We start from the raw sequence: 55,345 nt of genomic DNA on the forward strand, positions 1-55,345 counted from the left end.
GTCAGGCGAGGAAGATGTCGGCTGTGCTGGCCTCTTCGCTGGCAAGCCAGCTCCTACAGGTTCGTTGGGTGTTGCCGGGAATTGCGTCTGGCGGTGATCCCCTTGTAGGAGCTGGCTTGCCAGCGAAGGCGGTTTGTCAGGCGAGGAAGATGTCGGCTGTGCGGGCCTCTTCGCTGGCAAGCCAGCTCCTACAGGTTTGTTGGGTGTGAATGTTGAACTCCCGCTCCAGGGGCTGACTCCTAATTCACAACACACTGCACATGACCCAGTTGTGGCGATGACCCACCAACAAGCCGGCGCGATATTCCAAACCGATCTTCCAGCCCGCCTGGACCGCTTGCCGTGGGGCCGCTTTCACACCCTGCTGGTGGTCGCGCTGGGCATCACCTGGTTGCTCGACGGCCTGGAAGTGACCCTGGCCGGCTCGGTGTCCGGCGCGCTGAAAAACAGCCCCGACCTGCGCATGAGCAACTTCGATATTGGCCTGGCCGGTGGCATCTATATCGCCGGCGCCGTGGTCGGTGCCTTGCTGTTCGGCTGGCTGACCGATCGCCTCGGGCGGCGCAAGCTGTTCTTCATGACGTTATGGCTGTACGTGGGCGCCACGGCGGCCACAGCGTTCTCATTCAATCTGGAAAGCTTCCTGCTGTTGCGCTTCCTCACCGGCATGGGGATTGGCGGCGAATACACGGCAATCAATTCGACGATCCAGGAATTCACCCCGGCACGCTATCGCGGCTGGGTCGACCTGACCATCAACGGCACCTTCTGGTTAGGCGCAGCCCTGGGCGCCGGCGGGGCCATTGTCCTGCTCGACCCGCAGGTGGTCGGCGGCGACCTGGGTTGGCGCCTGTGCTTCGGCATCGGTGCCGCGCTGGGCCTGGTGATCCTGGTGATGCGCCTGTGGCTGCCGGAAAGCCCGCGCTGGCTGCTGATCCATGGTCGGCACGATGAGGCGCGACAGATCGTCGAAGGCATCGAAGCGCGTCTGCGCGAAGAAGGCCATGAACTGCCGGCCGTGACCGCCCAACCCCTGCGCCTGCACGCGCGGGACCATACGCCGCTGGCGGAGATCTTCCATACCCTGTTCGTCAGCTTCAGGCGCAGGGCGCTGGTGGGGATGACCCTGATGGCTGCGCAGGCGTTCTTCTACAACGCGATCTTCTTCACCTATGCGCTGGTGCTGACCGATTTTTACCAGGTGCCCGCCGAGCAGGTTGGCTGGTACGTATTGCCCCTGGCACTGGGCAATTTCTGCGGGCCGCTGCTGTTGGGGCGCCTGTTCGACGTGATCGGCCGACGGGTGATGATCAGCTTCACCTACGCGACGTCCGGGATCCTGCTGGCGCTCAGTGGTTATGCCTTCGAGCAGGGCTGGCTGGATGTCACCCAGCAAGCCGCGGCATGGATGGTGATCTTCTTTTTCGCCTCGGCAGCGGCCAGTTCGGCCTACCTGACCGTGGCAGAAACCTTCCCCCTGGAAATCCGCGCCTTGGCCATCGCCGTTTTCTACGCCTTTGGCACTGGCCTGGGCGGCATCATCGGGCCGATGCTGTTTGGCCAACTGATCCAGACCCAGCAACGCGGCAGTCTGTTGATCGGTTACCTGATCGGCGCGGCGTTGATGTGTGTGGCGGCGCTGGTGCAAGGGGTTTGGGGCGTGGCGGCGGAGCGGCGGGCGTTGGAGCAGGTGGCCCGGCCGTTGTCCCAGGCTGCGGACCCATGAACAGAATCAAAGCCCACCGCCGAAGCGATACTGCCAGATCATGCCAACAGCATCGAATTCGCTGCCCGTGCGGGTATATCCGCCATTACTTGCATTGAGCTTGATCGAATGGTTGCGGTTCAACGGCAGCGTGAGGGTGCACCCGTAGCGGGAGTTTTCCTGATAATCGTGGTTACTGACCCCATCGACCGAGCTTCTACCACCTTCGAACCAGGTCGCATCCAGCGAAGCCCAGACACCGTTGTCAAATGCATAGATAAGATGCCCCTGTACCTGGTAGATCGGGTCCTGGGACAGTACGCGGTCGCCGAGTAATTGGTCATTGTCGGTGAAAAACGTGCCCGCGCCCGACAGTTCCAAGGTCACTTGCCCCACACGCTTGGAAACCCCGAGTTCAGGCTTGAACGACCAGCGATTGTTGCCCAGGTTAATCAGCCGGCTGTCGTCGTATTGGCCCAGTGGCGCCGTGACCGCCAGGCTGGCGCCGATGATCACATCCTGCTGGTAGCTGGGGAACTCGGCCAGGGACATCGCCGGGGCGCCATACAGGTTGACCGAGAAGCGAAACCTGGGGTCGATCAACCCGGTGACATCACGCTTCCTGGGCTCGCCGGCAAGCAGGGCAGAGCCGGTCAATTTCGCCTCGGGCACGACGACATCGAACTTCCCCGAACGACCCCAGACGTCCAGGGACCGGGCAAAGGCGAACACGACCGTCTCGATCTTGAGCTTGGCATCTTCCAGCGGAATCGAGGGATTGGCCGTCACGTTGCCATGCAGATCGCTGTAGCCGAGGAGCAAAAAATTGATACCGACCGGCGTATTGGCATAGGACCTGGGCTCGAGATCCTCTGCCACTGCACCGGTGGCGAGCATGGCGAGCGAAGCGGATGCGAACCGAATCAACCTGACGACGCAGAGAGTGTGTTTCATCCACATTCGCTCGCTTGCTGTGAGGACCTCCGGGGTTCTATGAGTTGTAGCGCATCTGCATATGTTTGGCACATACAGCGGCCACCAGCACTGCACGGTCGCACTTGCAGTTTGATCGTATATCCCAGGTCGATCGGTGCCTGGGCATTCCGTTTATTGGATGGGAGGTAATAGCGAATCGGGATAGAATCTGGAAGAAGACCGATTACTGCAAGGGGTCGTCAAAGAACGCGGAATTTAGAGTACGCTCAGCGTGCGCAGTGGCGGGTACCCAGCGATGCAGCGTAGGAACGGACACGCCATGTTTCTTGGACACGTCCTTGTTCGGAACGCCACTTGCCAGCAAATTTTTATTTAAATGTTGCTTTTGTTGTCTGCGTCTTCGAGAACGCTGGGGAGCTGCGTCAACAATTCCGGCAACGCGGTTTTAACCGTCTCCCATACGACATCCAGGTTGATATCGAAGTACCCGTGAGCAATACGGTTGCGCATCCCACGCATGCTGCGCCATGGCACTTGCGAGTGTTCTAGAATGAACTCTGCGTAACCATCCATTACCTTTGTCGCCGCCTCTCCTATGATGATGAGGCTCATAATGATGGCTTGTTGCGTACGCTTGTCTTCAAGGAACTCGACTTTGTCCAAACCCTCTATGAAGCCACAGGCATCCACTGCGGCCTGTTGCATATGTCCGAGGTAATCAACCAGGCGATTCTCATTCATACTGGCTTGGCCTCTGCGAGGACCTGGCCTCGAAACTTCGACGGCAAATCGCTGGGAGTCAACAAATCAACATGGATGCCAAGCAGTGACTCCAATTCAACTTGTAAGCCACCCAGGTCAAACAGTGTTGCGCCGGGTAATGCATCGACCAGTAGGTCGAGGTCACTGCCATCCAGATCGGTACCGCGCAGCACCGACCCGAAGATACGTGGATTAGTCACGCGAAAGCGGCTCACCATTTCTCGGACGGCACTTCGCTTTAGGTCAAGCGCGAGTGAAGGGCGCATAGGGGCTTTTCCTTATCGAAACTCAATGAAGGCTAGGGGATCGAGAATAGTGTTTCAACAACTATTTTCGAGAACCTCAAGCCTTGGTTTCGGCGTGCCACTTGCGTCGTGGATTGGCCTCACGGAAACCCATGATTATATGAACGAGGAATCCGTATGCCGCGCCGCCCCGATCCTTTGCGCCCACTGAGCGCGCCGCTTGGTTAATGAACGATGCAGGGGAGGGACACTGCTGGTGCCCCCCCCATGAATCAGCGCACCAGGCAAGGCTGCTTGTTGTTGAAGCTCCACCCAGGCATCAGGAACTGCATGGCGACGCTGTCGTCCCGGGCGCCGAGGCCCATGCCTTTGTAGAGTTCGTGCGCCTTGGCCACGGCGTCCATGTCGATGTCCACGCCCAGGCCATGCCGGGTCGGAACCTTGACGTAGCCACCTTCGATTTTCAGTGGCTCCCGGGTCAGGCGCTGGCCGTCCTGCCAGATCCAGTGCGTGTCGATCGCGGTGATCTCTCCCGGTGCGGCGGCGGCAACTTGGGTGAACATGGCCAGGGAGATATCGAAGTGGTTGTTGGAATGAGAACCCCAGGTCAGACCCCAGTCGTGACACATCTGGGCGACACGGACCGAGCCCTGCATCGTCCAGAAATGCGGATCGGCAAGCGGGATATCGACCGATTGCAGTTGAATGGCATGGCCCATTTCGCGCCAGTCGGTGGCGATCATGTTGGTGGCGGTCTTCAGGCCCGTGGCACGGCGGAATTCGGCCATGACCTCGCGGCCCGAGTAGCCGTTTTCCGCACCGCACGGGTCTTCGGCATAGGCGAGGACGTGGTGCTGGTCCCGGCACAGGCGGATGGCTTCCTTGAGCGACCAGGCGCCATTGGGGTCAAGGGTAATGCGGGCGTCAGGAAAACGTTCGGCCAGCGCGGTGACCGCTTCGATTTCTTCATCGCCGCGCAGCACACCGCCCTTGAGCTTGAAGTCGTTGAAGCCGTATCGGGCCTTTGCGGCTTCGGCAAGGCGCACGACCGCTTCGGCGCTCATCGCTTTCTCATGGCGTAGCCGCAACCACTCGTCTTCAGCGTCGGATTCGTTGCGGTAGGCCAGGTCCGTGACAGTGCGGTCGCCGATGTAGAACAGGTAGCCGAGCATTTTCACCGCATCGCGTTGCTGCCCTTCGCCCAGCAATGCAGCCACCGGAACTTCGAGGAATTGACCCAGCAGGTCGAGCAGCGCGGCTTCCATCGCGGTAACCGCATGAATGGTGATGCGCAGGTCGAAGGTCTGCAGGCCGCGACCCGCCGCATCACGGGAAGCAAAGGTGCTGCGCATCTGATTGAGGATGCGTTGGTACTGGCCGATGGGCTGGCCGATCACCAGGCTGCGAGCGTCTTCCAGGGTTTCGCGGATGCGTTCGCCGCCCGGTACTTCGCCCACGCCAGTGTGACCGGCACTGTCCTTGAGAATGACAATGTTGCGGGTGAAGAACGGCCCGTGGGCACCGCTCAGGTTGAGCAACATGCTGTCGTGGCCCGCGACGGGTACGACCTGAAAACTGGTGACGACAGGGGACTGGGTGGTGTTGGCAGTCTGTTCAGCGTTCATGGCAAATTCCTGCGTAATAAGGTCGGTCAGCGATCAATGGGTTCAGTGAGCTTTGCTCAGGGTCGCACCCGTTGCAGCGGCGTTTGGCGGCGTCAGCAGGGACGATGCTTTCGGCGAAGTCCTGGCGAAGAACACCAGGATCGCGGCGAGTACCGAAGTGCCGGCCAGCCCATAGAGGCCGCCCTGGATCGATCCGGTGGTTTGCTCCAGGAAACCGAAGGTCGTGGGTGCGACGAAACCACCCAGGTTGCCAATCGAGTTGATCAGCGCGATGACGGCTGCGGCGATGCGGGCATCCAGGTAGCCCTGGGGGATTGGCCAGAACAGCGAAGACGCGGACTTGAAGCCGATGGCCGCGAAACAGATGGCGACGAAAGCGAAGATCGGCCCGCCGGTGGTGGACAGGAACATGCCAGCCGCTGCAATCAGCAGGGCAGTGGCGACCCAGGCTTGCTGGAACTTGAACTTGCTCGACAGGGCGGCAAACGAGTACATGGCGATGATCGAGATCAACCAGGGAATCGAGTTGAAAAACCCGACCTGCACGTCGCTCAGGTCGCCCATCTTCTTGATGATGCTGGGCAGCCAGAAGGTCGCTGCGTAGATCGTCAATTGAATGCAGAAGTACAAGGCGCAAAACAGCAGGATCTGACGATCCTTGAGGAGCTTGCCAATGGTCGGTTTCACGGTGGTCAGCGCTTCACGCTCGCGTTGCTCCTGATCGATGGCACCGACCAGTGCGTCTTGCTCTTCACGGGTCATCCACTTGGCATCATGAGGTTTGGAGTCAAGCCAGAACCAGACGAAAAAGCCCAGGAATACCGAGGCCAGGCCTTCGATGGCGAACATCCATTGCCAGCCGTGAAAACCGAAACCTTCGATCTGCAGCAGGGCACCCGACAGCGGGCCTGAAATCAGCGAGGCAACGGCCGAGCCACTGAGGAAGATGGCGATGGCCTTGCCGCGCTCGACGCCTGGCAACCAGCGGGTGAAGTAATAGATCACGCCAGGGAAGAAGCCTGCTTCGGCGACGCCCAGCAGAAAACGCAGGATGTAGAAGTGGGTTTCGTTCTGGATGAAGGCCATCAGCGTGGCCACGATGCCCCAGGTGAACATGATGCGGGTCAGCCAGATACGGGCACCGACTTTTTGCAGCAGCATGTTGGAAGGTACTTCGAACAGCGCATAGCCAATGAAGAACAGGCCTGCCCCCAGGCCATAGGCGGCAGCGCCTATACCGAGGTCATGTTCCATGTGGGTGCGCACGAAACCGATATTGACCCGGTCGATGTAGTTGAGGATGAACATGATCACGAACAGCGGGAGTACATGCCTCTTCACTTTGCTCACGGCGCGCGCGAGAACCGAATCACTTTCTGGAACCACAGATGCATTGCTTGAATTGTTCACAATTCAAATCTCCCACTGATTATTTTTATGCGGGTTTGAGCGTCACACCGGCGGCTTGTTGGGATCTTTGATGTGCCTCATGTTGATAGACATCATACAAGTGGTTTTTCTAGTTCGCAATGCGATGGTCTGCGTTTTTGTCGTCGTGCTGCGCGATGAGAAATAGCTTGGTGTGAATTTCGCCCAGTATTATCTGGTGTTTATGCCCCTGAATTGAAGTTGTGCGGTGAGGTTTTTCACATCGGTCAGAGGAGAGGCTGTCACTCGGTTTTCGATTGTTTAGATGTGTTGTCATACAAGCTAGGGCCGTGTTGGCCCAACGAAGTACGTGCACAGTTCGCCAGGGAGTCACGGGTGGGTGTTAAGCTCTCAAGAGCGAAATTCTGTGGACTCAAATCTATGCAAATTGAAAGCGGAACCCCTGTCCGTAGACGATCCGCCAACCTGGCCCAGGGTGTGGTCGAAGCACTGACCCAGCGTATTTTGCTCGGACAATTGAAACCGGGCGAAAAGCTGCCCTCGGAATCCACCATCGTTCTCGAGCATGGCGTAAGCCGCACCGTTGTCCGGGAGGCGATCTCCAAGCTGCAAGCTTCGGGGTTGGTCGAGACACGACACGGCATCGGCACGTTTGTGCTGGAGCAGCAATCGCAGCCAGGGCTACGCCTGCATGTGGATACGGTCGCCAGTGTCAGGAGCATGCTGGAGCTGAGGCTGGGCCTGGAAGTGCAGGCTGTTGCGCTGGCGGCTGTTCGTCGAACTGACGATCAGCTCGCTCGCATGCGCCAGGCCTTGACTGATTACCAGGCTTCGCTGGCTAACAACGACAGTTGCGTCGAGGAGGACAAGCGCTTTCACCAGATCATTGCCGAAGCCACCGGCAATACTTTTTTCACGGAAATCATGCAGCACCTGGGCAACGCCATGATTCCTCGTAACCAGGTGAAGGTCGACGAGCGTGGAAGCGCTGACTTTTCACAATTGGGGCATCTGGCGAGTCTGGAGCACGAAGCGATTTTCAACGCGATCAAGCGCCAGGATCCCGATGCAGCTCGGGCTGCGATGGTGCTGCACTTGACCAATAGTCGGGATCGGTTTTCGGGAAACTGAAAAATTGTTGCGCCAGATGGCGAAATTCAGCACGGCGTTCAGGCCCGTGCCAGCGGCTGAATGACGGCTTCCCGGCAAAAGGTGGGATTCTGACCGCAAAGGTGAAAGGGGATCAGACAGCTGCGTGCGGTCCATAGCGTTTCGGATGCACGCAGCTTGCTCAACTCGACAGCACTACAGCAACGAAATCGGGTAGCTGATAAACAGTCGGTTTTCGTCAAACTCATTGGTGCTGAACGTTTTGCGAATGCTGGAGTTTCGCCATTTCACGGTCAGGTTTTTCAAGGCACCCGACTGCACGACGTAAGCCAGTTCCGATTCCCGGCCCCATTCCTTGCCATCGGTAATAGCGCCCGAGTGCACGTTGTCGCCACTCAAGTAACGATTCATCAGGGTCAGGCCAGGGACGCCGACCGTGACGAAGTTGAAATCGTGACGGACCTGCCAGGAGCGCTCCTGGGCGTTATCGAAACTGGAGTTGTAGCTGTCGTTGGCCAAGGTACCGCCGCTGGCACCGTTGACCCGCATCCACGCGGTATCGCCGGTGAGCTTTTGCAGGCCGACGTAAAACGTATTGCCGCCCAGTTTTGCCGAGAACAGGCCGAAGGCGGTCTTGTTGTCCATGTCGCCAGCCAGATGGGCACCGTCTTCCTTGCCGGTGAAAAAGCCCATGTTGGCGCCGAGCGTCCAGTCGCCCACAGGTTGGCTGTGGCTCAGGCTGAAGTACTGTTGCTGATAGATGTCCTTGAGTTCGTCGTACCAGAGCCCAACGGTCGTGCGCTTGTCGTTGAAGGTGTATTCACCGCCACCGAAGTTGAATCGATCGGAGGTGAACGCCGCTTTGCCGTTCATGGACATGTCTTCCATGCTCGCATCATTGCGCGGGCTGTTCTGTCTGATCTGACCGCCATACAACGTCAGCCCGCCGATTTCCTGGGAGGTGACCTGCGCGCCACGAAAGGTCTGCGGCAACGAACGACCATCATCGGAACGCAGGATCGGCAGGGTGCTGACCCATTCGCCGACTTTTACCACCGTTTTTGAAACCTTGGCCTTGGCGGCAACCCCCAGCCGTCCGAAGTTGTCAGCGGGGCGCCCATCATCATGAACCGGCAAAAGCTGAGTGCCGGCGGTGCCTTTGCCGCCGTCGAGCTTCTGCGAATAAAGCCCCAGCACATCAACGCCGAACCCTACCGGCCCAGGGGTGTAGCCGGAGCGTGCATCGAGGATAAAGTTTTGCGTCCATTCCTCCGCCTTGTTCTGCGGTGCGGCACTGTTTGGGTAGGCGGGATTGACGAAGTTGCGATTGATGTAGGCATTGCGCAGATTGAGCGTGGCAGTCGAGCCTTCGATGAATCCGCTGTTTTCATCGGCGTGAGCGACAGTCGCCGAGCCGGCACTGAGTGCCAGGGCCAGGCCGATCAAAGAGTAAGGTGCGGGCACGTTGCGGCTGAAACGGGTGTGGCGCATGGGGGATGTCTCGCGGTGAATTATTATTTTTTTCAGGGTTTTTTGCAGTTGGCGACTGAATTTCAGGCGCAAGCGGCCCTGGCAACAATCTGCCAAGGGACCGCCGTGTGAGCGTCTGGCGAAGGGGTGTCAGTGGTTGGCAACCTGACGACGCAGCAAGTCGTCAATGGCCCGGATGGCGAGGGGATATCCATCGGCGCCCATGCCGCAGATCACCGCATTGACCACACCCGACATGATCGAGTGGCGATGCAGTTCGTCCCGTGCATGGATGTTCGACAGGTGCAGCTCAATCAGTGGTGCGTCGAGCAACTTCAGCGCATCCAGGACCGGAATCGAGTGAAACGAAAGGCCGGCCGGGTTGATGATCACGGCAGCGCCTTGCTCGAAGGCCTCTTGAATCCAGTCGACCATTACGCCTTCGTGGTTGGTCTGGCGAAAGTCGATGACCAGATCAAGCTCTTCGGCCAGCCTCTCACTGCGTTGGCGGATTTGTTCGAGTGTGGTGTGGCCGTAGATGTGCGGCTCACGACGACCCAGCAGGTTGAGGTTTGGGCCGTTGAGGATGAAGACGGTGCGGTTCATGGTCGTCCTGCTGCGTTATTTGGAAAGAATGGCGGTAGCGCGAGTGTCGATCTCGTCGTCTTTGGCGACAGCGTTCAGGTCGATGCCGCGGGTTTCCGGGCCGATGACGATCATGGCCAGCGAGATCAGGTTGATCACCGCACACAGCGTCACCAGAGGCCATGGCGAGTTGTTCGACTGGCTCATCAGATAGACCGCGATCATTGGCATAGGGCCGCCGATCACCAGGTTGGCGCCGGTGTAGGCCAGAGCCGAGCCGGAGTAGCGCACCTGGGTCGGGAAGGCTTCGGCGAAGGCCACCGGCTGGATGCCGCTCTGGAACTGGGTGAAGCCCAGGAACAGCCCCATGATTGCCATGATGGCGGGAACGTTCAGTGTGTTGAGGATCGGGAAGTACACGAACAGGATCAGCAAGGTCATGCACGAACCAAATGCCAACGCCTTTTTACGGCCCCAGCGATCGGACAGATAACCACCGGCCAGCGCACCGAAAATCGCACACATGTTAGCCACCATCAGCGACATGAAGCCTGTCGACTGGCTGAAGCCCAGGTGCTTGGTCAGGTAGCTGAGGGAGAAAATCACGATCAGGTAGAACAGTGCAGCGGGCGAGCAGAAGAAAAACATCAGGCGCAGGATGGTTTTGTAATGGCTGCCCAGTGCGGATTTGAGCGGGCTCTTTTCCTGTTTGACCGGGGTCTTTTTCAACGCGACGAAGGCCGGGGTTTCATCGACTTTCAGGCGGATGAAGATCGCGACCACCACCAGTACGAAGCTCATGAGGAAGGGGATTCGCCAGCCAAAGCTTTCGAACTGCTCGCTTGAAAGCGTCGCCGCCAGGCCCATCAACACGCCGTTGGCCAATATCTGACTGAGCGGTGAGCACAGGCCGAGCATGCCGGAATAGCGGCCGCGGCGATCGGGGGTGGCGTGTTCCAGCGCCATCAGTTGCGCACCGGTGGACTCCCCACCCAGCGCGAAGCCCTGGATGATCCGCAGCAACACCAGCAGGATCGGCGCCCAGATGCCAACTTGGCCGTAGGTGGGCAACAGGCCCATCAATACCGACGCCAGGCCCATCATGCTCACGGTGGCCAACATCAGGTTGCGCCGGCCCAGTTTGTCACCGAGGTAGCCGCAGGTAATGGCGCCCAATGGCCGAGCGGCCAGGCCGACACCGAAGGTTGCCAGCGACGCGAGCAGGCCGGCTGTCGGCTCCATGGCCGGGAAAAACAGCTTGGGCAGGATCGTCGCCGACACCGCGCCGTATAGCGTGAAGTCAAACCATTCCAGGGCGGTGCCGATCGTTGCGGCGGTCACCGCTTTGCGAGGCATGCGCGAATCATGAGTCTCTTGATGGGGTGTGCTCATAAAGGTGCTCGTCATTGTTTTTATGGTGTCGGGATACCCATACGATTTCGATGCAGCTGCAAGGAATCGTCGAAGTGAGTAGACGTTAGCGCATCCTGCTTGCAGAATAATTATCAAAATCACGATAAATAGATAAGTCAGCCTTATGGGTAGCGATTATGGAACTGCGTCACCTGAAAGCCTTTGTGATCGCCGCCGACCTGCAGCACTTCAGCCGCGCGGCTGAACAACTGGGTATCGCGCAACCGGCCCTGAGCCAATTGATGCGCACGCTTGAGGCGGAGTTGGGGTTGGCATTGTTCCGGCGGGAAAACCGCGGCGTGGCGTTGACCGCTGCCGGCGAGGCGTTCCTGCCCCATGCCCGGCAGTCCATCGAGGCCAGCGAGCTGGCGATTGCCGCCGCCCGGCGTGCCCGGCGCGGTGAAGTCGGCGAAATCAATATCGGTTATCACTCGGCCCTGTTCGAGGCCAATTTGCCGCAATTGCTGCGCCATTACTTCAGCACGTTTCCCGAAGTCAAAGTGTCCCTGGTGGACGCCGGTATTCGCGCGCAGTTCGACATGTTGCTCGACCACAAGCTTGACCTGGCCTTTGCCAGGGTGTTCAAGGATCACCTGCCGGACCGGCTGCGCACCCATCACTTCAGCCAATCCAGGCTCGTCCTGCTGATCCCGGACAACCATGAACTGGCGGACAGTTTTACCGGTGAACTGGCGACACTGCGGCATGAGAAGTTCGTGTTCTTGCAGGACAGCGCCGGCATTGGCCTGACCTCCCACACGCTCCAGGCCTGCCGGCAAAACCAGCTGCACCCCGAGAACATCATGCATGTGCCATCGCTGATGAGCATTCCCGGGCTGGTGGCCGCGGGTATCGGCCTGAGCATCGTGCCCGAAACAATGACCCGGCTGACCATGCCCGGCATACGGATCGTGCCCCTGGCGCAACCGGAAATGGTCAGTGAACTGTCGCTGATTTCACGGATTGATGAACGATCGAGCGCGGTTTTGCATTTTATCGAAGAGGCCCATGGGTGGGGGTGACCTTTCCCATGGGGCGGTGTTCACTGTCATGCGTCGTCAGAAGTCGAAGAACACGGTTTCCGCTTCGCCTTGGACATGGATATCGAAGCGGTACGCCAGCTGGCCATCGACCGTGCAGCGCCGGGCGATCAGGGATTCGCGCCGATGGGGTTGTTCGATCAGGTTCAGCACGGGATCCACGGCATTCGCCTCGGGTTCGTCGTCGAAGTACAGTCGGGTCTGCAAGTGAATGTTGATGCCCCGGGCAAACAGCGCCACGTTGACATGCGCAGCCATGGCCACGCCCGAGGCGTTTTTCACCACGCCGGGCTTCACGGTCTTGATCGTCCATTCACCGACATCGGTCGTCGCGGTGCGGCCAAAACAATTGAAGGGTTTTTCCAGGTCGAAAGCGCTGTCGTAGACGCCTTCGTGATTGGCCTGCCAGCACTCCAGGAAGGCGTCGCGAATCAGGTGGCCATTGCCGTCATACACGTGGCCCAGCAATAAAATGTGCTCACCTGGCGCGCCGGGTCTGGCCATTTCATTCCAGATTTCCTGCTCACGCGGCGCGTTGCCGGCAGCTTCCAGCGCCAGGCCGATATGGACATAGGGGCCGGCGGTTTGCGACGGGGTTTCAGGCAGCAGTTGAACGGGCATGTGCAGGCCTCCTCAGCAGTTTTCGAAGTGGGTCTTGCGCTGACCGCGCAGGACGATATCAAAACGATAAGCCAGGCAATCCATGGGATTGGCCATGCCCATGTCCAGCCGGGCGATCAGACTCTGCACCGCGTCCTGATTGGCGATCGACTTGACGATCGGGCACATGGGGATCAGCGGATCACCTTCGAAATACAGCTGGGTAATCAGGCGCGTGGCAATCGACGGGCCACTGATGGAGACATGGATATGCGCAGGGCGCCAGTCGTTGGGGCCGTTGCGCCATGGGTAGGGGCCGGGTTTGACGGTGCGGAAGCTGTAGTTGCCATCGCGGTCGGTCATCGCTCGGCCAACGCCGCCGAAGTTCGGGTCAAGCGGGGCCAGGTAGCTGTCTTTCTTGTGCCGGTAACGACCACCGGCATTGGCCTGCCACATCTCTACCAGGGTGTGGGGAATCGGCTTGCCGTACTGATCGCAAACCCGGCCCGCCAGGATGATGCGTTCGCCGATGGGCAGGCCGCCATGATTGAAATTCAACAGCAGATCGTTATCGTGCCGGCCCATTTGCAGATGGGAAAAATCCGGGCCGCTGGTTTCGGATAAGGATTGCGGGATGCTCACCAGTGCCTGGCGGGGAGAGCGCAGGATCGAAGTCTTGTAGTCAGGCGTCAGGGCCTTGGGATGCCAATTACGGTCACGAATGACGAAGCGGCTGTCGTGCGCATCAGACATGTCGTTTTTTCCTGTTGTTATGGGTGGACAGAAGCCGGTACTGCGTTGGCAGCGTTCCCAGTTTCGGCTTGTACAACCCATCGCAAAATTGAAAAAATCGACCTTATGCATATCCAGATGGTTATGGATATTTGCCCTCACGATAGTCCTGCCCGACCTCGCGCAGTGCCTCCACGCACCACTGCGCCGCTGGCGCCAGCGCCAATGCGGGATTGGTGCAGAACCCCACGGAACCACCGGGCTCACGCATCCCCAGGTCCAGCTCCACCAACTCGCCCTGCCTCAAGTCTTGCCTGACAGCGTCCAAAGGCGCGACCCAGATGGCCTGGCTGCTTTGTACGTAGCGCCGACTCAGGGCCACCGACAGGGTTTCCAGGCGTTGGCGTGATGGGGTTATCCCGTGTTGCACAAACAGGCTGTCGGCGAATTTGCGGATCGTCGTTCCCGCCGACGGCAGTACCAACGGATAGTCCTCGAGATTTTTCTGCCCCGGCAGATCGGTGAGCACCGGATGGCCGCTACGCACCACCAAGGTCATGGATTCGCTGTAGAGGTGCTCGAACGCCAGCCCGAGAATCAGTGGGCTATCGGTCATCCTGCCCACTACAAGGTCCAGCTCACCGACACGCAACCGCGACAGCAGGTAGGCACTTGGGCCGGTCACGACACTGACCACCAACGCCGGGTGGCGCTCGTGCAGACGGCACACCACTTCAGGCACCAACAGGCTTTCGACGGTGGACAGCACACCAAGCTGCACGCTGATGGGCTCATGCACACCAGAGCGCAAACTGTTGACCCCGTCACGCAACGATTGCACGCTCGGCCCTGCGTAGCGCAAAAAGGCCACGCCGGCCTCGGTCAACGTCGAGCCCTTTTTACCCCGTTCAAACAGCGTGGCATCCAACAGGTTTTCAAGCTCCTTCAGGGTCTTGGAAAGCGCCGGCTGGCTGATTGCCAACTTGTCGCAGGCACGCGCCAGGCTGCCCTGGCGCGCCACCTCGAGAAAACACAGCAGATGACGGAATTTGATGCGGGTATCGATGTTCAATCGGTTCTCTGCCTTTGTGGTTTGGCCTCTATTATTGTTGGATTAGCAGCGTTTGTGTGGGTTGTCACCCGTGCCATTACGCAATTCAGGCGTATATTGGTGGTGTCGATCCAGACATTCGAGACGATAGTCAATCGTCGGTGGTGTGACACGCGATCGCGCAGGGGGACCAGATTTCCCGGAGCGTTTGGAGGTGTTACGTGAGCCAGTATCAACGACTCTTACTGATAGCCGGTCCAGCCATGCGCCACACCCCGGCGTTGGAGCGAGCTGTCGCCATTGCCGAAGCCACAGGCGCGGCCCTGCATATCACGGTGTTTATCGAAGACTCCAACCTCCTGGGCTTGAGGAGCGCGGGTGCACGTTTTCGTGAAGCCTGCCAGCAAGAGAACGAAATATGGTTGAAGGATGAGGCCGATCTATTCCGCGAGCGCGGGGTCAAGGTGAGTACCGAAGTGCTTGTTACGCGAACCGCGCTGCAAGAAATACTTCTGCACGTGGCAGAAATGCAGCCGGATCTGCTTATCAAGGACGTGCAGCACGAGTCAGCGCTCAAGCGCGTTTTCATTACGCCTCTGGATTGGCACCTGTTGCGTGAATGTCCGGTGGCTGTGCATCTGGTCAGCGAAGTCAGGTGTCCACTTCCGCGGGTGGTAGTGGCGGCGGTCGATCCATCACAACCCGAGACTCAGATCACTGGCATCAACGAACGCATCATCCAGGCGGCAAACGGATTGGCGATGCAATGCAGTGCGCAACTGCATCTTTTGCATGCCTACGATCCATCGTCGACCCATATATCCGACGCAGGCGCCGGTGCCGTGACGATGCCCGGTTTCAGCAGCGAAGTGCGCAAGTCACTGCAAAAGAAATTTATCGCATTGGCCGACCACTACGGTGTGCCCACTGAGCGGCAACACTTCGTTGAAGGTCCACCAGGCAAAGCGCTGGCCGACTTTGCAGCGCATCACCGGGCCGATGTGATCGTCATGGGAAATGCCCACCGCAAGGGGCTGGGTAAATGGGTGGGCAGTACGACGGAGCATGTGCTGTATCAAGTGCCCTGTAACATTTTCGCCGTTACCGGGTCTGCGGATGAGTGAATGGATTCGCTATGAAATGACTCGCAAAGAGCGCCTCAGCGACTGGGGCGGGATTTTTCGTGGGCTATTCTGCTCGCTGTGCAATTCACAGCTTGTAGCCTATCTGCCGCAACAGGTTCTTGCGCCACAGGATGTCTTCGTCGCCCTCAATGTCAGTGGCACAGAAACCATCCACCACGCCAGGTCACCGTCAAAAAACAAGGACCTCGGTTCCAACCCAAGTCCTTGGTATTCATTTTGCGCGCGAATCACTGAAATCCAGATTCATCTCGACTATTTCTGCGATACCTGCAATTCGCGCACCGCCATTGCCCCCGTCCCAAGGGGTGAGTCCAGGGTATAAAGCTGCACACGCAGGCGTCCTGCCAACAACTCTTCGCGATCACTTGCCTTGAGAGTCAAGCTGTCGCTCGCCTGGGTCATATGCGGTTTGAGCAAGTTCCATATGATCGGCCCCGGCTTTTCGTCGAGGCTGCGCGCAAGCGTTACACCAATGACCTGATCGTGGGGAACGTCGCGGGTATGAGCGGTGTAAGCGAGTTTGCCGGTGAGCTTGTCATAATCGAAGTTCACCACGACAGAGGCACCCCGGCGGGTGAGGGGCGTGGCCCTGAACTTCAACGGCGAAGGGGCCTTTCCCGCTTCCAGCGGCGGGGTGGTGAAGGGCGGGTGACGTGGCTGGGTGTTGCGCTCCCAACCATAGGCCAGGTTCAGCAGTTCGGATTCGGCAAATTCGCTCCCCAGCAACTCCAGTCCCACCGGCACCTGATCGGCTGTCCAGCCCGCTGGCAGCGCGATAGCGGGTAGACCGGTGCTGGCGCTTAGCTGGCAGTTCGTGGCGCCGAACTGCGGTTCTCCGATCAGCGCAGGCTTGCGTTGAATGGTCGGGTAGGCCAGGGCACTCAAGTGCTGGTTACGCAATTGCAGGGTTATCAGGGCCCTTAGTGCCGCGCGTTTCTGCAGAACCTTGTTCAATGCTTCCCGGTCGCTGGCTTTTTCCAGGTCGACAGCGTCGCGAACCCGCAGGCCAGGATCGAGCAACAGATGATCCATGCCCTGGGCAAGTATCTGGCGCAGGCTGTCGACGGGAGCGCCGGGATGCTTGGCGAGATAAGCGGCCAGGTCGTACTTGAATTCGTAGGGGATGATGCTGCTGTCACGCAGCAATTCGTCCAGCTCCGGGATCGAGACTTCAACCACGGTGGCGCCTTGGGTCTTGAGCTGCTCCAGCGCCTTGTCAATGACCTGAACCACCTCCATGTCCTCGGGGGCGTTTCCAAATAGCTCGCGAATCACGCCTATTCTCGCGCCTTTCAAGCTATCGGCCTTGAGTGAGGTGAGATAGGAGGGGGGAATATGCCGATTGGCATCAGCAGTCGAAGGGTCGCTGGCATCGCTGCCGACAGTGGCATCGAGCATGACTGCCAGGTCCGCAACACTGCGTGCCATGGGACCTGCTACGTCCTGGGTCGAGGACAGCGGCATCACTCCGCTACGGCTGGCAAGACCTCTGGTAGTGCGCAGTCCCACCAGATTCTGATAGGCCGCTGGAATTCGTATGGAGCCGCAGGTATCGCTGCCCATACCGGCGGCGGCGAAACTGGCGGCCACTGCTACGGCGGTGCCTCCGCTGGAGCCGCCCGGTGCGCGAGTCGGGTCGTAGGCGTTGCGGGTATAACCCGTCAAGGAAGAGACCGTGGTGACGCCGGCAGCCAGCTCGTGCATCGTCGTCTTACCAATGATGACCGCCCCCGCCGCGCGTAATCGCTGCACCTGGTAGGCATCGGCGGTGGGCTTTAGATTGGCGAGTGCGAGGGTGCCGCCAGACGTTGGCATGTCAGTGGTGTCGTAGTTGTCCTTGACCACGACGGGAATGCCGTGGAGCGGGCCGCGCGGCCCTCGCGTACGGCGTTCTTCGTCGAGGCGCTTGGCATCCTGCAGCGCGTTGGGATTGAGACTGACGATGGCATTGAGCGCCGGCCCCTGCTGATCGTATGCCTTGATCCTTGCCAGGTATTGTTCCACCAGTTCGTGCGAGCTGATCGTGCCTGCGCTCATTGCCGCCTGCAACTCGCTGATCGAGGCCTCATATACAGAAGGTGCCGGACTCGCTGATGCCGCCTGGGTATTGGCTGCCAGGCCGAGGCAGGCAATAGCGCAGAGTGAACCCGATATTCGGCGTGGAAGTGAGAGTGCGTTTGTCATGTGAAGTGTTTTCATGAGACTCAGCCCTTACGCCGTGACGTCGCAATTGCGCCGGGTGATCACCTGTCCGGCCCGTGCGCCCTGGTGCCGGCCTTCTCGCCAGGTGACCTGACCGTTGACGATGACGACCTCGATACCTTCGGCAGGTGCGGTGGGGTGGTCATAGTCGGCGACGTCGCGCACGGTCAGCGGGTCGAACACGACGATGTCGGCGTGGTTGCCCACGGCGAGAACGCCGCGTTTGTCGAGTTTGAAATTGCGCGCGGTCAGCCCGGTCATCTTCCAGACCGCGGTTTCCAGCTCAAACAGGCCGAGTTCACGGCTGTAGTGCCCGAGGATCCGGGGGAAGGTGCCCCAAAGGCGCGGGTGTGGCTTCTCGCCCGTCGGGATGCCGTCGGAGCCGATCATGGTTTCATCGAAGGCGAGAATGTTCTGCACATCTTCTTCATCCATGCCGAAGTAGATCGCACTGGCTGGCTGCAGGCGCGCGGCCGCCTCGACCTTGCTGACACCCCACTCGGTGGCGATGTCGTCGAGGTCGCGTCCGGTGTGTTCGGGATGCGGCTCGCTGGAGGCAATCAACACGCGCCCCTGCAAGCGATTCGGGTCGGTATGCAGCATGGTCGAACTGGCGTTGTAGGGGTAGCAGTCCAGGGAAATGCATTGGCACTTCATCGCCTCGCGAATGATCGGCAAGGTGATTGCCGATTTGCCGAAGTTCTGCCGACGTTGCAGCTTGTGGTGGGAGATCACCACCGGGCTGTCCAGTTCTCGACCGATATGAAAACTCTCCTCCAGTGACGCCAGGGTGTTGTCCGCCTCATCGCGCATGTGTGTCACGTAAAGCGCGCCACTGCCGGTTAGCGGTCTGCAAACGTCGATGATTTCCTGGGTCGGGGCGTGCGCTGCCGGAGGGTAATAGGTCCCGGTGGAAATGCCGATTGCGCCCGCTGCCAGGGCCTCGTCGAGCAGCGCCTGCATGGCGCCGATCTCTGTAAGGTCCGCGGCGCGTTCAAGCGAGTCCATGGTCATGACGCGCAAAGTGGAATGCCCGACCATGGCCGCGACGTTGACCGCCGAGGGAGACTGTCGCAGCGCGTCGAGATAGCCCTTGAAAGTGGAAAAGCGAGTGCTGTCGGTGTCATCCAGCAGGTTGAGCGGCGAGGGCAGGTCACTGTCCTGGCGCAATGGCGCAATGCTGATGCCGCAGTTGCCGGTGACCACGGTGGTGACCCCCTGGGACACCTTGAAGGTCATGTCGGGTTGGGACAGCACAGCCTGGTCATCATGGGTGTGGGAGTCGATGAAGCCCGGTGCGACCACCTTGCCCGTGGCATCGATACGCTGGTTGGCCTGGCAGGCCGACAGGTCACCGAGGGCGCTGATACGCCCATCGATAATGCCCAGGTCTGCGCGGTAGCGAGGTGCTTTGCTACCGTCGATGAGCGTGCCGCCTTCAATGATGAGGTCGAACGGATGATCGTTACGCATGTGCTTGTCCTGCTTGTTGTTGGAGGATGGGTGCGGGATTGCGCCAGGTCAGGGCGATGACAAAGGCCGCCATGGCGGCGGCGACCAGGAACCAGAACGCCGCCATGTAGGAACCGTCGAAGGCTACGATCAGGCTGCCCATGATGATTGGGGCGACGGAGCCGGCCATCTGTCCGCCGAAATTCATCAGCCCGGTGGCGCTGCCAATCAGGTGCGAGGAAAAGCGTTTGAGCGGAACGGAAAATACCGTGGCATAGATGAAGTTGAACGACAGCAGGCAGAGGGTCCAGTACACCACCAGCAACGTGATCGAGGTGGTGCTGATCATCAGTGAGAGGAAGATGGCGCAGCACAACGAGCCGCCCATCATGAAGTGCCGCTCACGGTCTTGGCCGACCTTGTCGAGCAACCAGCCCACCGCGTTGGTGCCCAGGAACGCGATCAAGTAGGGAATCGCGGAAGCCAGGCCGATATGCAGCAGGTCGATCTGGTACTGCTTCATGAGGTAGGACGGCATCCAGGAGATCATGCCGATGTAGAGAATGCTGGTGCAGAACCAGATCGCCGTGAGCTTGAGTGCCGCCGGGTTGCGTATCAGTTCGCGCAACGGGTTGCCCGTCTGGACGCCTTTGGCTTTCTGTTGCTGGGCGATGCCGCCCCTGAGTGCCAGCCACAGGACCACTGACACCAGCAAACCCACGCCCGCCAGTAACTGGAATGCTTCACGCCAGCCCCAATAGACGACGACCAGCGCCACCAGCCCTGAGCCGACCGCATTGCCCAGAAACACCGTGGAAATCAGAAAGGACTTGGCCCGAGCGCGCTCCTGCTTGGGGAACACCTCGGCCACGGTCACCGAACTTGCCGGTGAAAAGCAGCCCTCGCCCATACCGAAGAGAAAGCGGATCAACAGCAGCGACGCGAAGGACCACGCCACGCTGGTCAGGCCGGTGAACACCGACCATGCGATCACGCAGCCCACCACCACGAGGCGTGAACCATAGCGGTCCGACATCCAGCCACCCACCAGTTGCATGAGTGCGTAACTGACATAAAACGCACTCAGCACCATGCCCGCTTGCCGCGCATCCAGTGCGAATTCCTGGCCGATGGGAATGATCGCCGTGCTCATCACGATCCGGTCGGCATAGCCGACTGCCCACGCCAGGAACAGGGCGCTGAGGCAAATCAGTTTCTGCGTTTTGCTGCTTGTTTCACTGAGACTCTTCATACGTTTTCGCTCTACCTGGATGTTGTTTTAATAGGCAGTGAAGGTTGAAACGCTTGCGCTACAGTTGTCTTTTCATGGAGGTGAGGTGCTGCATCACAGCGGGTTGTCTTCGCGGTTGTCGATCATCTCGCTCAAGCGCTGGGCGCTGGCACAGGCAAGTGTGAAACCCAATGCGCCGTGGCCCAGGTTCAGCCACAAATTACGGTACGGCGTGGCGCCGACCATGGGCACGCCGCTGGGTGTTGCCGGGCGCATGCCGGCCCATTCCAGTGCTTGCGGGTAATCGCCGCCGTGGGGAAAGAGTGCTAAAGCGGCCTGGCGAATGCTGTCGATGCGTCGGTGGTCGATTGAGGGATCGAAACCGACGATGTCGACCATGGCGGCGACGCGCAGCTGCTGGCCGAGGCGTGCGTAAACGACTTTGCGGTCATAGTCGGTGACACTCACCTCAGGCGCTTGATGCTGAGGCAGAATGGGTACGCTCAAGCTGTATCCCTTCAGCGGATAAACCGGGATCCGCATGCCTGGCAGCGCCAGTGCCGCGCTGCGATAACCGGCACTTAACACCAGCTGTTGCACCGGCAGCACCTGATCACCCAGTTCCACCGCCTGCACCTTGCCCCCGATCTCGCGGATGCGCGTTACCGCCTGGCCGAGGATAAAGTTGCAGAGCCCGGAAGCCCGCAACCGCTCTGCCAGCAACAGGCAGAACTGATGACAATCGCCGACTTCTTCACCCGGGGTGAAAATGCCGCCCACAAACGGTGCGTTTGCCAGCGTCGGTTCGAGGGCGAACAATTCGTTCGGGCCTAGCACCTGCTGGCTCTGAGGTTCGCAAAGCCGGGTGCGGGCATGGGAAAAACTGCTGCTGGAGCGGAACGTCACCAGCTTGCCGTTGCGTCGCCAGGCGAACTCCCCGAGTGCGTCTTCTTCGCGCCAGGTGTTCAGCACCTGCTGGCTTTGCAGCGCCAGGCGGTAAAGCTGTTCTGCATTGCGACGGTTGACCGAACCCCGGCAGGCGCCGAGGAAAGCCATCATCCAGCGCCACTGGCGCAGATCCAGGCGCGGGCGCAGCTTGAGCGGTGAGTCACCTTGCAGCATCCAGCCCAGGGCCTGCAGCGGCACACCGCTATCGGCCAATGGCGCCACGTAGCGATAGGACAGTTGCCCGCCGTTGGCAAAGCTGGCCTGGCGGGCGAGGTCCGGTTGCGCATCGATCAGGTCGACCTGCAGTCCTTGACGCACCAGGGCGTAAGCCGTCGTCAGGCCAATCACGCCACCACCGATGATGCACACACGCTGAGTCATGACCCGTTCCTTTTCTGCAAGCAGGCTTCACAGTAATGGGCATGACAGCGGGCCGATAATGAATAAAGATAGGCCGGGTATAGATAAAGGTTATGGGTTAAAACATGCGACTCAGACATATCGAGGTGTTCCAGGCGATTCGCCAGGCGGGGTCCATCAGCGGGGCGGCGCAACTGCTGCATATCAGCCAGCCAGCGGTGACCAAAACCCTGCAGCACGCCGAATCGCAGCTGGGCTTCGCTTTGTTTTTGCGGGTCAAGGGCAAGCTTCTGGTGACGCCCGAAGCGCTGGAGCTGGAGCGCGAAGTGAACAAGGTGACGGCCAGTGTCGACGGTGTGCGGCGGCTGGCCCAGAACCTGCGCCACCAACCGGGACAGACCTTGCGCATCGGGGCCACACCGGCGCTGGCGTTTTCGTTGTTGCCGACCTTGATAGGCGAATGGACCCGGCGCTACCCCGGCACCTCGTGCGAGCTGGCCAGCCTGCACAGCCAGGAGCTGGTGCAGAACCTGTTCATGCGTGAAATCGATATCGGCCTGACACTGCGCTACCCCGATCATCCGGGCCTGAATGTGCAGCCCCTGGCCCAGAGCTTCCTGGTGGCATTGGCGCCACGGGACTATTGGACGCTGCAGCAGCAAACATTGCCGTTGCCGGTCGAGGAACTCAGTGATGCTCCGCTGATTGGGTTGTCCCATGCCGATCCCCTGTTTGCCCAGTTGGGTCTGTACCTGAACACCATCGACCCGCCACCGCGGACGGCCATTCGCGTGCAGACCTACTCGTTGGCGAGCGCGCTGGTGGCGTCCGGTACGGGGCTGGCGGTCGTAGACCCGTTCACCGCCCTCAGCGCGCCGACCGAGCGCACGGCGATACGCACCCTGACGCCTTCATGGCCAGTGACGCTGTTCGCCATGACCCGGGCCAATGAACCGCACCCTCATATCCTCGACAGCCTGATCGCGCTGTTGGGTGAACAGGCCCGTCACCTTCTGGCGTCAATCCGCCAGTGAGGCGCGATCTTGCTGGTTGAGCAAGCGCTCCACCCGACGGGCATGGTGCAACAAGGCCTGATCATCGTTATTGCGGCCGGCCAGCATGAAACCAGTCGGCGCATGGCCGGGGCGGTGCATGGGGAGGGAAATCGAGCTTCCGTCGAACAGGTTGACCACCCCGGGATTGCGCAGCATCAGGCGATTGAACCGGGTATATGCCGGTTCATCTGCCAAGGCGCTGATGGCTGGCGCCACGATCGGGGTCGTGGGCATTGCCAGCAGGTCGAAGCCGGTCAGTGACTGGGCGATGTCGGCAATAAACTGGCGGCGCAGACGGTGCAGTTCCTGGTATTGCCCTGGTGTGATGTGGCGGCCCAAATCAATGCGCGATCGCACGCGTGGGTCGTATCGAGACAGCTCCAATCCTTGACGTTGGGCGTGCCAGTGCCAGGACTCATACGCGCTGAAGCTGCCATTGGCATGCAATGCCGGTACGCTATCCAGGGCGGCGAGCGCTCCTCGCTCGATGTGCACGCCGTTGGCCTGCAAGCGCATCAGCGCCCGTTCGAAGTCGTCCGCGACGGCTTGATCAGTGTCCAGTGAGGCCAGAGATTGCGGCACGAACAAACGCAGCGGACGCGTTTCATCGGTTGACCGCGGTTCGATCGTCCGGCCAGACATGATCGAATAAAGAATCTCGCAACAGTCGACACTCATCGCCAACGGGCCGACGCTGTCCAGGGTCGTGGACAACGGCAGGACGCCCTGCCTGCTGATATGCGCGGCGCTGGGCTTGTAGCCCACCACGCCACACAGCGCTGCAGGGATACGGCAGGAGCCGCCCGTGTCGGTACCGATCGCCGCCGCAGCCATGCGGTCGCTGACGGCGACCGCTGCCCCTGAAGATGAGCCCCCCGGGATCAGGCCGATCTCCCGCTTGAACGGGTTGGCCGCCGTGCCGTGATGAGGGTTGAGCCCCACCCCTGAATAAGCGAATTCGCTCATGTGGGTTTGCCCCAGCACAATGAACCCGGCGGCTTTCAAGCGAGTAATCAGCGGCGCATCGGCTTTGGCGGGTGGGGCGTCGTTCAACACCACCGAGCCTGCCCGTGTGGGGTGGCCGAGCAGGTCCATGTTGTCCTTCACGCAAATCGCAATGCCGGCATAGGGTGATGGGCACAGGCCCTGTCGGCGCAGTGCGTCCTGGTGACTGGCCTCGGCCAGCGCGGCCTCGGCCTGCACCCGTCGAAAGACCCTGGAACCTTCGCCCTGAGGGTTTGCGATACGCGCCAGGTATTGCTCCACGAGCGTTCGACTGGTTGTCTGGCCGTTGGCCAGTTGTTGCGCCAGGCTCTTCAGCGTCTGTCGCATGGATCAGCCCTCATGAGGTCCGAATCCATGATCGATGCCGGCGTGGAACGCGGCGTCCAGCGCACAGGCGATTTCCCCGATCAACACGGTGGTTTCAGGGATCAAGCGACCCATGGTGATAAAGCCATGGATCTGACCCGGGAAATGCCGCTCGATGACCCTTATACCCGCCTCACGCAAGCGCTCACCATAGGCGCGCCCCTCGTCTTCCAATGGATCGCAGCCGCAAGTGACCAGGTAGGTCGGTGCCAGGCTACTCAAGTCTGCCGCCAGCAACGGTGATGCGCGCCAGTCCAGTCGATCCGCCTCGGTGCGCAGATACTGGGCTTGGGTCCAGGCCAACGTAGCAGCGGTGAGCGGAGGTTCCAGCGCCAATTGTTGCTGCGAGGCATGGTGGCCGTGAAAGTCGGTGGCGGGATAAATCAGCGCCTGCAGCGCCAGGGGTGGATGGTCGGCATCCCTGGCCATCAAAGCGACGACGGCCGCCAGGTTACCCCCGGCGCTGTCTCCGCCAACCGCCAGCCTGCTTGCATCAATGCCCAGGTGCGGGGCTTGTGCACGGACAAAATTCAAGGCCGCGAAGGCGTCGTCAGCCGCGGCGGGAAACTTGTGTTCCGGCGCCAGTCGGTAGTCCACGGCAATCACGATGCAGCGGGCCAGCAGGGCGAGCTGGCGGCAGACCACGTCATGGGTTTCCAGGTCACCGACGACCCATCCTCCCGAATGAAAGAACAGCAGCGCCGGCAGGGCGCTGCCGGCTTGTGCCTCTATGCCGCGATAGAGCCTGAGTGGGATGTCGCCCTCTGGCCCGGGTGCTACGAGATCCTCAACCGCGGCGATCTCCGGTGCTTGCGCAGCCAGCGCCAGGCGGCTGTTGCGAAACGCCGCTCGGGCCTGTTCCGCGCTTGGCTCGCCAGTGATAGCAGGTGCCTTGCGCATCAATGCCACCACCCGCGCTGCGCCAGGATCCAGCTGTCTGCGCGTAACGCTACTCATGTCCGCACCTGAGCGATAGCTTCGATTTCGACCCGTGCGTTGTCGGCTGCCAGGCCTGCGATCACCGTTGAACGAGTGGGTTTGTGCGCGCCGAATGCCTGGGCGTAGGCTTCGTTGAACGCTGCGAAGTCTTCGCTGCGGGTGATGAATACCGTGGTCTTGACGATGTCTTCGAGACCCAGGCCATGGGGTTCCAGAATGCCTTTCAGGCGTGCAATAACGGTCAAGGTTTGCGCGGTAATATCACCTTCGATCACACCTTGTTGATTAAATGCCAGTTGCCCGGACGTGAACACCAGATGAGGGGTTTGCAGAGTCGGGGAGAGGTGCGGGGTCGTCATGGGAGTGTCCTTGGGTCGGGAATTATTCGAAGTGCCAGGCAAAGCCATTGCCCAGACGTTGCACGCGGCCGGCCGAGGTGCCGGCGAAGTGCGAGCTGAAATACAAGGCGTCGTGGTCGGCGAGATAGTGCAGCAGCCACTGGCGTGAGCGATTCGCCGCGTCAGGCAGGTCACAGAAGCACGATGCCCAGAGCGGTTGTGCCACCTGTATGGGGTGGTGCATGACATCACCGCCGAACATGGCCGTTTCACCGCCCGAATGCAGGCTGATGGACATGTGGCCGACGCTGTGGCCCTGGGTCGGGTGGAAGTGAAAATCATCGAGAAACGGCCCGCCGTCGACGCCGATCATCACCGCCTGACCGGCGTTGACGACCGGTAGCACGCTGTCGACGAAGGCGGCATAACCGATGCTTTGGCGACCGGCGTCGCTGAGAAAGTGTTCGTACTCCGCTTGCGGAAACACATATTTGGCATTGGGGAAGGTCGGCACCCACTGGCCGTCGACCAGTCGGGTGTTCCAGCCGATATGGTCGATATGCAGGTGCGTCAGTAATACGAAATCGACCTCTTCGGGCGCTACACCTGCGGCCGCCAGGCGCTCCAGCCAGGGCTCGTCGAGCTGGTGAAATATAGGCAGTTCCGGACGCGACTTGGCGTTGCCTACTCCGGTGTCGACCAGCACCGTATACTGCGGCGTCTTGATCACCCAGGTATGCACGCTGATGATGAGCTTCTGGCCTGCGGCATCGAGATTGTCGGGCACCAACCAGGGCCGGTGTGTTTCTACGGTCTCGTTGTTCCAGAGTGGAAGGAGGGCATTGGGCGAGAAGTCGTCGAACAGTTTTTCGGAAACCCGTGTGATGCTCGTCGTTCCCAGTGTGTAGTAGCGGTCAGTCATGTTAGAGTCTCGATGATACTGGTCGGTATCATATTGATACCGATCGGTATCATCGTCAAGAGGAACCTATGCCAACAGATCTTCCCAAGTTGCCGCCACGCGAGCGAATCCTGGCCGCCGCGGATGAGCTTTTTTATCGCGACGGTATCCGCGGTGTCGGTGTTGAAGCCATTGCTGCGCATGCAGGCACCACCAAAATGGGCATTTATCGACACTTTGCGAACAAGGATGCGTTGGTCGCGGAGTGGCTACGGCTTGAGTCGCAGGCCTACTCGGATGTGCTGGACCGCCTCAAGGCGCAGTACCCAGAGGACCCCAAGGCGCAATTGCTGGGGTGGGCGCAGTTCATTGCCAGCCGATTGGCGGTCGAGGCGGACCGCGGTTGCTGTTTCGCCAATTCGGTGGCTGAGCTGCCGGACCGGGCTCACCCGGCCTGGTCGGTGATCGAGGCGCATTCCCGTGACCTGAGCGAGCGCTTGATTGACCTGTGTACGCAGGCCGGGCTGGCTGAGCCCGAGAACGTCGCCAACGAAATCATCTTTGTTCTCGATGGTGCTCAGCTGGCGGCCCAGAGCCGCGGTGATGCGCAAAAAGTCGGTGAGCGCCTGGTAAGTATCGTCAGGCGCCTGGTGCAATAGGTGTTCCTTCTATAGCGATATCGAGTAGCTCAGGATCAAGCGGTTCTGATCCACGCCGCTGACGACTTCGCTGCGATAGGCGGCGTTCTTCCAGGTCACGCCCAACCCCTTCAACGGCCCGCTCTGGGTGACATAGCTCAGGGCGAAGTCGCGCTCCCACTCACTCAGCTCGCCATTGGCGGACTGCACATCGGTTCCTTTCAAATATGCCAGGCTTGCCGTCAGCCCTGGCACGCCAATACTGACGAAGTCATAGTCATACTGCGCCAGCCAGGTCCGTTCGCCGGCGCGGCTGAAGTTGGCCAGTTGGCGGTCGGTGATCAGGTAGGTCAGTGCACCGCTGGAGTCTGGGTGTACGTCGCCCTGGTTGATGAACGGGAAGTTACTGTTGCCCTCGACCGCCTGGTAACCCAGGCCCAGTGAATGCCCGCCGAGGCTGTAGGTGAAAAGCGCGCTCCAGGTCCGGTTGTCCACTTCACCGCGCGTCAGCGCCGCGCCTGCAGAGTTTTCTCCGTAATAACCGGCGGCCAGGTAACCCTCGTCACGGCCTTGGGCACTGGCATTCTTGCCATCGGCATCGCTGTACCAGTAACGCAAATCGGACTTGAGACTGCCTGAGCCCAGAATCAACTTGTGAGTCAGGCCCAGGAAGTGCTGCTGGTAGAAGTCTTCGAGGTTGCCAAAGTAATACTGGGCCAGCAGGTCTTTGCTCAATTGATAGTCAAGACCTGCGAAGTTGAAGGCTTGAGTGTCCGCATTTTTCTGCGCGCCGCCCATGCTCAGTGCGGTCTTGTCGCTGGACGCCCGGCCTTTGGCGCGGTTCAACTGGCCCGCGGTCAGCGACAGGTTGTCGAACTCTTTCGAGGTGACCTGAGCGCCCTCGAAGGTTTGAGGCAGTAACCGGCCATCGTTGTACATCACCACGGGCAGCCGTGGCTGCAAGGTGCCCAGCCGCGCCTCGGTCTTCGAAACACGCAGCTTGGCGGTCAGGCCAAGACTGCTGAACTGGTCCACGGCGGCGTTATCGCTGTCCACCGGAAACATATTGCCCTGGCCTGCGCGGGCACTCGGGTTGCGAGTCACGCTGCTGGCATTGTCGCCGGCCCGTCCACCGCCATCCAGGCGCACACCCAGCAACGCGAGGGCATCGATACCAAACCCGACGGTACCGGTCGTGAATCCGGACTGCAGGTTCAGGTTAAAGCCCTGGCCCCATTCTTCCTGGCGCGGGGCTGAACCACTGCCGCGGTTGTCGCTGTTGTAGTAGAGGTTGCGCAGGGACAGTCTGGCCTGGGCGTCTTCGACAAAACCTTCGGCATGTGCCTGGGCTACTGCCCCGAGGCTCAACGCGATGGCGCAACTGGTCAGGGGCCGTGGGGGTATGTTCATGGTTGGATGCTCCCGTATTGTTATTGGCTCGGCCACGGTCCAACCGCCGGGCGCATGCCGGCGGTCAACCGTGACTGGATTCAAGGGCAGTCAAAAAGGCTTCAAGTGCAGGGCTGTCGTTAGGTGAGGCTCAAGCCTTCAGATCGCCAGGGCGGCGATGACCTGAATCTCGACCCGGTAGGCCGGGTTGGGAAAGCTGGCTTGCACACAGGCTCGGGCCGGTGGCTCGAAACCTTCCACCCAGGTGTCCCAGACGCAGTTCATGGCGGCAAAATCCTCTACGTCCGCCAGCCAGATCTGTACTGACAACAGCTGTTGCCGAGCCGAGCCGACAGCCTCGAGCAATGCATCGATCTTGCCGAGAATGTCGCGAGTCTGGGCTTCGATGCCTTCCTTGAGTTGTGAGGTTTGCCCCGAGAGATAGACAGTGTTCTGGTGCACCACGGCTTGGGTCAGGCGCGCGCCGATGCCCACTCGTTGAATGTTCATGCTTGGGATTTCCGTTTGTTGCGACAGTGAAAGGAACGTCAGGCCTGGGCCCGGCGGGCGGCCACGAAGTAGAGCAGGGTGCTGAGTAGGGCGGCCGTCACACCGACACCGCTGAGGGCGATCCCCAGGCTGTTTTCGACACCGGGCATGGACTGCGTGAGATAGCCCACGGCGAAGGGGCCGATGCCTCCACCGACGATATTGGTCAGGAACACCAACAATGCGATGGACCGGCCGCGCATTCGATTGGGGATGGCGACCTGCACCGGGATCGGCGCCAGCGCCATGACGATACTTGCCGAGAAGGCGCAGAGTGCGTAGGCGGCAATGTTCCAGCCAAACGTGGGGAGCAAGGGGGCGAACAGCGCCAGGGGGATCAGCGCGCAGGAGGCGAGGGCAGACGTCTTGAGGGCTTTGGGCACCGTTTGCTGGTCACTCATCCGGCTGCCCAGATAACGCGCGAACATCACACCGCAAATCCCGCCGAGCATGTACAAGGGCCCTGCGAGTTTGCCCACTTGACTGGCTTCCATCGCATACTTGCGAATCAGCAGGGTGGCGAACCAGGCCGTGTGGGAATAGAACAGCGTGATCAGGCTCATGTAGGCCAGGAAATACGGCGTACAAAAGCGATTGCGCACAAACAGCTCCTTGAGTACGGCCTTCATCGGCGGCGCCTGTTCGGCCACCTCGCCGCTCGCCAGGGCCATGGATTCGGTACGCGCCGGCTCGCGCACGCTGAACGCCACCAGGAACGCCAGCGGCAGGCCCGCAAGGCCCACGGTCAGAAAGATGAACTGCCAGGGATGCAAGGCGATGCCCAGCACATCCACAAGACCCTCGGTATGGGACAGCCAGCCCAACAGCAAGCCACCGCCTGCCAAGGCCACGCCGCTGCCGATATAGGGGCCGAGCATGAAGATGCTGGTAGGGCGCGAGACTTTGCGCGGCGAGTACAGGTCGGCGAAAATCGACAGCACCGCCGGGCTCAAGCCCGCTTCGGCAATCGCGGTACCGGCGCGCCAGAACAGCAGTTCGCTGAAACTGTCTGCGGTCGCGCACAGGGCCGTGCACAGGGCCCAGATGGCCACGCAAACGGCGATCAGTCGAACTCGATGTGTGCGATCAACCAGTCGGGCCACCACGACACCGGCGGTGGCGTAGCACAACGTGAAGGCGAAGCCCTGCAACAGGCCGATCTGGGTATCGCTCAAGGCCAGCGTGGCTTTGATCGGCTGCACCAGGATGCTGACGATCTGCCGGTCGATATAGGAAAACACGAAACACAGGAAGAACAGGCCGACGGTGTAGCCATTGCGCAGGGCGCTGGCTGAACGTGCGTTGTCGACGTCGAGCGTTTGGGTAATGGACATGGTCATGCTCCAGGCTCAAGGACAGTCGGCAGGCTCAGTGCCATTGCGACGGGGCGGCGAGGACGGCAATGCAATCGCCGTGTTCGACCTTGGCGAAAGTGCGTGTGCACACCACCTGGCCCGCCTTGGTGAAGTGCAACTGCAGCGGTGCTTCCCAGGGTGCGTGAGGGTCGAACAGGCGCCCGGCCAATTGACCGCTCTGCACCTGCTCGCCCAGTTTAAAGCAAGGCTCGAACACCCCGGCGCGGGTGGCGAACAGGTAATGCTCAGGGCCTTCGACCTTGATCAGGCGTGTGGGCGAAGGCGCTGGCGCAGGTTCATCGATTACGCCGAGACTGCGCAGTACCCGCTGCAAGCCGTCCTCGACAATTCGCAGCCCCTCGGGATCGCAACTGCCGCCACCGCCGAATTCACCGCACAAAAACAGCTTGCCCTGGCGCTCGGCGGCTGCACCGTAAGTCCGGTCTTCGCCCAGCAGGTTCATGATCATTGTGGTGGGCGCGGCAAACGCGTTCACCAGGCGCAGGTATTGATCATGCTGGGCGGGATCTTGCGGCAAGGCCGCGAGCAGTGTCGGGTAATGCTGGAACGACGCGCCCCCTGCGTGCAAGTCGAGGATCACATCGGCGCGGGGGAAGAGTTCGGTATCGACGTAGTGGGCGATCATTTCCGTGATGCTGCCATTGCGCTGGCCGGGAAACATCCGGTTCAGGTTGCCCTTGTCGATGGGCGAGGTGCGCGAGGCGTTGAGAAAGGCCGGAAAATTCAGCCCCGGCACCACGATCAGTCGACCCTGGATCTGCATCGTCGGCAAGCGCTGCAGCAGTTTCATCAGGGCTACCGGCCCTTCGTATTCATCGCCATGGTTGCCACCGGTCAACAGCACCGTGGGGCCGGTGCCCTGCTTGAGTACGGCAATGGGAATCAGGATGCGGCCATAGGCTGAGCGGTCATGGGAGTAAGGGACTTTCAGGCTGCCGGTTTGAAAGCCCTCCTGCTCGAAGTCGATATCGGTGCTGATCAGTGATCGAGGAATGTTCATGAGTGGGCTCACCTGCTTTTTATTCTGGGCGGTTTGGGCGCTGTCGGCGCGCCTTCGGGACCATCATTGCGCAAGTGTCGATGTAGCGATAATGCCGATGGCTTGCACGACCGATGCTTTTGAGGCATCGCTCTGCAGGTCAGTCGATGGCTAGGGTTGCTTGATCATCTGCTGCAATTTTTCCAGGAAGTGCTGCAGCAGCGGGTTCTGATTGCTGGCCTGCCACGCAAACGACAAGGGCATCGAGATGGAAAAATTCTTCAACCGGATAAACCGCACCAGAGCAGGCGGCCGACCGGCGTTAGCCGAATTGACGATAGCTGCGCCCACGCCGGAAGACACCAACGCCAGGATCGCCGATTCAGTCTGTTCCTGCTGAACGATGCGCAGGCTTACGCCCGCCTGGTGGCAGGCACTGAGCAGGCAATCGTGGTAAGCGGGGTAGACGTGACGGGGAAAGGTCACGAAGGGCAGGTGTGCGACCTGTTTGAGCTCGAGGATGTCACCAGGAAGTTGCCAACTGCTGGGGACCGCCAGCATCACATCGTGATTGACCAGCGTCAGTACCTGGCAAGGTGTCATCAGTGGGGCAAAGGCATAGATAAAGCCGCCGTCCAGCGTGCCCTGTTCGATGGCTTGCAACTGCAGCGGGCTATTGATCGGCATCAGCTCGATGCTGGCTTCGGGCAGTTCGTCCTGGAACGCGCGCAAGGCGCTTGGCATGAAACCATCCCAGCCAGCATTTTCGACAAAACCCAGGCGCAAATGCCCCAGCCTGCCGCCCGCCACGCGCTTGGCGCTCAGCACGGCGTTGTCCAGGTCGTCGAGGATTTTTTGCACCGAGGCGTGAAAGTACTCACCCGCCTTGGTCAGTTTCAACCCCTTGGGCAAGCGTTCGAAAAGGCTGAAACCCAGCTCTTGCTCAAGGTCCAGCAGCTGTCTGGAAATGGCGGGCTGAGTGATGAAGATGCGATCGGCTGCCAGGCGAATGCTCTTGTATTCGGCAGCTGCCATGAAGTAACGCAGGTGGCGCAGTTCCATAACGGCTCTCACAGACACGGACGTTCGAGCCTGCGACTTTGCACGTGGATCGAGATGGCGTCGAGTGGCCCGCGGCAGGTTCAAGCAGCAAAGAGGGAAATTTGCGGGTAGCAACGTGACCGTTACACCATCCATTCCACGCATTTCCCCCTCCGTTCGGTCTCACGCAGATCGCATTGCAAAGCGGTCAAACCGTGCTGCTCGGTGAAAGCAGGACAATGCCGAGCTCACCGTTTCGTCTGGTTGGTGTTTCAGGCCGCAGCCCTCACACCTGCGCCTTTGCCCTCTACCGGAACGTCATGCAGGGAAATCCGTGATGTCTCAGGCAATGCCAGTCCCCCCGCCAGCGCCAGCAAGGCAATCGCGATCAGGTAGAACGCCGGCGACAGGTTGCTGCCGGTGGTGCTGATCAGCCACGTGGCCACCAACGGCGCGGTGCCGCCGAAAATCGTGTAGGCCATGTTGTAGGTGATTGCCGAGGCGGTGTAGCGAGTGCGGGTCGGGAAGGTTTCCGAAAGCAGGGCTGCGGTGACCACGCCACACAACACCGCGCCGACCGCCAGGAGCATCACGCCGGCGACGGATGCTGCGAATGAGCCGGAGCTGGCCATCAGGAACGCCGGGTACACGGCCACGATCAGCAGCGCGCACGCGGTCATCACCGTCATTCGCCGCCCGACCCGGTCCGAATACAGCCCGGCCAGCGGGCAGATCGCTGCGGCGAACAGCAAGGCGATCAGTGACACCAGCAAGGCTGTTGCGCGACTCAGGCCACCCGCGACCTGCAGGTAGGTCGCGAAGTAGGTGGTGAACATGTAGAACGACAGCGCTGTGAGCGACACGAAGGCGCCCAGGCAACAGATGGCCGCGCCATGGTTGCGCAAGGTTTCCTTGAGTGGGGAGTGGGCGACGGCGTGTTCCTCGGTCACCGCCTGGAAGGCCGGTGTCTCATCGAGCTTCCAGCGCAGGTACAAACCCACCAGGCCCAGCGGCGCGGCAATCAGGAACGGCAGGCGCCAGCCCCAGCTGCCCATCGCTTCGGCGGATAAAGACGCCTCGAGTGCGTAGGCCACCACGGCTGCCGCGGCGAAGGCGGAGAACGTCGATATCGGGATGAAGCTGCCGTACCAGGCGCGTTTATCGCTCGGTGCATGTTCCATCAGGTAGGCACAGGCACCGGCGTATTCACCGCCGGCGGAGAAGCCCTGGGCGCAACGGATCAGCGACAGAAGAATCGGCGCCGTGACCCCGATCGCGGCATAAGTGGGCAGCAGGCCGATCAAGGTCGTCGCACCGGCCATCAGCAGAATCGTCATCGCCAGGGTGCGCTTGCGGCCGATCCGGTCGCCCAGCATGCCGAAGAAAATCCCGCCGAGGGGTCGAAACGCAAACGCCACGGCAAACACCGCAAAGGTCTTGAGCAGCGCGGCGCTGGCATCGCCGCTGGGGAAAAACTGCTGGGCGATGGTCGTGGCCAGGAAGCCGTAGACGGCGAAGTCGAACCACTCGACGAAATTGCCGATGCCAGCAGCCACGATCACTCTTCTCAGGGTTTTCGGGCTGACTTGTTCCGTAGTTGTGCTCGTCATGCTTGACCTCGACAGTTCGTCAGTAAGCTAACGATTATCGAGGCAGGCGCTGCAGCGGTTGGCTTCAAAAGTGTCATCCACGTAGTCAGGACCGACTTCGCCGACATCAAGTGTGCGAAAGGTTGAAATCACTGTTTTGGCTTTAATGGATCCATTAATAGTCAAGAATCAGCAAAAAGCTTGACGTATGTCAGGATTATCCGCTCAAATGGATCCATAAAAACAAGCCTGTCCGGAGAATCCCTATGTATCCGAAAAACACCTGGTATGTCGCCTGCACCCCTGAAGAGATCGCTTCCAAGCCCCTGGGGCGGCAGATATGCGGTGAGAAAATCGTTTTCTATCGTGGGCAGGAAGGGCGGGTGGCCGCCGTCGAGGATTTTTGCCCACACCGCGGCGCCCCCCTTTCGCTGGGGTATGTCGAGAACGGCAACCTGGTCTGTGGCTACCACGGGCTGGTCATGGGCTGTGATGGCAAGACCGTCGAAATGCCGGGGCAGCGCGTACGGGGTTTTCCGTGCAACAAGACCTTCGCCGTTGAAGAACGTTACGGGTTCATCTGGGTCTGGCCGGGTGAGCAGGACAAGGCTGACCCTGCACTGATCCATCATCTGGAATGGGCTGTCAGTGACGAATGGGCCTACGGCGGCGGGCTGTTCCACATCAATTGCGACTATCGACTGATGATCGATAACCTGATGGACCTCACCCACGAAACCTACGTGCACGCCTCGAGCATCGGCCAGAAAGAGATCGATGAAGTGGCGCCGGTCACCACCGTCGAGGGTGACGAGGTGGTTACCGCCCGGCACATGGAAAACATCATGGCGCCGCCGTTCTGGCGCATGGCCCTGCGGGGCAACAACCTGGCCGACGATGTGCCGGTGGACCGCTGGCAGATCTGCCGCTTCAGTCCACCCAGCCACGTGTTGATCGAGGTGGGCGTGGCTCACGCCGGTAAAGGCGGTTACGACGCCGAGCCGCAACACAAGGCCGCGAGCATCGTGGTCGATTTCATTACCCCGGAAACCGAGACGTCGATCTGGTACTTCTGGGGCATGGCGCGCAATTTCAATCCGCACGACGAAGAACTGACCGCGACCATCCGCGAGGGCCAGGGGAAGATCTTCAGCGAAGACCTCGACATGCTCGAACAGCAGCAGAAGAACCTGCTGGCCAATCCCGAGCGCAACCTGCTCAAGCTCAATATCGATGCTGGTGGCGTGCAGTCCCGTCGCGTGCTGGAGCGAATCATCGCCCGCGAGCGCGCGCCGGCAGTCGAGCTGATTGCCACGGCCAACTAGTCCTTGGGCGCTACGCCAGTCCTTTCCTATTGATCTTGTTCTCGGCCACTGCGGTGGCGGTCCTGAAGGTGCACCATGATTGAAGTCGTCGTGACATCCCGCAACAACGAAGCGCTGGATATTTGCAGCTACGAGCTGGCCTGTGCACAAGGCGGGCAATTGCCTGGTTTCAGTGCCGGGGCCCATATCGACGTGCACTTGCCCGGCGGGCTGATCCGCCAGTACTCGCTGTGCAATCACCCGCAAGAGCGCCATCGCTACCTGATCGGCGTGCTCAAGGACACCGCCTCGCGCGGCGGTTCCCAGAGCCTGCACGAGCAGATCAACAGCGGTGACCGCCTGTTCATCAGCGAGCCTCGCAACCTGTTCCCGCTGGTGGCCGAGGGGCAGCGCAGCCTGTTATTCGCCGGTGGCATCGGCATCACCCCGATCCTGTGCATGGCCGAGCAACTGGCCCACAGCGGCGCCGATTTCGAGCTGCATTACTGTGCGCGCTCCAGCGAACGTGCGGCGTTTGTCGAGCGACTCAAAGGCGCCTCCTTTGCCGATCGCGTGCACCTGCATTTCGACGAAGAGGCCGATTCGCGCCTGGATGCCGCCAAGGTCCTGGCCAATCCGCGGCCTGACCTGCACCTGTATGTCTGCGGGCCTTCAGGGTTCATGCAGCATGTGCTCGACAGCGCCAAGGCCCAGGGCTGGAGCGACGAGCAGTTGCACCGTGAATACTTCGCCGCGGCGCCGGTGGATACCAGTGCCGATGGGGCGTTCCAGGTCAAGCTGGCCAACAGCGGGCAGGTGTTCGACATTCCGGCCGACAAGACGGTGGTCCAGGTGCTGGAAAGTCACGGTGTCGAGATTGCGCTTTCCTGTGAGCAGGGCATCTGCGGCACCTGCCTGACGCGTGTGCTGGATGGGGTGCCGGAGCACCGTGACCTGTTCCTCACTGAAGAAGAGCAAGCAGCCAATGATCAGTTCACGCCTTGCTGTTCGAGGTCCAAGTCCAAGCTGTTGGTGCTGGACCTCTGATCCCGCCGATCACTCGCCGCGGGCGATCACTTTCATCCGGTCGCTGTTGCTGATCGCCCCGAAGACCTCGGCGTAACGCAGTGTCGCATTGGCGTGTTCGCGCATGATGGCTTCTGCGCGTGCGCCCTGGCGGCTGACCAGCGCGTCGAACACCGAGTGGTGTTGCATGTGGGCGAAGTTGAAGCGCCGGTATTCGCGCGCCAGGTCCTGGCGATCGATCGCCAGCGCCGACACAGAAGCGAAGGGGCGATGGTCGTTGCGCGCCAGGGCTTCGGCAATCGCCGGGTTGGCGCTGCTGTCGACGATCACCTGGTGAAAGCGCATGTTGAGGTCATGGAACGCCTCGAGGTCTTCTTCCGTCACGTAGCCCTTGTCGAACAGCGCATCGCCTTGCACCAGGCATTCGCGCAGCGCCGCCTGTGCTTCTTCACTCAAGCCGCGTTCGGCGCTCTGTCGCGCCGCCAGACCTTCCAGTACCCCACGCACCTCCACGGCGCCGGCGATATCGTCGGCACTCACCGAACGCACCTGATAACCCCGGCCACCATGGCGCACCAGCAAGCCTTCCTGCTCCAGGGTCAGGAACGCCATGCGCACCGGCATGCGCGAGACGCCGAAGCGTTCCGCCGTCGGGATCTCCATCAGCCGTTCGCCGGCCGCCAGCTCGCCTGAGGCAATCATTTTGCGCAGTGCGACCAGCACCATTTGACCCGGTTTGCTCATGCAGGCGACTTCCAGAAGTTGGTTCGCCATAGTAACGCAAGGAGGGGAGAGATACAGGGGCGACGAGCGCCCCTGGCGGGAGGATCAGAGGGAGAGGGGGTAACTGACGATGACGCGGGTCTGATCGAAGTCGCTGTTGAAACTGCGCCGGTTGGTGGCGTTGTTGACCCGCACGCTGAGGTTTTTCAGCGGGCCGCTTTGCAGGGTGTAGCTGAGCTCGGTGTCGCGCTCCCATTCCTGGCCATTGCTGCCGGCCTTGGTGGTGGCGTTGTCGCCGTGACCGTAGCGGGTCATCAGCAGCAGGCCGGGGAGGCCGACGGCGACGAAGTTGTAGTCATAACGCGCTTGCCAGGAACGCTCGTCGGCGTTGCTGAAGTTGCCGTTGAACATGTCGTTGCCCAAGGTGCGCCCGCTGCTGCCATACACGGACATCCAGCCGGTATCGCCGCTGACCTTCTGCAGCCCCAGGTACAGGGTATGGCCACCCAGGTTGGCCGAGAGCAGCCCGTAGGCGGTATGGCTTTGCACATTGCCGATCAGGGCGCTGCCGTCATCCTTGTCGATGAAGTAGCCCAGGTTCGCACCGAGGGTCCAGTCACCGACTTTCTGTTTATGCAGCAGGTTCAGATAGCTTTGCTGATAGATGTCTTCGAGCTGCGAATACCAGGCGCCGATCTGGGTCTGTTGTTCGTTGAAGCGGTATTCGGCGCCCGCATAGTTGAAGGCGTCCGACATGACGGTGGGCGCAGCCCAGGCCGAGAGGTCTTGCATGTTCGAGGAGTTGCGCAGGCTCACCGAGGTGTATTGACCGCCCTGCAGGCTCAGGCCGGGAAGCTCCCGGGACACCAGCATGGCGCCCTGGAAGGTCTGTGGCAGCAGGCGTCCGTCGTCGTAGCGCAGCAGGGGAATGTCCGGCATGAGCTCGCCAAGCATCAGCTCGGTGTCGGAAATACGCATTTTTGCCGCCAGGCCCGCGCGCCCGTAGTCGTCGGCGGCGCGGCCATCGTCATGCACCGGCAGCAGCTCCGAACCACTGCGTTGCGGGCCGCTGTCGAGCTTGACGCCCAGCATCGCGATACCGTCGAGGCCAAAGCCGACAACCCCCGGGGTATAACCGGAACTGAATTTGAGGATCGCGCCCTGGGCCCATTCTTCGATCTTGCTCTTGCTGGCGCCGGGATCGTTGAAGTCGCGATTGAAATAGTAGTTTCGCAGCGTCAGGCTGGTCTTGGAATCTTCGAAAAAACCGCTGCTTTCAGCGTGCGCCGAAGGCATCAGGGCAAGCGCTATTGCACCGCCGAGCAGGGCCCGGGGAGGGAGAGGGAAGCAAGTCATTATTGTTGTTTTCCTGGAGGATGGAGTCAGTAGCGAGGGCAGGGCCTCGCTACTGCTTTGTAATGGTCAGGCCTGGCTGGGTTGGGCGGCCGGTTGCGCCGGTGCCTTGGGCCGCAGTTGCAGCAACACGGCGGCGGCAATCACGAAGACCACGGCAAACACCCCATACAGGTGCAGTGGCTGCCAACCGCTGTCGAGCAACAGGCCGGCGACGGTGGGCGACAGGATCGCGCCGATGCGCCCGATACCGATGCCCCAACCGACCCCCGTGGTGCGCACGGAAGCGTCGTAGACAATCGGCGACAGCGCGTACAAGCCCGCCACGCAACCGTTGGCGAACAGTCCGATCAGCAGGCCCAGGCCCAGTGCCATGGATACCGATGAAGCGGAGCCGACAAACAGCACCAGCAGGCCCGCGGTAATCAGCATGAACAGCGACAGCACCCGGGTCAGCCGCCAGCGCGAGGCCAGGCCGCCGATCAACGCGGCGCCGAAGATACCGCCGACGCTCAGCAGCACGCCGCCGCTGATACCTTGCTGTGCCGACAGCCCTGCCGAGACCAGCAGCTTCGGCGTCCAGCTCATCACGAAGTAGAAGCCGAACATCACCAGGAAGAACAACAGCCAGATCAATAGGGTGGTGCGCCGTGAATCCGGCGAGAGCAACTGCGCCAGGCGGCCACGGCCTGAAGTCGGTGCCGAGAGGGCCACGGGCAGTTCGCGCAATGCGGGCTGGCCGAGGCGGGCGGCCAGGCGATTGATGCGGACCAGGGCATTTGCGGGGCGACGGGCGATCAGGAAGTCCAGGGATTCAGGCAAATACAGCAGCACCAAAGGAATCACCGCCAGGGTCACGGCGCCCCCGAAGATGAACACCGAACGCCAGCCAAAGTGCGTCAACAACCACACCGACAACAGCCCGCCCAAGGTCGCGCCCAAGGCATAACCGGTGGATTGCAGGCTCACCGCCAGCCCGCGCCAGCGCTTGTTGGCATATTCGCTGGCAATCACGTTGCTGCTGGCCAGGATTCCGCCGATCCCCAGCCCGGTCAACCCGCGCAGCAGCGCCAGTTGCAGCGGCGTCTGGCTGAGGGCCGACAACAGCATGCCGGCACCGGAAAGCAGCAGGCAAAACAGGATCAATGGCCGACGTCCATAACGATCCGCCCACGGCGCAATGAACAGCGAGCCTGCCGCCATGCCAAACAATCCGGCACTCAACAGCAAACCGATCTGCGCGCCATTCAAGCCCCATTCGGCAGACACCGAGGAAGCCGTGAAGGCCATCACCAGCACGTCGAAGCCATCGATCATGTTCAGGACAATGCAGATGCCCACGGCCAGCCACTGGAAGCGCGCCATCGGGCGCTCATCTACCACGCTCTTCAGGTCGACACTCATGGCTGCCCCTCGAGACGAGGCTGGGTAAAGGTAAAGCGAGAAAGGCACACGAAGCTGGGTGCAAGCCGAAGCCCGAACCCGATTGAGAAGTCATTCATCCCGACACCCTTGTTATTTTTATGAGCGGGCAGGCGCTGTACCTGACACCGTGCAGTGCCAGTCAATCAATTTATGGATCCATTGAAAAGTGTGATTTTTTTGGGTTTTCACTTTTTTACTTTATTTATTCGATTAAATCCTTTTAAAACAAATAGTTAACTGTTTTCATAAACCGTTCGATTATCGGTCGATAATTATATTTCGTAGTAAAGGATCCAATGCGGAAGGATGTGAATCAGATCGCACGCGCCAGGATGGCTTGCGCGCGACCAATCTGGGCGTCGCGCTCGGATTGTTCCTGATGGCCAGCGCCACTTCATTGCCGGTATTTTTACTGGCGTGGTCAGTCATCGGAATCGGCATGGCGCTTGGTTTGTATGAAGCTTTATTCGCCTGTCTGGGGGCACTGCACGCGGAGCGCGCAGGCGGTGATTCGAAAGCAATGACCGTTCACCCACGTGCCTTCTTCAGCCCTTTCAAACGGACTTTCGCCCTTTGCACAGCGGCCATTTTTTCAGGCCGCTTCATGCGTTTCCACTGCCTGATGTCATCCTTGCTGCGCCCGCAGCTTACACACAGATCGCCGCTCAACTGGCAAATCGATATGCAGGGATTTTCGATTTCCTTGGCCATCGTCAATGACCCCTGGACGCGCCGAATTGCGCCAGGCGCTTGTTCCAATCACCACCATGGGTGCGTTGGCACTCCTCCTCGGAGTCGAAGCGGACAGTGTGATCTGATGGCTTGAGATCAATGTCTGCCTCCTTCAGTGCGATGGCCGTCAGCTCAAGAATCCGCACTTTCGCGCTCGCCTCGGCAAGTTTCTTGTCGGCCAGCGTTTCAAACACCCAGGTCACCCTCAGCGTTCGCGCAAGGTCGCTCAAGTCGGCCGTATGGGTGAGCCAGGTAAAGCCTTTGATTTCAGCTTTTGCTGTTTCGCAGGCGTCGGTCAGCGTCGCTATCAAGCGGCGCTCGATCCGTGCCAGTTCACGTTTGCCCATGGGCATGGCGGGCTCCTTTAGAGATAAAAATGGGGGCGATTTCGAAAATCAGGCAGATCGAAACTCGACCGTCAGGTGGCTGACTTCGTGAACGGGTTTAAGTCGTTCACGAATGCTTTCGGCATTCGCCGAAGCTTGGCCAATGACGCTGACGATAGCGGCACGCGCCTCTGGCCCAACCCGCCACACGTGCAGGTCGGTGATGGTTGCATCGCCATGCCTCTCAACCAGTTCGCGGATCTCCTCTGCAACCTGCTCATCGGTTTGATCCAGGAGAACGCTTGCGGTGATGCCCATCAAGCTCCATGCCCAGCGCGCGATGACAATGGCACCCACGATGCCCATGACAGGATCCAGCCATACCCATCCGAGGTACCGGCCAGCGAGCAATGCAGCAATCGCCAGGACGGAGGTCAGCGCATCCGCCAAGACGTGGAAGTAGGCTGATTTCAGGTTGTTATCGTTGCCGTGAAGTCCGTGGCCATGTTGGTCGTGATGGTCGTGATGGTCGTGATGGTCGTGATGGTCGTGAGGGTGGTCATGACTGTGACCGTGGCCAAGCAGAAGTGCACTCACGATGTTGACGATCAAACCGACAATCGCAATGAGTGTCGCGGTGCCGAATTGGACCTCCGTCGGTTGCAGCAGACGCATGACTGACTCTACGCCGATTACCAGGGACACCACGCCGAGAATGAGCGCCGATGCGAACCCGCCCAGGTCCCCGACCTTTCCGGTACCAAAGCTGTAACGCTTGCTCGAGGCGTGGCGCTTTGCGTAGCCGTAAGCCGCCGCCGCGATACCCAATGCACCGGCATGGGTCGCCATGTGGAAGCCATCGGCAAGTAACGCCATCGAGCCCGTGATGTATCCGGCGGTGATTTCACCCACCATCATCACCAGGGTAAGCGCTACGACCCAGAGAGTGCGTCTGGCATTCTCATCGTGCGAAGCGCCTAGAAATACGTGGTCGTGCACGTGATTGATCGGGGAGCTGCTCATGACCCTGTACCTGCGGGATTCAGGTCTGTTTGAAGGAGCGCTCGTGCCGGGTTCTCTTGATCAGGAGGCATCAGGGTTTTCCCACTCTGCTTGAGCCACAAACCAAACTCGCGCATCACGCTGACGACGGGCCGCAATCGGTCGCCTTCCTCGGTCAGTTCGTACTCCACTTTCACGGGAACTGTCGGGTATACCGTGCGCTTGACCAGCCCGACTTCCTCGAGTGCCCGCAGGTCGAGGGTCAGCATCCGTTGCGAGATGCCCGGGACATCCCGACGCAGCTCGTTGAACCGCTTGGGGCCGTCGAGCAGATAGGACACCAGCAGCAGACGCCATCGGCCACCCAACAAGCGCATGGCTTCCTCCACGGAACAGCCCGTCACGTTCTTTTTCATGGCGTTTTCCCCAGGGTATGCCAGGTATATTTTATGTACCTAGATGATAAAAAAGTGCCTTCTTCCATTTATATACCTTATCCCTAAGATGAGGCTGCAGCACTTTTCGGATGAAAGTGCAGGACCAGATCCGCTTAGGAGATCGATTGTGAAGCTTTACTACATCCCTGGCAGTTGCTCCCTTTCCCCGCATATCGTCATCAATGAACTGGGGCTTGATGTCACGCTGCTCAAGGTGGATCACCGCCAGCACACCGTGGACGGTGCCCTCGATTACTACGCGGTAAACCCCCTCGGCTACGTGCCGATCCTTGAACTGCCCGACGGCACCCGGTTTCGCGAAGGACCGGTGATTGTGCAGTACCTGGCCGACCAGCGACGGGAATCCGGATTGGCCCCGCCCAACGGCACACTGGAACGCTATCGGTTGCAGGAGTGGCTGAGCTTTTTGACGTCGGAGATTCACAAGGGCTTTATTCCCCTGCTCTATGCAGGATTGGCCGGCAAGTACGTGGACACGGCAAAACCGAAACTGCAGGCACGTTTTGCGTGGGTCGATCAACAACTGGCCGGCCGCCAATACTTGCTCGGCGACACCTTCACGGTCGCCGATGCCTACCTGTTTGCCCTGACGGGGTGGGGGCAGGCCCAGTGGCTGAAGTCCTATTACAAAGCTGACATATACTTCGATGGCCTGAGTCATCTCCAGGCCTGGTACGCCCGGGTGCGCCAGCGTCCAGCGGTGCAGCAGACGCTTGAGGTAGAAGGATGGGTGTGAGGGCTGCCTATTCAAGTAGCGACAGCGACTTGAGCAGATCCTGAAGGCCCTCAGGTACCAGAGGGGAGGCGAGGCTGAAATCCGTGCTGTCGCACCATCTGGCGATGAACGATGCCCCGTCGCTTTCGTGTCCTGTCAGTTCTTTTGCTTCGTAGACGCGTTCGTCATCGAATGTCGCGTCATAGACCTGAACGATTTCGTGCCCCGGCTTACCGGCATAGGTGAAGAGGCTTTCCAGTGTACCCAGCAGACGCACGCCATGAACCGACAAACCCAGCTCTTCCTGCACTTCCCTGACAATGGCATCGGCACTTCTTTCGCCAAACTCGATACCGCCACCGATGGGGCGGTAAAGGGTTCGTTGGTTTTCGTTGTCGTGGAACTGGTTGACCAGGATCTTGCCGTGATGATGAAAGATACAGAGGGCGAGAGGGCGGATGCGATGTTCGGACAACGGTGGAACTCCTTTGGGGTGTTGGACAAGTCCGTTTTGAAGTGGTGGTGATCCATGTAAGGAACCCGCGCATCAATCATGGTACAACCGGCCCTGGCAGAGAACGATAACGTTTTGCTGCCTGAGGTGTTCTACAACGACAAGGAGTCCCTTCATGAAGATGAACCCATTGGTTCCAGAGATGATTGTCTCTGACGTGCAACGCAGCCTGGCATTCTACTGCCAGGTACTTGGCTTTCAGGTTGAATACGAAAGACCTGAGCACAAGTTCGCTTTCCTGTCTTTCCAGGGCAGTCAATTGATGCTCGAAGAGGATGACTTGCAGGCGTCTCCCTGGCGGGTTGGTCCTCTGGAATCACCCTATGGCCGAGGGATGAATCTTTCGATCCGCTGCGCGGATGCCAACGCCTTGGCCAAGGCCATCGAAGGCGCCGGCATTGCACTGCGCAGACCCATTGAAGAGTGCTGGTACCGCGACAACGAGCGCGAGCATGGAGAGCTCAATTTCCTGGTGCTGGACCCGGATGGCTATCTGTTGCGATTCAATCAAAGCCTGGGTGTCAGGGCTGTCGACACTGGTCCCTTGCCCAACCGCAACCCCCTGTAGGAGCAAGCTTGCTCGCGATGGAGTCAGGGACAACGCATGAATCCAGCAAACATGCGTTATTCCTGGTTCTCAACGGTGATCCCAAATCGGCCAGACAGCTCCTTTCGCCCTTTGGGCGTCAATGCAAGTGCCCGGCTATCAAGGTCCTGGATAACCCACTTGCGGTTTAGAGCTGTCTGTAGCAAAGCCGCTCCCAGTGCTCCACCCAGATGAGGGCGCCGCATGCTCCAGTCCAGACACGAGCAAGCGAAACGACGTCGCTGTACCCTTGCTTTCGCGATTTCCATACCAAGCCCAACCATTGCTGCTTCGCCGCAGTCAGTCAGCTGATACACAGGGTCACCCGCGTCAGACACCATCAACCAACCTGACTCGATGAAATGATCATGCAGATTAACCGCCAAGGTTCCGGCCATGTGGTCATAACACGTACGCGCAAACTGCAATCGGTTAGGGGCGGTAGAAACAAACCTGGCGTTCGCGGATTGGCTAACCACCATGAGGGCTTCAAGCGCTTGCGCCACTTGTTTGTCCGCCAGACTGTAGTAGCGATGCCGTCCCTGCGTGTGCAGCTTGAGCAACCCGTCCTCCTTGAGTCTTGCCAAATGCGCGCTCGCGGTGGAGGTACTTACGTCGGCGATTACGGCCATTTCGGTACTGGTTCGCGCGTGACCATCCATCAGCGAGCAAAGCATTTTCGTCCTCGCAGGTTCCGCAATAGCGCCGGCGATCCGGGAAAGGGCAAGCTCATTGCCTTGGCAATCCATATTTCGTTCCTGAGCGAATCGTCAGCGTGAAGGGTGTCCGATAGTAACTGTTCTTTGTTAACAGGACTCCAAAATGACGCCATTAGAAGCAGCCACCCATGACGATCCTTATGGTTACTACTCGCGCCTCAGGCAACAGAAGGAACTGTTCTTCGATGCGGATCTTGGTTTATGGATTGCGAGTGGGGCCACAGCGGTCGAGGCCATTCTGGGCAATCCCGATTGTCGAGTGCGTCCACTCCACGAGCCAATTCCTCCTGCCATTGCACAGGGCGCCGCCGGACTTGTTTTCGGTCGGTTGATGCGCATGAACGAAGGGGCACGACACCGGTGTCCCAGGATGGCATTTGAGCCCGCCCTGGCCTCTATCGAGATGGAAGGCGTCGCCGACATTGTGTCACGGCTGGTCGCGACACTTGATAAGTCGCTCGAAACTACGGACGAGTTGATGTTCACGTTGCCGGTTTGCGTCATTGCCTCCTTGATAGGTCTGCCATCCTCGCGAATGCAAGATGTCGCGAAGCTGACACGGGATTTTGTCGCCTGCCTATCGCCGTTAAGCGATGAAACGCAACTCGATAAGGCCCATTCCGGAGCCATTCAACTTGGCCAGGTATTCAGCGCGCTGCTGAATGACCCTGAAAGTGATAGCGCTTTGTTGACTCGAATTCGCAGCGAAAGCAAAGCTGCTGAATGGGAAGATCCAGAAGCGTTGATTGCTAACCTGATCGGCTTGATGTCACAGACCTGTGAAGCCACAGCAGGCTTGATTGGCAATACCCTCGTAGCGCTCCATCGTAATCCTGACCTGATTGAAGACGGGCAACCGACGCCGATGCTCGTCGCAGAACTGGTGGCCGAGGTAGCGCGCTACGACTCGCCAGTGCAAAACACCCGGCGATTCGTTGCGAAGCGATGCACGATTGGCGATAGCGTCCTGGAAGCGGGGGATACCGTTCTAGTGCTACTCGCTTCAGCCAATCGAGATCCCTGCCTGAACCCCGACCCCGATAGCTTCCTGCTCAAGCGAAGTAAAAGACGAACCTTCAGTTTCGGTTCAGGACGACATGAATGCCCAGGTCAGCAACTGGCGTTGGCGATCGCCTCTGAAGCGATATTGCTGTGGTTGCAACGCCAGTCTTTCCCCTCTGCGCGATCGTATCGGTGGCGTTATTTGCCGTCCCTTAATGGGCGCATTCCTAAATTCCATCCCACTCAGGAAACTCAGCAATGATCGCCGTTATCTTTGAAGCCTGGCCACGCGAAGAGCAATACCAGCGCTACCTTGACCTGGCTGCTGAACTGAAACCTTTGCTGGCAGAGTTGGATGGCTTCATTTGCGTGGAGCGTTTCCAAAGCCTGAGTGAGCCAGGAAAGGTGCTGTCGCTGTCATTCTGGCGTGACGAAGAAGCTATCCAACGGTGGCGCGGTCTTGAACTGCATCGTGCGGCCCAATTGGCAGGCCGTCAGCAGGTTTTCAACGATTATCATCTGCGCATTGCCCATGTCGTACGAGACTACAGTCTTGACGATCGTGCTCAAGCGCCGAGTGATAGTAGGCAAGCTCATGAGAGGACTGCATGATCGCGGTTTTCATGGGGCTGGTTGTTCGTTTGGCAGTTTTCTGCGGAAAGTAAATCGGCCGGTTGAATCTGCGCACCATGAAAGCCGTTGGCCCATAATCTCAGTGCTTCGTTGTCTTGCTCGAATCAAACCCTTGGGTGGCATCGATTATTTCGCCGCAAGCCTGGCTCAAGCTTTCGTTGGCTGAGGCCGGGCGATTTGGTAGTTTCCCCATTCATCACCCATGAGGCATCAGGATGACGCTCATATTAAGGCAAGCCTGCGTTACCGACATTCCGTCGATATACCGGGGCGAGCAGGATTCATAGCTGCCTACGGCTGGCGATAACACCTCGGACAAAAAACGAACCCGGCGGACCAATCACGCACCGATTTTCGTCCGAGCGCAATCTGTCATATTCGGTATTACTTCATTACAGATAGTAGCCAGCCCATCGCTTGATCAATGAGGCTGTACTGTGTTTCCACGTCTTCTGTGTTCGCTGTCCGTTTTGACTCTGTCCATCGCCACCGCCCAAGCCGCCGTGACTAACGTCCTCGAGACTCCCCACCTGCGCAGCATTGACAACTTCCGCGATCTCGTGGGGGTTACCACCGCCTATTCCACGGCCCGGGATGGCACGATGCGTAGCGGGGTGTTCTATCGTTCCAACGCGCTGACCCCGTCTGCCGCGGATCTGGCTACGCTGAATTCCTTGGGCATCAAGGCCGTCTACGACCTGCGCACCCCCAGTGAGATTGCCGGCACACCCGACACGATGCTCACCGGGGCGAGCTACGAAAACATCGACATCATCGGCAGCACCACATCCGGTTCGAACATCACCACGGTCTCGTTCAAGAGTGCAGCCGATGCCATCGCGATGATGGAGCAGACCAACCGGGCGTTTGTCAGTGACGCCGGGATGCGCAGCCAGTTCACCAGGCTGTTCAATGAACTGGCCAGTGTCGACGGTGCCGCGTTGTTCCATTGCACCGCCGGCAAGGACCGAACCGGTTGGACCGCCGCCGTGTTGCTGAGCATTGCCGGGGTCGACAGTGCCACCATCATGAGTAATTACCTGGCCACCAACGACTACACCGCCGCGCGCGTAGCGGCGACCCTGGCGAGTATGCCGCCGGCGATGGCGGCCATTTATGCGCCGCTGCTCGGCGTCGAGTCCAGCTACTTGCAAGCCGGCCTGGACGAGGTGACCGCGCAGTACGGCAGCATGGACAACTACCTCAAGCAAGGCCTGGGTCTGTCCCAGGAGACGATCTATGTGCTGCGCGGCAAGATGGTCTACTTCAACAGTCTGCCCGGCCAGGCGGGTCTGCTTGGTAACGCCGCCGCCGGCGCGCAGCTTTTGCAACAGCTGCAGAACAGCAGCCTTTCGGGCACTTACAGCGACTACAACTACTATCTGCAGTCGGCCATCGATGCGGGCGACCTGGCGGGCGTCCAGTCCACGGTCGGCGGTCAGGTGCACGCCGACGCGGCGAGTTACCTGCTGCGTCAGGGCGCGATGATCGAACAGGCGGCTGCGCCGTTTGCCAGTGGCACGGACCTCAAGGTCGGCCAGTACCGCTTGTGGTCCACCGCATTGGCGGGCTACCTGGGCACCGATGGTTCGTCCCAAGCCTCCAGCAGCAACGAGCACAGCCAAGGCATGATGGTCGGCCTGACCCAGCGCTTCTCCGAACAACTGAGCGCCCATGCCGGCTTCGGCTACAGCAAGGGCAACGTCGGCGGCGCGGGTGGCGAGGCGGATACCGACTTCAGCTTTCTCAGCATGGGCGCACGCTTCGCGCCGGACGGTCTGGAACGCGGGTTGTTCGTCGACGCCGACGCCAGCGCCGGCTACATCGACTACGCCAGCAAGCGCGACCTCGGCGGCGGCCTCGGCACCGCCAAGGGCGAAAGCCATGGCAATCTCACTGGAGCAACCCTGGCATTGGGCTACCGTGTGCCGGTCAGCGGCGTGACGCTCGAACCGAGCCTCGGCGTGCGCGTCAGCCATCTGAACTTGTCGGGTTTCCAGGAGAAAGGCAGTGAGCTGGCCCTCGACGTCGACAGCATTGACGAAACTCGCCGCAGTGCCGTGGCCAACCTCAACGCGGCATTCGCCCCGATCGGCATGGGCGCCTGGCAACTGGTGCCGGGTGTCCAGGTGGGCTATGAGCATGTGCTTGGCGATCATCAGGTCGACAGCGAAGGGCACTTGCTGGGCCTGGATATCGAACAGCGCGCCGCGTTCGATAACCGCGACCAGTTCACCGCAGGGGTCAACCTCATGGCCAATCTCGGCGCGTTGAGCGTGGGTGCCGAAGTGGGTGCGAGCGGTGGCGGGGACAGCCACGGCTTCAGCGGCGGGCTCAAGGCCAGTTATCTGTTCTAGGGAAACACTTCGGGTTCGGGCCGCTATCGATTGGCGGCCGGAGCCTTAATGCCTCGCTCGCGTGCGCAGTCCTGATTTCAGTTCTGCGGGGCTGATGCCATAGGCGCTCTGGAAATACTGGCAAAACCTGCCGACATTGCTGAAGCCCAATCGCAGCGCCACTTCAGTCACGGAAGGCGAATCGCGTTGGGCGAGCGCTTCGTGGGCGCGCTGCAAACGCACCTGCCGCTGGTACGCCACAATCGAGCTCCCCACGAATCGCCGGAAACCTTCCTGCAGTGCTCGCTGGCTGACATGGGTCAATCGGGCCAGATCCGTTCCGCTGAGCAGATGCTCGGGGTGCGCCTGAATGTGCTCAACCGCCAGCTTCACATGCCGTGGCGCGATCAACGGAGCAGGCTGCCTCAGGGCTTGGGTGAAATTATGCGGCCAGGATTCCAGCACCGCGTCCAACAACATCTCTCGCAGCCGCGATGGCATCAGTGTTCCGGTGTTGATCAGCACATCGAACTCGGCGCCGGTGGCCAGATCGATCAATGCCTTGAGGCCCTGGAAAATCGAGACCTTCAAATCAACCACAGGCTCGAACACCAACCGTTCAACAATTGGCTTGCCCAATAGCGTCGACAGTCGTTCTGTGAGCATCGCACGCTTTATCGACATCCCGTGCTGCGCGTGATTGTCGATAAAACGCATCGAACGAATATCTGATTTGTCGATTGCCAGCCCGACCTGTGAATCACCGATCGACTCGCAGAGGTGATTGAAGATGATTTTGCCGGCGGTAGGAATGACGAAGGTGATTTCGTCCTGGGGATCGGGAAAGACCACCGAGAAGTCGCCACGGTAATGCATGCGGCGAAAGCTGACACCCTCGTGCCGGCCGTAGACGCCGCCGATGATGATGTTCGAGGGCAAGGGCGGGGTATCGGAATAGCGATTGCCGAACATTTTCGCGAACAGCGCGCCGAAGTCATCGCTGCACATGTCGTTGGACCTGAGGATGATTTGCTGGCGGGACGGAGTTGAGGACACCTTGGCTGGCACCTTGTAGTGAGGCTTTATGTCGGAGTGAAGTGCGCGAGAGCAGGGAGGGTAGCGTGCAGGGGTGACAGGTTTGTGACGGCCCGGTGCCCAAGGCAGACCTGAAAAACGCGCTGTTCCGACTTTATGTCGCTTTTTAAGCTTGCTGAAACGTTTCTTCAAGTCTATAAAAATGCCACAACTCCAAGAAAGGCTGCTGCCATGACCCCGCTCAAACTCCTTGTTGCCCTCAGCGCACTGTCCGCTGCCTCCCACGCCATGGCCTGGGACTACGTTCTGCTCGACACTGACAAAGCCGCCCAAAACTGGCAGATCACCAGCCAGCAACTCGGCGTAAAAACCGACAAACCCTTCAGCGTCACCCTGCGCACCTTGCATGGCGGGCGGCAGGAGGGCGTCAGCATCGTCGACATCGATAACGGCACGATGAAACTCTCGGTAGTGCCGACTCGCGGAATGAACGTCTTGCAGGCCTCGGTAGGCGATGTGAGGATGGGCTGGGATTCGCCGGTCAAGGAAGTGGTCAATCCGTCCTTCATCGAACTCAATGGCCGCGGTGGTCTGGGCTGGTTGGAAGGCTTCAATGAGCTGGTCACCCGCTGCGGATACGAATGGGTCGGCCACCCAGGCGTCGACAACGGCGAACTGCTGACCCTGCACGGTCGGGCCGCCAATATTCCTGCGAACAAAGTCACCCTGCACATCGATGAAAAACCACCGTACGCCATCACCCTGCGCGGCGAACTCAAGGAGCAGGCGTTCAAGAAGGTCGACTTCTCCGTCGCGACCGAACTGGTCACCGAACCCGGCAGCGTAGTGTTCGCCCTCAACGACACCCTGACCAACAACGGTGACTATCCGAAGGAATACCAGGCGCTGTATCACAGTAACTTCAGCACCCCGTTCCTGGAGCAGGGCGCTCGTTTCGCCGCGCCGGTGAAACAGGTGTCGCCGTTCAACGACAAGGCCAAGGGTGATCTGCCCGACTGGCAAACCTACCGCGCACCGACCAAGGACTACGACGAAACGGTTTACAACGTGGTGCCGTATGCCGATGCCAAGGGCGATACGTTGACCGTGTTGCATGACAAGGCCGGCAGCCTGGGCGTTTCGGTCGGCTTCAATACTCAGACACTGCCGGTGTTTTCCCTGTGGAAAAACACCGATACCCAAGGCCAGGGCTATGTCACGGGGCTGGAGCCGGGGACAAGTTTTTCCTACAACCGCCGTTATCAGCGGCCACTGAACCTGGTACCCACAATCGGGCCGAAGGAACACAAGCAGTTCCGCATCAGCTACAGCTTGTTGGCGGATAAGGCGGCTGTGGATAAGGCCTTGAAGCAGGTGAGCGATATTCAGGGTGGGCGGGAGACTGAGGTGCGGCAGACGCCGTTGGTTGATCTGACCAAGGGGTAAGCATTGTCGGCCGACATTGCAGCCCCTCGGCCAAATGTTCGCGTCTGATCCCGTCGGCTTGTTCAAGGTCCGCCAGTGTACTCGCGACCTTGAGCAGTCGATCGGCTGCTCGCCAGCAGACGCTCATAAAGTCGAAACCCGTGAAGAGGCCTCCATCGAGGCATTCTCACACCACAGCTTTGGCGTCAGCCTTGATAGCTGATTCCCTTTGGACGTGGCGCTCAAGGCAAACTGAAAATGATCGCGGAGCAAAAAATTCACTGACATACGGTATTGAATTAAATAATTCATTGATTTACTCTCGATCCCACGTTGTACGAGATCAACCGCTGTTAGCACCTAAAAAAACAAACAATCGGGAGCAAACATGAAAGCGAAAGTGATGTTGGGATTGTTCATGACCGCCGCAGTTTCACTGCCAGCCTGGGCCGCGGACTGGACCGTAGGTGCTAACGTTGGCAACGTGCCCTGGGAGTTTCAGGATTCCAAAGGTGAGTTCGTCGGCTTCGAAGTCGATGTTGTAAAAGAGGTGGCCAAGCGCGCCGGAAAAAGCGTCGAGTTCGTCAATATTCCCTTCAACGGCCTGTTCAGTGCCGTGCAATCCAAACGTGTTGAAATCGCTATCTCTTCAATCACTATTACCCCTAAACGTTTGGAGTCGGTAGCCTTTGCGCAGCCTTACTTCGACAGCGACCAGTCGCTCACCGCACTGACCACTTCCAAGGTCAAGAGCCTGGCCGACATGAACGACAAGGTGGTGGGTGTCGACACTGGCTCTACCGGTGACATGTGGATCGGCCAACACAAGGACGAGTACAAGTTCGCCGATGTCTCGCGCTATGAAGGGCTATCGCCGGCCATGCTCGACCTGGCTTCCGGACGAATCGATGGCTACCTCAGCGACATCCCGGCGGTGCTCTACTACATCAAGGACAAACCGCAATATTCCATCGTGGCGCGTATTCCCACGGGTGAACGCTACTCGCTGATGCACGCCAAAGGCTGGGCGATGAGCGATCAGGTCAACGACATCATCAGCAAGATGAAAGAAGACGGCACCCTGGGGAAAATCCACAAACAGTGGTTCGGCGCCGATGCCAATCAAGACTCGAGCACCATGAAAGTGACCGCCGTCCTCAAGTAAGCCCTGCTGATGATGCATGTAAGTGGCGACGCCTGTTCGCCACTTGTATTGACCGAGGTATCCCATGGATCTTTTGCAGACATTCTTCAACTGGAACGTGCTCGTCGATTCGCTTCCGCTGATGATGCGCGGTTTGGGCGTGACCATTTTGCTTGGGGTGGTGAGCATTGCCCTGGGCCTGGTGGGCGGGCTATTGCTGGCATTGCTGCGGTTGTACTCCTACGCACCTGTTCGAGCGCTTGCACGTATCTACATCGATATCATGCGCTCCATTCCACTGCTGGTTTTACTGGTACTCATCTACTACGCGCTGCCTTTTGTCGGCATTCGTCTGTCGTCCTTTGCGGCCGCTGCCAGTGCGCTCTCGCTTGTCTCATGCGCTTACAGCGCGGAGATTTTTCGTTCGGGCATCGAGGCCATTCCCCGTGGCCAATTCGAAGCATCGGCTTCTCAAGGCATGAGTTTCTTCAACACCATGCGCGACGTGGTTTTGCCGCAGGCTATCCGCATCGTGATGCCGCCCATGACCAGCAATTGCATCAACGTGATGAAAGACACGGCGCTCGCCTCAGTCGTAGCGATGCCTGACTTGCTGAAGCAGGCGACCCAGGCGCAGGCACTGGCAGCTAACCCGACACCGCTGGTTGGGGCAGCCTTGCTGTACCTCTTGCTGCTGCTGCCGCTGGTGCAGATGGTCAGCTGGGTTGAGCGTCGTAACGCCTCTGGAGGAAAAACCGCATGAGCACGTTGATCGACATCGAAAAGCTCGACAAGTACTACGGCAATTTCAAAGCGTTGAGCGATATCAACCTGCAGGTTGAAGAAGGTGAAGTGGTGGTCATTCTTGGCCCGTCCGGGTCGGGTAAATCGACCTTGATCCGTTGCATCAACCTGCTTGAGAACTACCAGCAAGGCCATATCCGCGTGGCCGGCGAGCGTGTTGAAAACGGTCCGCGACTGGCCGCCATCCGCAGCGAAGTGGGTATGGTGTTTCAGAGTTTCAACCTCTATCCACATCTCACTGTTCTCGACAACGTATCACTGGCGCCGATCCGTGTTCGCGGGCTGAGCCGGCGTGATGCGCACGCCAGGGCCAAGGAGCTATTGGTGAAGGTCGGCATGGGCGATCACGCGCATAAATACCCGAGCCAATTGTCCGGTGGCCAACAGCAGCGTGTTGCCATTGCCCGCACCATGGCCATGGAACCTCGCGCAATCCTGTTCGACGAACCGACTTCGGCACTGGACCCGGAAATGGTCGGCGAAGTACTCGATGTCATGCAGAACCTTGCTCGCTCCGGCGTCACGATGGTCGTGGTGACTCACGAAATGGGCTTTGCCCGACGGGTCGCCGACCGGGTGATCTTCATGGAAAGTGGCCGCATTGTTGAGCAGAACATCCCTGAACCGTTTTTTACCGCACCTAAGGAACCTCGTACAAAAGCGTTCCTTCAGGCCATCCTGCACCACTGAATCCGGCTGGAGAAAGTAGAGTGAATCCTCTCGATATCGATTATGTTCGCAAGCAGTTTCCAGGTCTGGCCGATGGTTATGCCTACATGGATAACGCCGGTGGTTCGATGGTACTGAACACGGTGGCCGAGCGGGTCTGTGATTACCTGCTGAACAACAGTGTGCAACTGGGTGCTTCCTACCAACCTTCCGTTGCCGCTGGCGAGCGAGTGATGCAGGCGCGCCACTCGGTCATGCAGTTGATCAACGCCGAGCACCCCGAAGAAGTGATCATGGGCGGCTCGACCACCCACTTGTTGCAAATACTGTGTCGCGCCATTGCCCCGTCAATCGTCCCAGGTGATGAAATCATCGTCACCAATTGCGATCATGAGGCCAACATCGGTCCATGGGTCAAGCTGTGCGAAAGCCGTGGTGCGAGCTTGCGCGTGTGGAAGGTCAATCTCGACAGTTGTGAGCTGGAGCTGGATGACCTGCAGGTCTTGCTCAATGACAAAACCCGTTATGTGGCCATGACCCACACCTCGAATATTCTCGGCTCGGTCAATCCAGTCGCCGAGGTTGCGCGGCGTGTCCATGCGGTGGGTGCGAAACTGTGCGTTGACGCCGTCGCTTATGCGCCACACCGTCTGGTGGATGTGCAGGCCAGCGGCGCCGATTTCTACGTCTATAGCTTCTATAAAACATTCGGCCCGCACTTTGCCGTGCTCTGGGGTCGTCGCTATCTGTTGCTGGAGTTGCCGAGCCTTAACCACTTCTTTATCGGTCAGGATGTGGTCCCTTACAAATTGCAGCCGGGCAACGTCAACTACGAGTTGTCATTCGGTTGCATCGGCATTACCGACTATTTGCTCGACATCAGCACCCGGCTTGGCGCGCAAGGCAGCGAGCGCAAGTGCATGCAGGCTGCGTTCGATGCCTTCGAGGTGCAGGAGGATTTGCTCGCCGAGCGTCTGCTGGCATTCTTGCGCCAGCGCGAGGGCGTTCGGATCATCGGCAAAGCGAATACCCACAATCGAGTACCAACGATCAGTTTCGTGGTCGAGGACGTTCAGTCAGAGGCTGTTGTGCGCAGGGTCGATGAGCACCGCATTGGCATTCGTTTTGGTGACTTCTATGCGCGGCGACTTATCGAAGCCCTTGGGCTAGGCCAGTTTGGCGGGGTAGTGCGGGTGTCGTTGGCGCATTACAACACGCTGGAAGAAGTCGACCGCCTCATCACTGCGC

At 59.7% G+C, this 55,345-nt stretch carries 53 protein-coding genes and 3 pseudogenes (1 of these 56 cut by a window edge); 19 read left to right on the forward strand and 37 right to left on the reverse strand.

What is annotated here, in order from left to right; all coding sequences use genetic code 11:
* The first annotated feature begins 277 nt into the window (after positions 1-277).
* Positions 278-1,726 carry an MFS transporter gene (locus SOP95_RS16560; protein ID WP_323607661.1) on the forward strand — a complete coding sequence of 483 codons (1,449 nt, stop codon included), beginning with the start codon at positions 278-280 and terminating at the stop codon, positions 1,724-1,726.
* Between the two features lie 6 nt (positions 1,727-1,732).
* On the opposite strand, the gene SOP95_RS16565 is transcribed toward SOP95_RS16560, so the two are convergent.
* The 5 genes from SOP95_RS16565 to SOP95_RS16590 all read right to left on the reverse strand — a co-directional run bounded on the left by SOP95_RS16565 (position 1,733) and on the right by SOP95_RS16590 (position 6,683).
* On the reverse strand, positions 1,733-2,659 hold the full coding sequence (locus SOP95_RS16565; RefSeq protein ID WP_323607662.1) for a transporter: 927 nt from the start codon (positions 2,657-2,659) through the stop codon (positions 1,733-1,735).
* 354 nt (positions 2,660-3,013) lie between these two features.
* Positions 3,014-3,382 (reverse strand): HepT-like ribonuclease domain-containing protein, encoded by a 369-nt coding sequence (locus SOP95_RS16575; protein ID WP_323607663.1) that lies wholly within the window; start codon positions 3,380-3,382, stop codon positions 3,014-3,016.
* A complete protein-coding gene (locus SOP95_RS16580; RefSeq protein ID WP_323607664.1) occupies positions 3,379-3,669 on the reverse strand; it encodes a nucleotidyltransferase family protein in 291 nt (96 codons plus the stop codon). The genes SOP95_RS16575 and SOP95_RS16580 overlap by 4 nt, the downstream gene beginning before the upstream one ends.
* 251 nt (positions 3,670-3,920) lie before the next feature.
* The gene (gene gudD, locus SOP95_RS16585; RefSeq protein WP_323607665.1) at positions 3,921-5,273 is read right to left on the reverse strand and encodes a glucarate dehydratase; all 1,353 of its coding nucleotides are present in this window, start codon (positions 5,271-5,273) and stop codon (positions 3,921-3,923) included.
* 42 nt (positions 5,274-5,315) lie between these two features.
* Entirely contained in the window at positions 5,316-6,683 is a 1,368-nt protein-coding gene (locus SOP95_RS16590) for an MFS transporter (protein WP_274076365.1), read from the reverse strand.
* A 399-nt stretch (positions 6,684-7,082) separates the two neighbouring features.
* On the opposite strand from SOP95_RS16590, the gene SOP95_RS16595 reads away from it, so the two are divergent.
* Positions 7,083-7,793 (forward strand): FadR/GntR family transcriptional regulator, encoded by a 711-nt coding sequence (locus tag SOP95_RS16595; RefSeq protein WP_274076466.1) that lies wholly within the window; start codon positions 7,083-7,085, stop codon positions 7,791-7,793.
* A gap of 174 nt (positions 7,794-7,967) precedes the next feature.
* Here the strand turns inward: SOP95_RS16595 and SOP95_RS16600 are convergent, their stop codons facing one another.
* The 3 genes from SOP95_RS16600 to SOP95_RS16610 all read right to left on the reverse strand — a co-directional run bounded on the left by SOP95_RS16600 (position 7,968) and on the right by SOP95_RS16610 (position 11,219).
* The gene (locus SOP95_RS16600; RefSeq protein WP_323607666.1) at positions 7,968-9,263 is read right to left on the reverse strand and encodes an OprD family porin; all 1,296 of its coding nucleotides are present in this window, start codon (positions 9,261-9,263) and stop codon (positions 7,968-7,970) included.
* Positions 9,264-9,392: 129 nt separating this feature from the next.
* On the reverse strand, positions 9,393-9,848 hold the full coding sequence (locus SOP95_RS16605; RefSeq protein WP_323607667.1) for a type II 3-dehydroquinate dehydratase: 456 nt from the start codon (positions 9,846-9,848) through the stop codon (positions 9,393-9,395).
* 15 nt (positions 9,849-9,863) lie between these two features.
* Positions 9,864-11,219, reverse strand: coding sequence for an MFS transporter (locus SOP95_RS16610; protein ID WP_274076368.1), 1,356 nt, complete (start codon positions 11,217-11,219; stop codon positions 9,864-9,866).
* Between the two features lie 158 nt (positions 11,220-11,377).
* Here SOP95_RS16610 and SOP95_RS16615 point away from each other — a divergent pair, with 158 nt between their 5' ends.
* Positions 11,378-12,262: a LysR family transcriptional regulator gene (locus SOP95_RS16615; RefSeq protein ID WP_274076369.1), complete on the forward strand. Its 885-nt coding sequence runs from the start codon at positions 11,378-11,380 to the stop codon at positions 12,260-12,262.
* 36 nt (positions 12,263-12,298) lie between these two features.
* On the opposite strand, the gene pcaG is transcribed toward SOP95_RS16615, so the two are convergent.
* The 3 genes from pcaG to pcaQ form a co-directional block, all read right to left on the reverse strand.
* The gene (pcaG, locus tag SOP95_RS16620) at positions 12,299-12,901 is read right to left on the reverse strand and encodes a protocatechuate 3,4-dioxygenase subunit alpha (protein ID WP_274076370.1); all 603 of its coding nucleotides are present in this window, start codon (positions 12,899-12,901) and stop codon (positions 12,299-12,301) included.
* 12 nt (positions 12,902-12,913) lie between these two features.
* Entirely contained in the window at positions 12,914-13,633 is a 720-nt protein-coding gene (gene pcaH / locus SOP95_RS16625; RefSeq protein WP_323607673.1) for a protocatechuate 3,4-dioxygenase subunit beta, read from the reverse strand.
* Positions 13,634-13,754: 121 nt separating this feature from the next.
* Positions 13,755-14,684 carry a pca operon transcription factor PcaQ gene (gene pcaQ, locus SOP95_RS16630; RefSeq protein ID WP_274076372.1) on the reverse strand — a complete coding sequence of 310 codons (930 nt, stop codon included), beginning with the start codon at positions 14,682-14,684 and terminating at the stop codon, positions 13,755-13,757.
* Positions 14,685-14,884: 200 nt separating this feature from the next.
* On the opposite strand from pcaQ, the gene SOP95_RS16635 reads away from it, so the two are divergent.
* Positions 14,885-15,787 (forward strand): universal stress protein, encoded by a 903-nt coding sequence (locus SOP95_RS16635; protein WP_274076373.1) that lies wholly within the window; start codon positions 14,885-14,887, stop codon positions 15,785-15,787.
* An 85-nt stretch (positions 15,788-15,872) separates the two neighbouring features.
* On the opposite strand, the pseudogene SOP95_RS16640 reads toward SOP95_RS16635, so the two are convergent.
* The 5 genes and pseudogenes from SOP95_RS16640 to SOP95_RS16660 form a co-directional block, all read right to left on the reverse strand.
* Positions 15,873-15,968: pseudogene (locus SOP95_RS16640) on the reverse strand (adenosine-specific kinase); the annotation flags it as partial.
* A gap of 92 nt (positions 15,969-16,060) precedes the next feature.
* Positions 16,061-17,845: an amidase gene (locus SOP95_RS16645; protein ID WP_274076374.1), complete on the reverse strand. Its 1,785-nt coding sequence runs from the start codon at positions 17,843-17,845 to the stop codon at positions 16,061-16,063.
* 174 nt (positions 17,846-18,019) lie between these two features.
* Positions 18,020-19,483, reverse strand: coding sequence for an N-acyl-D-amino-acid deacylase family protein (locus SOP95_RS16650; RefSeq protein WP_274076375.1), 1,464 nt, complete (start codon positions 19,481-19,483; stop codon positions 18,020-18,022).
* Positions 19,476-20,714: an MFS transporter gene (locus tag SOP95_RS16655; RefSeq protein ID WP_274076376.1), complete on the reverse strand. Its 1,239-nt coding sequence runs from the start codon at positions 20,712-20,714 to the stop codon at positions 19,476-19,478. The genes SOP95_RS16650 and SOP95_RS16655 overlap by 8 nt, the downstream gene beginning before the upstream one ends.
* A gap of 93 nt (positions 20,715-20,807) precedes the next feature.
* Positions 20,808-22,022, reverse strand: a complete 1,215-nt coding sequence (locus SOP95_RS16660; RefSeq protein ID WP_323607675.1) for a D-amino acid dehydrogenase — start codon at positions 22,020-22,022, stop codon at positions 20,808-20,810.
* Positions 22,023-22,126: 104 nt separating this feature from the next.
* Between SOP95_RS16660 and SOP95_RS16665 the strand changes: the two genes are divergently transcribed.
* On the forward strand, positions 22,127-23,035 hold the full coding sequence (locus SOP95_RS16665) for a LysR family transcriptional regulator (RefSeq protein WP_323607677.1): 909 nt from the start codon (positions 22,127-22,129) through the stop codon (positions 23,033-23,035).
* Here SOP95_RS16665 and SOP95_RS16670 read toward each other — a convergent pair.
* Genes SOP95_RS16670 through SOP95_RS16685 form a run of 4 tightly spaced genes read right to left on the reverse strand, consistent with a single transcriptional unit; the run spans position 23,021 to position 26,626 of the window.
* Positions 23,021-24,388, reverse strand: a complete 1,368-nt coding sequence (locus tag SOP95_RS16670; protein WP_274076379.1) for an amidase — start codon at positions 24,386-24,388, stop codon at positions 23,021-23,023. The two genes, SOP95_RS16665 and SOP95_RS16670, sit on opposite strands and share 15 nt — an antisense overlap.
* 3 nt (positions 24,389-24,391) lie before the next feature.
* Positions 24,392-25,384 carry an alpha/beta hydrolase gene (locus SOP95_RS16675; RefSeq protein WP_323607679.1) on the reverse strand — a complete coding sequence of 331 codons (993 nt, stop codon included), beginning with the start codon at positions 25,382-25,384 and terminating at the stop codon, positions 24,392-24,394.
* Positions 25,381-25,725, reverse strand: coding sequence for a RidA family protein (locus SOP95_RS16680; protein ID WP_274076381.1), 345 nt, complete (start codon positions 25,723-25,725; stop codon positions 25,381-25,383). Before SOP95_RS16680 ends, SOP95_RS16675 begins: the two co-directional genes overlap by 4 nt.
* A 22-nt stretch (positions 25,726-25,747) precedes the next feature.
* Positions 25,748-26,626 carry an MBL fold metallo-hydrolase gene (locus SOP95_RS16685; protein WP_274076382.1) on the reverse strand — a complete coding sequence of 293 codons (879 nt, stop codon included), beginning with the start codon at positions 26,624-26,626 and terminating at the stop codon, positions 25,748-25,750.
* Positions 26,627-26,694: 68 nt separating this feature from the next.
* On the opposite strand from SOP95_RS16685, the gene SOP95_RS16690 reads away from it, so the two are divergent.
* On the forward strand, positions 26,695-27,264 hold the full coding sequence (locus SOP95_RS16690) for a TetR/AcrR family transcriptional regulator (RefSeq protein WP_274076383.1): 570 nt from the start codon (positions 26,695-26,697) through the stop codon (positions 27,262-27,264).
* Between the two features lie 9 nt (positions 27,265-27,273).
* Here SOP95_RS16690 and SOP95_RS16695 read toward each other — a convergent pair whose 3' ends face one another.
* The 6 genes from SOP95_RS16695 to SOP95_RS16720 form a co-directional block, all read right to left on the reverse strand.
* Positions 27,274-28,653, reverse strand: a complete 1,380-nt coding sequence (locus tag SOP95_RS16695; protein WP_323607680.1) for an OprD family porin — start codon at positions 28,651-28,653, stop codon at positions 27,274-27,276.
* 138 nt (positions 28,654-28,791) lie between these two features.
* The gene (locus tag SOP95_RS16700; protein WP_274076385.1) at positions 28,792-29,142 is read right to left on the reverse strand and encodes a RidA family protein; all 351 of its coding nucleotides are present in this window, start codon (positions 29,140-29,142) and stop codon (positions 28,792-28,794) included.
* Positions 29,143-29,180: 38 nt separating this feature from the next.
* On the reverse strand, positions 29,181-30,515 hold the full coding sequence (locus SOP95_RS16705; RefSeq protein ID WP_274076386.1) for an MFS transporter: 1,335 nt from the start codon (positions 30,513-30,515) through the stop codon (positions 29,181-29,183).
* Positions 30,516-30,549: 34 nt separating this feature from the next.
* Positions 30,550-31,557 (reverse strand): succinylglutamate desuccinylase/aspartoacylase family protein, encoded by a 1,008-nt coding sequence (locus SOP95_RS16710; protein ID WP_323607681.1) that lies wholly within the window; start codon positions 31,555-31,557, stop codon positions 30,550-30,552.
* A 150-nt stretch (positions 31,558-31,707) separates the two neighbouring features.
* A complete protein-coding gene (locus SOP95_RS16715; RefSeq protein ID WP_274076388.1) occupies positions 31,708-32,598 on the reverse strand; it encodes a LysR family transcriptional regulator in 891 nt (296 codons plus the stop codon).
* Between the two features lie 251 nt (positions 32,599-32,849).
* A complete protein-coding gene (locus SOP95_RS16720; RefSeq protein ID WP_323607682.1) occupies positions 32,850-34,187 on the reverse strand; it encodes an MFS transporter in 1,338 nt (445 codons plus the stop codon).
* Positions 34,188-34,432: 245 nt separating this feature from the next.
* On the opposite strand from SOP95_RS16720, the gene SOP95_RS16725 reads away from it, so the two are divergent.
* Both SOP95_RS16725 and SOP95_RS16730 read left to right on the forward strand, forming a co-directional pair.
* On the forward strand, positions 34,433-35,491 hold the full coding sequence (locus tag SOP95_RS16725; RefSeq protein ID WP_323607683.1) for an aromatic ring-hydroxylating dioxygenase subunit alpha: 1,059 nt from the start codon (positions 34,433-34,435) through the stop codon (positions 35,489-35,491).
* Between the two features lie 75 nt (positions 35,492-35,566).
* Entirely contained in the window at positions 35,567-36,517 is a 951-nt protein-coding gene (locus SOP95_RS16730) for a PDR/VanB family oxidoreductase (RefSeq protein ID WP_274076391.1), read from the forward strand.
* 9 nt (positions 36,518-36,526) lie between these two features.
* Here SOP95_RS16730 and SOP95_RS16735 read toward each other — a convergent pair whose 3' ends face one another.
* The 3 genes from SOP95_RS16735 to SOP95_RS16745 all read right to left on the reverse strand — a co-directional run bounded on the left by SOP95_RS16735 (position 36,527) and on the right by SOP95_RS16745 (position 39,976).
* Positions 36,527-37,240: a GntR family transcriptional regulator gene (locus SOP95_RS16735; RefSeq protein ID WP_274076467.1), complete on the reverse strand. Its 714-nt coding sequence runs from the start codon at positions 37,238-37,240 to the stop codon at positions 36,527-36,529.
* Positions 37,241-37,324: 84 nt separating this feature from the next.
* The gene (locus tag SOP95_RS16740; RefSeq protein WP_323607737.1) at positions 37,325-38,515 is read right to left on the reverse strand and encodes an OprD family porin; all 1,191 of its coding nucleotides are present in this window, start codon (positions 38,513-38,515) and stop codon (positions 37,325-37,327) included.
* A 126-nt stretch (positions 38,516-38,641) separates the two neighbouring features.
* On the reverse strand, positions 38,642-39,976 hold the full coding sequence (locus tag SOP95_RS16745) for an MFS transporter (RefSeq protein WP_274076392.1): 1,335 nt from the start codon (positions 39,974-39,976) through the stop codon (positions 38,642-38,644).
* A 358-nt stretch (positions 39,977-40,334) separates the two neighbouring features.
* On the opposite strand from SOP95_RS16745, the pseudogene SOP95_RS16750 reads away from it, so the two are divergent.
* Positions 40,335-40,526 (forward strand): annotated as a pseudogene (locus tag SOP95_RS16750) (MFS transporter); the annotation flags it as partial.
* Here the strand turns inward: SOP95_RS16750 and SOP95_RS16755 are convergent.
* The 4 genes from SOP95_RS16755 to SOP95_RS16770 are packed head-to-tail and all read right to left on the reverse strand — an operon-like array spanning position 40,526 to position 42,473.
* Positions 40,526-40,708, reverse strand: a complete 183-nt coding sequence (locus SOP95_RS16755; protein WP_274076393.1) for a DUF1289 domain-containing protein — start codon at positions 40,706-40,708, stop codon at positions 40,526-40,528. The pseudogene SOP95_RS16750 and the gene SOP95_RS16755 sit on opposite strands and share 1 nt — an antisense overlap.
* A 2-nt stretch (positions 40,709-40,710) precedes the next feature.
* Positions 40,711-41,082, reverse strand: a complete 372-nt coding sequence (locus SOP95_RS16760) for a hypothetical protein (protein WP_323607684.1) — start codon at positions 41,080-41,082, stop codon at positions 40,711-40,713.
* 42 nt (positions 41,083-41,124) lie between these two features.
* On the reverse strand, positions 41,125-42,078 hold the full coding sequence (gene dmeF / locus SOP95_RS16765) for a CDF family Co(II)/Ni(II) efflux transporter DmeF (protein WP_323607685.1): 954 nt from the start codon (positions 42,076-42,078) through the stop codon (positions 41,125-41,127).
* The gene (locus tag SOP95_RS16770; protein WP_323607686.1) at positions 42,075-42,473 is read right to left on the reverse strand and encodes a winged helix-turn-helix transcriptional regulator; all 399 of its coding nucleotides are present in this window, start codon (positions 42,471-42,473) and stop codon (positions 42,075-42,077) included. Before SOP95_RS16770 ends, dmeF begins: the two co-directional genes overlap by 4 nt.
* Before the next feature lie 148 nt (positions 42,474-42,621).
* Here SOP95_RS16770 and gstA point away from each other — a divergent pair, with 148 nt between their 5' ends.
* The gene (gene gstA / locus SOP95_RS16775) at positions 42,622-43,251 is read left to right on the forward strand and encodes a glutathione transferase GstA (protein ID WP_323607687.1); all 630 of its coding nucleotides are present in this window, start codon (positions 42,622-42,624) and stop codon (positions 43,249-43,251) included.
* Positions 43,252-43,258: 7 nt separating this feature from the next.
* Here the strand turns inward: gstA and SOP95_RS16780 are convergent, their stop codons facing one another.
* The gene (locus tag SOP95_RS16780) at positions 43,259-43,705 is read right to left on the reverse strand and encodes an NUDIX hydrolase (RefSeq protein ID WP_323607688.1); all 447 of its coding nucleotides are present in this window, start codon (positions 43,703-43,705) and stop codon (positions 43,259-43,261) included.
* Between the two features lie 154 nt (positions 43,706-43,859).
* Between SOP95_RS16780 and SOP95_RS16785 the strand changes: the two genes are divergently transcribed.
* Positions 43,860-44,312 carry a bleomycin resistance protein gene (locus tag SOP95_RS16785; RefSeq protein ID WP_323607689.1) on the forward strand — a complete coding sequence of 151 codons (453 nt, stop codon included), beginning with the start codon at positions 43,860-43,862 and terminating at the stop codon, positions 44,310-44,312.
* 56 nt (positions 44,313-44,368) lie between these two features.
* On the opposite strand, the gene SOP95_RS16790 is transcribed toward SOP95_RS16785, so the two are convergent.
* On the reverse strand, positions 44,369-45,079 hold the full coding sequence (locus SOP95_RS16790; protein ID WP_274076397.1) for an ArsR/SmtB family transcription factor: 711 nt from the start codon (positions 45,077-45,079) through the stop codon (positions 44,369-44,371).
* 73 nt (positions 45,080-45,152) lie between these two features.
* Between SOP95_RS16790 and SOP95_RS16795 the strand changes: the two genes are divergently transcribed.
* The 3 genes from SOP95_RS16795 (at position 45,153) to SOP95_RS16805 (ending at position 49,041) form a co-directional block, all read left to right on the forward strand.
* Entirely contained in the window at positions 45,153-46,313 is a 1,161-nt protein-coding gene (locus SOP95_RS16795) for a cytochrome P450 (RefSeq protein WP_323607690.1), read from the forward strand.
* Entirely contained in the window at positions 46,310-46,663 is a 354-nt protein-coding gene (locus SOP95_RS16800) for an antibiotic biosynthesis monooxygenase family protein (RefSeq protein ID WP_323607691.1), read from the forward strand. Before SOP95_RS16795 ends, SOP95_RS16800 begins: the two co-directional genes overlap by 4 nt.
* A 458-nt stretch (positions 46,664-47,121) precedes the next feature.
* A complete protein-coding gene (locus SOP95_RS16805; RefSeq protein WP_323607692.1) occupies positions 47,122-49,041 on the forward strand; it encodes a tyrosine-protein phosphatase in 1,920 nt (639 codons plus the stop codon).
* 45 nt (positions 49,042-49,086) lie between these two features.
* On the opposite strand, the gene SOP95_RS16810 is transcribed toward SOP95_RS16805, so the two are convergent.
* Positions 49,087-50,028, reverse strand: a complete 942-nt coding sequence (locus SOP95_RS16810) for a helix-turn-helix transcriptional regulator (RefSeq protein WP_406591142.1) — start codon at positions 50,026-50,028, stop codon at positions 49,087-49,089.
* A gap of 258 nt (positions 50,029-50,286) precedes the next feature.
* Here SOP95_RS16810 and SOP95_RS16815 point away from each other — a divergent pair, with 258 nt between their 5' ends.
* Entirely contained in the window at positions 50,287-51,501 is a 1,215-nt protein-coding gene (locus tag SOP95_RS16815) for an aldose 1-epimerase family protein (RefSeq protein ID WP_274076401.1), read from the forward strand.
* Here SOP95_RS16815 and SOP95_RS16820 read toward each other — a convergent pair.
* Positions 51,500-51,616 (reverse strand): annotated as a pseudogene (locus SOP95_RS16820) (hypothetical protein); the annotation flags it as partial. The gene SOP95_RS16815 and the pseudogene SOP95_RS16820 sit on opposite strands and share 2 nt — an antisense overlap.
* A 252-nt stretch (positions 51,617-51,868) precedes the next feature.
* Here SOP95_RS16820 and SOP95_RS16825 point away from each other — a divergent pair.
* The 4 genes from SOP95_RS16825 to SOP95_RS16840 form a co-directional block, all read left to right on the forward strand.
* Complete coding sequence (locus SOP95_RS16825) at positions 51,869-52,645, forward strand: transporter substrate-binding domain-containing protein (RefSeq protein WP_274076402.1); 777 nt, start codon at positions 51,869-51,871, stop codon at positions 52,643-52,645.
* A 64-nt stretch (positions 52,646-52,709) separates the two neighbouring features.
* Positions 52,710-53,387, forward strand: a complete 678-nt coding sequence (locus tag SOP95_RS16830) for an amino acid ABC transporter permease (RefSeq protein WP_027923846.1) — start codon at positions 52,710-52,712, stop codon at positions 53,385-53,387.
* The gene (locus SOP95_RS16835) at positions 53,384-54,118 is read left to right on the forward strand and encodes an amino acid ABC transporter ATP-binding protein (RefSeq protein ID WP_274076403.1); all 735 of its coding nucleotides are present in this window, start codon (positions 53,384-53,386) and stop codon (positions 54,116-54,118) included. The genes SOP95_RS16830 and SOP95_RS16835 overlap by 4 nt, the downstream gene beginning before the upstream one ends.
* Positions 54,119-54,138: 20 nt before the next feature.
* Positions 54,139-55,345, forward strand: the 5' portion of a protein-coding gene (locus SOP95_RS16840; RefSeq protein ID WP_323607693.1) for a cysteine desulfurase-like protein. It continues 29 nt past the right edge of the window; 1,207 of the gene's 1,236 nt are visible here — the first part of the coding sequence; it begins with the start codon at positions 54,139-54,141; the stop codon falls past the right edge of the window.

The organism is Pseudomonas sp. YuFO8, assembly GCF_035065025.1.
In the GTDB taxonomy this organism is placed as follows: Bacteria; Pseudomonadota; Gammaproteobacteria; order Pseudomonadales; family Pseudomonadaceae; genus Aquipseudomonas; species Aquipseudomonas putida_AE.

Excerpts from the sequence above, each read along its gene's own strand:
- SOP95_RS16560 (WP_323607661.1), top strand. The coding sequence starts at position 278 with ATGACCCACCAACAAGCCGGCGCGATATTCCAAACCGATCTTCCAGCC.
- SOP95_RS16565 (WP_323607662.1), bottom strand. The coding sequence starts at position 2,659 with ATGAAACACACTCTCTGCGTCGTCAGGTTGATTCGGTTCGCATCCGCT.
- SOP95_RS16575 (WP_323607663.1), bottom strand. The coding sequence starts at position 3,382 with ATGAATGAGAATCGCCTGGTTGATTACCTCGGACATATGCAACAGGCC.
- SOP95_RS16580 (WP_323607664.1), bottom strand. The coding sequence starts at position 3,669 with ATGCGCCCTTCACTCGCGCTTGACCTAAAGCGAAGTGCCGTCCGAGAA.
- gudD (WP_323607665.1), bottom strand. The coding sequence starts at position 5,273 with ATGAACGCTGAACAGACTGCCAACACCACCCAGTCCCCTGTCGTCACC.
- SOP95_RS16595 (WP_274076466.1), top strand. The coding sequence starts at position 7,083 with ATGCAAATTGAAAGCGGAACCCCTGTCCGTAGACGATCCGCCAACCTG.
- SOP95_RS16600 (WP_323607666.1), bottom strand. The coding sequence starts at position 9,263 with ATGCGCCACACCCGTTTCAGCCGCAACGTGCCCGCACCTTACTCTTTG.
- SOP95_RS16605 (WP_323607667.1), bottom strand. The coding sequence starts at position 9,848 with ATGAACCGCACCGTCTTCATCCTCAACGGCCCAAACCTCAACCTGCTG.
- SOP95_RS16610 (WP_274076368.1), bottom strand. The coding sequence starts at position 11,219 with ATGAGCACACCCCATCAAGAGACTCATGATTCGCGCATGCCTCGCAAA.
- SOP95_RS16615 (WP_274076369.1), top strand. The coding sequence starts at position 11,378 with ATGGAACTGCGTCACCTGAAAGCCTTTGTGATCGCCGCCGACCTGCAG.
- pcaG (WP_274076370.1), bottom strand. The coding sequence starts at position 12,901 with ATGCCCGTTCAACTGCTGCCTGAAACCCCGTCGCAAACCGCCGGCCCC.
- pcaH (WP_323607673.1), bottom strand. The coding sequence starts at position 13,633 with ATGTCTGATGCGCACGACAGCCGCTTCGTCATTCGTGACCGTAATTGG.
- SOP95_RS16645 (WP_274076374.1), bottom strand. The coding sequence starts at position 17,845 with ATGAGCGCAGGCACGATCAGCTCGCACGAACTGGTGGAACAATACCTG.
- SOP95_RS16650 (WP_274076375.1), bottom strand. The coding sequence starts at position 19,483 with ATGCGTAACGATCATCCGTTCGACCTCATCATTGAAGGCGGCACGCTC.
- SOP95_RS16655 (WP_274076376.1), bottom strand. The coding sequence starts at position 20,714 with ATGAAGAGTCTCAGTGAAACAAGCAGCAAAACGCAGAAACTGATTTGC.
- SOP95_RS16660 (WP_323607675.1), bottom strand. The coding sequence starts at position 22,022 with ATGACTCAGCGTGTGTGCATCATCGGTGGTGGCGTGATTGGCCTGACG.
- SOP95_RS16665 (WP_323607677.1), top strand. The coding sequence starts at position 22,127 with ATGCGACTCAGACATATCGAGGTGTTCCAGGCGATTCGCCAGGCGGGG.
- SOP95_RS16670 (WP_274076379.1), bottom strand. The coding sequence starts at position 24,388 with ATGCGACAGACGCTGAAGAGCCTGGCGCAACAACTGGCCAACGGCCAG.
- SOP95_RS16675 (WP_323607679.1), bottom strand. The coding sequence starts at position 25,384 with ATGAGTAGCGTTACGCGCAGACAGCTGGATCCTGGCGCAGCGCGGGTG.
- SOP95_RS16680 (WP_274076381.1), bottom strand. The coding sequence starts at position 25,725 with ATGACGACCCCGCACCTCTCCCCGACTCTGCAAACCCCTCATCTGGTG.
- SOP95_RS16685 (WP_274076382.1), bottom strand. The coding sequence starts at position 26,626 with ATGACTGACCGCTACTACACACTGGGAACGACGAGCATCACACGGGTT.
- SOP95_RS16690 (WP_274076383.1), top strand. The coding sequence starts at position 26,695 with ATGCCAACAGATCTTCCCAAGTTGCCGCCACGCGAGCGAATCCTGGCC.
- SOP95_RS16695 (WP_323607680.1), bottom strand. The coding sequence starts at position 28,653 with ATGAACATACCCCCACGGCCCCTGACCAGTTGCGCCATCGCGTTGAGC.
- SOP95_RS16700 (WP_274076385.1), bottom strand. The coding sequence starts at position 29,142 with ATGAACATTCAACGAGTGGGCATCGGCGCGCGCCTGACCCAAGCCGTG.
- SOP95_RS16705 (WP_274076386.1), bottom strand. The coding sequence starts at position 30,515 with ATGTCCATTACCCAAACGCTCGACGTCGACAACGCACGTTCAGCCAGC.
- SOP95_RS16710 (WP_323607681.1), bottom strand. The coding sequence starts at position 31,557 with ATGAACATTCCTCGATCACTGATCAGCACCGATATCGACTTCGAGCAG.
- SOP95_RS16715 (WP_274076388.1), bottom strand. The coding sequence starts at position 32,598 with ATGGAACTGCGCCACCTGCGTTACTTCATGGCAGCTGCCGAATACAAG.
- SOP95_RS16720 (WP_323607682.1), bottom strand. The coding sequence starts at position 34,187 with ATGACGAGCACAACTACGGAACAAGTCAGCCCGAAAACCCTGAGAAGA.
- SOP95_RS16725 (WP_323607683.1), top strand. The coding sequence starts at position 34,433 with ATGTATCCGAAAAACACCTGGTATGTCGCCTGCACCCCTGAAGAGATC.
- SOP95_RS16730 (WP_274076391.1), top strand. The coding sequence starts at position 35,567 with ATGATTGAAGTCGTCGTGACATCCCGCAACAACGAAGCGCTGGATATT.
- SOP95_RS16735 (WP_274076467.1), bottom strand. The coding sequence starts at position 37,240 with ATGAGCAAACCGGGTCAAATGGTGCTGGTCGCACTGCGCAAAATGATT.
- SOP95_RS16740 (WP_323607737.1), bottom strand. The coding sequence starts at position 38,515 with ATGCCTTCGGCGCACGCTGAAAGCAGCGGTTTTTTCGAAGATTCCAAG.
- SOP95_RS16745 (WP_274076392.1), bottom strand. The coding sequence starts at position 39,976 with ATGAGTGTCGACCTGAAGAGCGTGGTAGATGAGCGCCCGATGGCGCGC.
- SOP95_RS16755 (WP_274076393.1), bottom strand. The coding sequence starts at position 40,708 with ATGGCCAAGGAAATCGAAAATCCCTGCATATCGATTTGCCAGTTGAGC.
- SOP95_RS16760 (WP_323607684.1), bottom strand. The coding sequence starts at position 41,082 with ATGCCCATGGGCAAACGTGAACTGGCACGGATCGAGCGCCGCTTGATA.
- dmeF (WP_323607685.1), bottom strand. The coding sequence starts at position 42,078 with ATGAGCAGCTCCCCGATCAATCACGTGCACGACCACGTATTTCTAGGC.
- SOP95_RS16770 (WP_323607686.1), bottom strand. The coding sequence starts at position 42,473 with ATGAAAAAGAACGTGACGGGCTGTTCCGTGGAGGAAGCCATGCGCTTG.
- SOP95_RS16785 (WP_323607689.1), top strand. The coding sequence starts at position 43,860 with ATGAAGATGAACCCATTGGTTCCAGAGATGATTGTCTCTGACGTGCAA.
- SOP95_RS16790 (WP_274076397.1), bottom strand. The coding sequence starts at position 45,079 with ATGGATTGCCAAGGCAATGAGCTTGCCCTTTCCCGGATCGCCGGCGCT.
- SOP95_RS16795 (WP_323607690.1), top strand. The coding sequence starts at position 45,153 with ATGACGCCATTAGAAGCAGCCACCCATGACGATCCTTATGGTTACTAC.
- SOP95_RS16800 (WP_323607691.1), top strand. The coding sequence starts at position 46,310 with ATGATCGCCGTTATCTTTGAAGCCTGGCCACGCGAAGAGCAATACCAG.
- SOP95_RS16810 (WP_406591142.1), bottom strand. The coding sequence starts at position 50,028 with ATGTGCAGCGATGACTTCGGCGCGCTGTTCGCGAAAATGTTCGGCAAT.
- SOP95_RS16815 (WP_274076401.1), top strand. The coding sequence starts at position 50,287 with ATGACCCCGCTCAAACTCCTTGTTGCCCTCAGCGCACTGTCCGCTGCC.
- SOP95_RS16825 (WP_274076402.1), top strand. The coding sequence starts at position 51,869 with ATGAAAGCGAAAGTGATGTTGGGATTGTTCATGACCGCCGCAGTTTCA.
- SOP95_RS16830 (WP_027923846.1), top strand. The coding sequence starts at position 52,710 with ATGGATCTTTTGCAGACATTCTTCAACTGGAACGTGCTCGTCGATTCG.
- SOP95_RS16835 (WP_274076403.1), top strand. The coding sequence starts at position 53,384 with ATGAGCACGTTGATCGACATCGAAAAGCTCGACAAGTACTACGGCAAT.